We start from the raw sequence: 49,674 nt of genomic DNA on the forward strand, positions 1-49,674 counted from the left end.
TTTTTGTAATCCTTCAATATTTCGGATATCAGGAATAATTGCATGAACTTCAACAACTTTAACCAAAAAACATTCCATTTTATAAAAAGTTTGTTTGAAGCTTTCGTAGAATTCTTTAATTGAAAGAAGTGAAGTTTCGCAACTTTTTTACAATCATCGTGACTTTATTCAAAGCAACAATAACAGAAAATAAAACCTAGCAACATAACGCTATGCTGCTAGGTTTTATAACGCTAAAAACTATCATCAGTTTTGTTTTTAAGATTTCTGTTTAAAAACTAAGAGGGTTATTTACTTTTCAACCACTTGGCTCTAACCAATTCTCTATCGTTTAATAAATTGTTCTTAGCTAGTTCAAAACACACTAACCAAAAATCTTTTTGCCACTTCACACAATCTTCCTCGTAATCCATAAGCATCTGAAGCATACAATATGAATCAGAAGGCTGAATATGAATCATATCATTTTTAAAAAATAAAGCTATGAGACCATGTTCAATAGATAGCAAGCAACCTTCATCAAATGAAATTGCAAAGTAAGCATAGTTATCCTTCGTATAGTCAGGTAAAATCTCAAATGTAGGAGTTCCTATATAAGGATGGATTTCTTCCATACTATTAAAAGTAATGGGACTAAAGGAATGATCATTTTCATTATATATCTCGTAACTCATTAAATCTTTACATTGCAATTCAAATAGACCCTTTAGTATATTTTCATAAACAATATCAAAGTGTTCCTTTAAATAACATAGCGTATTATAAGATTCTTTTGTTAAAGGTTGATTACTCTCTAAATACCCCTTTATCTCAATTTTTTTTTGTTCAAAAAACGAAACGGAACAATTTACGTTTATAGACCCATCCCAACAGTCGTATTTTTCAGAAAAGTTAAAACCTTCCACTTTATATACCACCATTCACACCTACCTAATTAAATTTTGTTATTCATAATTAACGCCCTCTTATTATGTCACAACCGAAGCATAGCGGAGGGCGTAGTATAATTGTAATTAATCTACAAAATGGAAAGCAATTTTTAATCTTGAAAAATAGCTATAATCCTTATAAAACCCATCAAAAATAAATAACACCCCTTTAAATACTAAATCCAAAGGGTAAAGCTGTATATATACCTTCTTGAACATCTATTACTACCAAAGCTTTCTTCATCACACATCGCCCCCCTTTTTAATGTAGATTTATATATATTAATAATATGTAACTTTAATAAAATTAAAATCACTACATACCTTTATCGCCTATACTCCATCATCCAGCAATCTTCTAAGTTCCCTTCATGAAGTTCATGTTTTATTAACCTTTTTATCTTTTGAAACCCACATTTTTCATAACACCGAATAGCACGTTCGTTACTTACTCTTGGATCCATTGCAATTGCTTCTGCCCCTAACCCATCGGTGATATATGTAATTGCTGCTTTCACAAGCTCTGTACCGATTCCCTTATTCCAATATGCTGTGTCCCCAATAAATTGGTCCATCCCACATATATTTTGATTTTCTCTATATCCATATAACTTTTTCCATTCTGATTCGATCAGGTAAATTTGTATATAACCAATCGGTTCTTCAGCATATTCTACTACACATCTTTTTTCTTTCCCTTTCGGACTATGAATAAAGTTAGTACGAACTTTTTCTGGAGATTGCGGATTATCTCTACCTTCGTAATACTGTAAAAGTTCTGGATTTGTTAACCATTTTGAGATGGTATTCACATCATCTTCTATAACACATCTAATCGATAAACTTCCTTTTTGGAATAACATATTTCACCTCTCTATACATAACATTATAATATTCTAGACTCCTTGAATTAACTCCTCTTATTAGCTAGCGAGTATGATTTAGAGAAAAATTTTAATATATGTGTATAAAACCGTCTTGCTATCATACCTTCGTATAATTTCCACTACAAAAAAATACTACTATTGTTGGATGTTATAGAACCTTTACTTTAGTAATCTATAGATATCAAACTAACGTAGGAGGAATCAAGATGTCTAAAGGTTATAATTCAAAAGAACATCAACAAGAAGAAATACATGCAATCCGGCAAACGATCACCGAAATGGAAAGTGCATTTAATACACATGATGCGGATGAATTAGATCGCCACTTCACTTTAAATGCCACTTGGGTCAATGTGCTTGGCAAGCGACTATCAGGTTGGAAGCAAATCCATAAGGCACACAAAGTTCTTTTACCAGGACCTCTTCGTAATTCATACGCTTGTTATACAATTGAAAGCATTAAATTCATACGTTCCGGTGTAGCTATCGCACATATTAGACAATACCCAACAACCTCTGAAGGAAAAATAATAGAAGATGAGCAAGGGAGCCTTGCTGTTTATGTGATGGTTAAAGAAAAAGAATCGTGGAAAATTGCTGCTGGGCAAAATACGCTTGTTCAATAGCTCTTCCCATATCCCCTATTTAAACTGGAGGTTTCAACTTATGTCTCAAGTAACTCTGAAAAAAATAACTTCTGACAACTGGCGAGAGGCTCTCACGCTTTCTGTAAATATTGAACAACAAAAGTTTGTTTCTGAAGTTACACCACCTGTTGCTATTGCACTTGCTAAAGCATATATTAGGCCGGATGATAGAATGATTGAACCTTTTAGAATTTATCATAACGAGAAAATGGTTGGTTTCTTTAATCTACATTACGAACTAGATTGTCAAAAGGACTTTTGGCTGTTTCATTTTTTTATCGACAAAGGACATCAAAGAAAAGGATTTGGAGCCGCAGCAATAAACGAATTAATTAACCATTTAAAAATCGTTCATCCATCTTGCCATCGCATTCGCTTAACTGTGCATCCTGAAAATGATTCGGGTCAAAAATTCTATTCTAATCAGGGGTTTACCGATGATGAAATTCTCACATACGGTGAACTAACCTATTCCTTGTATCTTTAGAATTTTTTTTAGCATGATAACGAACAAAGAGTGCCATGAAAAGCTCTAAAGACACTCTTTGTTCGCGTGAAGCACTATAGGTTATATCGGACTGTCTTTAAATCTCAAATACCAATATATTGCAACTTCATCATTTTGCTCATTTATCCCTTTATATACAAGAAAATCAAAGCCTCCTATAATAAAGCCACAGCTTTCATAAAACTTGCACGCTTTAACGTTATTGTTCTGTGTCTCCAGCATAATTCCTGGCATTTCACAAACTTGTGCCCAATACTTTGCCCGCTCAATTAATTTTCTACCAACTCCAAGCTGTCTAAACTGCTTATCTACTTTTATATCTTCCACGTAAGCAAAATCATTCCAGTTTCTCTTTACTATAATCATTCCAATTATTTGGTGATTCATAAACGCCAAATAAATTATCTTATCTAGATTATTAACATATTCACTATAATCTAAATCATTCTCTTGATCCTCTTTATATATATCTTCTGAATAATTTTTCTCATAGCTTGGTATTTCTTTCACTGTGTATTCTATTCGTTGATCCATCGCTCCTAATGAAAGAACTAACTTAGAATCAACCGTAAAACTATCATCAATTTCAGGAATTCCATTCAAATCATGTATTTCTAGTTTTCTAATAAAAATGTCCATCCTTATCTCCTCAAAGTAAAGTAAAGTAAAGTAAAATATAATATATTCCTCATACTAAATATTTATAGCAATTCCAGCAATGAATAAACTAACTATTATAAGAGAAGGCGTACCAATCAATGCTCCTCTTAGATGCATCTTATAATCTTTATATCCCTTCATCCCTTCTGTACTAGGAATAACAACAAATCTCGGGGTAATCCAACAAAATATAAGCCAATCTATAATGAGTAAATCAACCAAGTTAAAAATCATTAAAATTCCAAAAGAATGCAAGAAAGCATCTATAAACAATAATTTCTCATATTGATTTAGTAAAAAAGTTGAAATCAACGGTGTTCCAAAAAGAATTACATTATATACAATTCCAAAGTATAAAGTTTGCCTTTTTTCAGTAATTGTTTTGGGCAAAACAGCTTTTTGAACATCTTTAGGATAATCATTTAACCACAGACGAGGATTATAATATAATGACCCTAAAATCAGAATTGATAGTATAATAGACATAATTATTCCTACTAGCAACATTTGTTCATATTGAATCATAAATTCTCTCCTCCTTACTCGGTAATCACCATAAGCATCTAATTGATATAGAAACGATTGATCCTTTAAAAAAATTCTATGTACATATACAATGGAAAATTAATACAAATCTTCACTTGCAAGACTAAACTCTTTTCTCGGCACTCTTGTATTTTTCTTGAAATATCATTTTTAAATTTAACAACTCTTTACAAATTCATATAGGAATGGGACTGATGAAAATAATGAAAATTGAACATATAGCTATTTGGGTAAATGATTTAGAGGCAATGCGCACTTTCTATACACAATACTTTAATGGAGAGGCGAATTCTTTATATCACAATAAAGCTAAACATTTCGAATCTTATTTTATTACTTTTGAATCTGGAGCACGCCTTGAAATTATGCGAAAGAAAGGAATAGAAGATAAACCTAATCCCAATATAACCGGGTATGCTCACTTGGCTTTTTCTGTTGGTAGTGAAGAAAATGTGAATCAACTAACCAAAACATTAAAAGAAGCTGGATATCCGGTATTAAATGGACCACGTTTCACTGGAGATGGCTATTATGAGAGCGTAATTAGTGATCCAGAAGGAAATCAAATCGAAATAACTATCTAGCATAACTTTTCAATATATAAGTTAAAAAATAATATAACAACCAAAAACCGTTCAAAAATTTTGAACGGTTTTATTATCTAATTCTGTCGCATTAAAAAACTTGATTATTGCAGAAATGCTAGTTCTATCATGTTCCTTAATGACAATACTGGTCTACTAATCTCTTTAGATGTTCTATGTTTTCTGAAGATACTTTTTCTGACAATCTTGCTCCAGCAATAATAGGAGCCCACTTTATAACTTCATCCCTTGATAAACCAGCATTTTTGCAATATATACGTAAATACATTTCAGCTAGCTCTACTGAAGCCTGGGCATACAACAAATATGTTCGGTAGACATCGGCAAGAATATCTCCCGCGCTAGCATCCACCCAATCAATAATTTTCACATTATCATTACTCAAAATCAAATTAAATGGATGAAAATCCCCATGACATAGCCTAGGTTCAAATACCATTGAATCCAATTTTCTTAACAATTTACCCTTTTGTTTCTCATCTAGATTCTGTACTGATTCAATTTGACGACGTAGCTTTTCTGACATCGGTTCAAGTAAATCCAAATCAACAACAACAGCATGCACCTTTTGTTGTGCATTAACACAAATACTTATGTAATGCTCAGCTCGTTCCATATTATGAATTAAGAGATCACCTACTGTTTTCCCTTTTACATATTCCATTATAATTGCTTGCCTATCCTTTATTTCTGTGACTTCTAATACCTTTGGGACTTGAATCCCACATGAATAAGCGTATCCTTGTTTCTTTGCCTCACATAAAGATTCTGTATTGTGAAAGTGCTTTTTAAACACTTTCACAATTTTATTATCATAAAGATATATCTTTGCTGTATTCCCAATAGCTATCGGATTACCTAGGTTCAATTATTTTCTCTCCTTACAATATAGTGAATTTTTATATTTTAACGAGATCTTTTCTAATGCAATATATACAGTTTTTTTCATATTTCATTATTCTCCCTTAGTCACTTCTATCAGTGTAATCGGAGAAGAACCAAGATCCATTCATATTAGATCCTAATAATCGATCGGAAAATTCAGACTTTAATAACCTTAAATTGGACACTTCTTCTTATTTTGACTTCCATATTCAATCTACGACGTTTTTTCTTCATCCCTCTTACTTCATTACTATATTCATAGACAGTTCTATATTATCCTAAATAATATGTAAAAGGCTAAATCCATACATCGAAGCAACTACAAAAATGATTGTCCATACCGCTAGACTGACTGTCATCCAACTTATGACGTGTGTCTTGTTAGATCCAAATGTTAAAGCTAATACGGCTGCAATATCAGTTCCTACGAGAATGGGAGCAAGCAATGCCAAACCAGGAATACCATATCGTTCCCATATTCGCCTTGATCTAGTTTCTTTTTTAGAAGGTGTTGTTATACCTTTTTTTAACTTTCTTGCTGCTTGCCATTTTGCATACTGCTTAAAGAAGAATCCCAATAATAGAACCAAGATAAGATTCCCTGCAAATGCAGTCACCCCTACTGCAAATGGTTGCAATCCCCATGCGATACCAAGTGGTACAACGATTGATACATCCATCCATGGAGCAAAAGCTAATAGAAATAAAACGACATATTGCCACATTTCACCTGCATTTTGAGCCCACTCTAGCATATTGTTTCATCCCCTTTTTTCTTTAGATTAAATACGATTTAAAATAAGAATAGTAGTTAACCAATAGACCACGTATTGGCCTGCACCTAATACACCAATGCACAGTAATGGAACAAAATTATGTTGAGAAAAGAAGAAGAAGATCCCTGCTGTTACTGGAAGTGCAACGCTATAGTAAATATATACATTTCGGCAAGCCTTATAAGTTACCCACTGCTGCCCTTCATCTATTTCACGAAATTCGGATGGTATAAAGCTAAATAATCTAATCTTATCATCCGAATTCTTTCGATTATAAAGCTTTGTGAGAATGAACCAGAAAACAGTAACCGTCACTAGAATCCAAAAACATAATCTAGCTAAAACGACCTGTGTACTCATAAGAGAAAATAGTAAAAATGCAATAATCAAAACAAATATACCGGCCCCTATAAGCGGAGATTTTAAAACCTGTTTCATTATAATCATTCCTTTCCCTTTAAATAAAAAACATCTTCTACTGTAAGTTGAAACGCGGTAGCTATTTTTAACGCCATGGTGACAGAGGGAGAATAATCACCTTTTTCAATTAACCCAATTGTCTGCCTCGTCACTCCAATTGCATCAGCCAAGTCTTGCTGAGTCCACCTAAATCTTGCCCGTAATTCTCTAACTCTGTTTTCAAGCATCCTAACTTCACTTCCCTCCTTTTCAAACACCTTCATTGTAAATGATTACCAACAAAATGTAAATAATCATTTGCATTTTGTAATAAATAATTGCTCAAAACCTATAAAACAACACCATCTATAAAATGGTGTTGTTTCGTTTAAAGATCAAGTTTGTCAATTTTATACTTACTTCTTTTCCATAATTGCAAAGTAATTTTTCTCAGGATCAGCAAAATTAAACGCTCTACCAGACGGCATATTTACAAATTCTCCAACTGTAATTTCTTTCTCTACAAACTCTTTATATAATTTATCGATATCTTCAGTGAAAAACAACATGGATGGTGTACTAAGATTTAATTCAGGCTGCATCTTCGCAATTAATTCTTTATTATGTAGAATAATACTCGTTTCTGCTTTCTCTGTTGGCGCGATTTCAATCCATCTAAACCCTTGACCGTTATCTTCATCAGCAACTAAGTGGAAACCTACTTTTTCTGTCCAAAATTGCACAGCCTCATCTTGATTATTTACATATAGCATAATTTGACCAACTTTATGAATCATCATCTTCTCTTCCCTTCTTCTACTTCAACTTCAATTGTATTAAGTATATACGAACTAGTGTTCTTTTTAAAGTTTTTTTATGGTAAACTTTCACTTCAAACATTTTCACACACTGTTTTTATCTCTTTCTTACTATCTTGAGATGAGGGTTATCAATTAAATAATAGCATCCTTAAACATCTTAACCATAATTATATTATGTAAATAGTGTTATTGTATTATATCTTCCTTTTAACATGTGGCTCTTAATTTATTCCCCCTCTTTCTCTTCATATATATTTCTAGCACACTACAAATAAGTGCCAAAAAGAAAATAAATGCTCCTATTAAAAAAGTTTTATTAAAACTACGAATAACCCCGTATTTATATTTCCATTTAATTTGTTCGTAGAGTTTATTTCCTTCCTCTGATTCCATGCTTACATATTTCTTCTCATCAATTGCTTTTATTACGTGTAGTATTTTTTGTTTTTCAAAGTCTGTTTGATCGCCTTTTTGAATCATCGCTTTCACTTGTTGCTTTATTTCTTCTTTTTCGATAGATAATTGATGATTTAAAATCACAACTAATATCGCTACACCTACTATACTTCCTACTGTTCTAGAAATATTAGATATACTTGACGCAATACCTAATTTTTCGATTGGAACACTTAAAACGGCAGTTGTTGTAAATGGAGCAAGCGTACACCCTGCACCAAAACCTACAACCACGAGTCGCCAAATATAATCCCAATTTGAAAAGCCTGATTCCATATGACCAAATAAATACGAAGCGATTATAAATGCGATAATTCCTATAATACCGATAACACTACTTCCATGTTTTGCAGCAATGGGTGTCATAATCGCGGTAACTACCATTGATACTATCGCAAGTGTACTAATAATCATCCCTGATTGAAGCTCGCTCATTCCATCTACTTGAACTAAATAAAATGCAAAAACAAATAAAAAGTTCATTAAACCCATGCCTACAAAAAATAATGAAAGATTTGAAAACGAAAACTCCTTATATGAGAATAAATATAGGGGTAACATCGGATTTTTACTTTTCTTTTCAATAAAGATAAACAATATAAAGCTTATAAAAGAAATAACAAAGAGAAGACTTATACTTAGCGGACTTAAACTCGATTTATTTACTTGTATCAGAGCGTATACAAGTAAAAACAATGCACATGATGAAGTAACCATACCTGCCCAATCTATTTTAGAACTAGCTGTATAATCATATGATTCTTTAATAAAAAGCAAGACGAAGAGTAAGGATAGAATACCAACTGGAACATTAATAAAAAATACCCAGTTCCAACTTAGTTTATCTGTTAAGACACCTCCAAGTGATGGACCAATCGCTGCAGCTAACCCGCCAAAAGCTCCCATGATACCACCTACCATGCCTTGCTTTTCTTTTGGTACAAGCTCAAGTCCAAGTGGCATTGCAACAGGAACAATGATAGCTGCAGAGATTCCTTGCAACACACGAAAAATTACCAATGTATAAAAAGATGATGCTATTCCGCACATGAGTGAGCTAATAGAAAATCCTAATAAACCAATAACATACAGCTTCTTGCGGCCAAATTGATCCGCAAGACGAGCTGCTATTAATAAACAAGTAACAAAAGCGACATTATATCCATTTGCAATCCAAGAAATTGTATCAATAGACGTATGAAATGTTTTTGTCATTTCCGGCAATGCAATATTTACAATATTTGAATCTAAAATTGCCATGAAGAATCCTGCAACTAATGCAAATAGCGCAAATAATTTTCTCATGTTTCCATTTCCTCTCTCTTAATTTTTCTTATTTGAAATCCCGTTAATAAATAGAGTTACACATGTCTCTATGTACTCTTCTAATTGAATATCCTCTTCCGTTATACTAACATTCATAATATATAGGAATAATTGTCCATAAAACATGTTCGCTATTAAACGATAGTTACATGTAATAATATGTCCCTTCTCTCCAAGTAGCTGTAAATATGTTTCTAAATGGTCAACTAAATGTGAATTTAATTCATGAAGTAATCGTTTCATTTCACTATTTTGTCTAGATTCTAGTAATGCTGCCCAAATATAATTTAATTTTGGTAAGTTTACCTGAATGTATGTTTCTGCAATCTTTGTAAGGTCTTTATTTAAATCACCTGTAAACTGTTCTTCTAATTCCTCTAATAAAGCAACTGGGGTTGTTCGCAAAATAATACTTTCCCGAAATAAATTTTCCTTGTTTTTAAAATTACGAAAAATTGTCAACTCGCTTACCCCTGCTTTTTCTGCAACTTCACGAATTGTCGTGGCTGTATATCCCTTTTCACCAAATAATAAAGTCGCTGCTTCCATAACTTTTTCTCTCGCTGTTGGTTTTCCCATTCTAATTCCTCCATCCAATATGTAAGTAAGTGATTACTAACATATTATCATAAACAAAAATGAAAGTAACTAGTTACTTTCATTTTTGTTTATTTACTTCTATGTAGCAAAATAATATAGAACTCTTAATTCATTCACTCTTGAATAGCTACTTTGCAATATCTATTCATTTCACCATTGAAAATAATACTTTTTCAAGCTCCTTTTTTGATAACTTGCTATCAGTGACAAAAATTCGATACTCACTTCTATCATTTTTTACTGGTACAATTATTCTCATACCAATTATATTTCCAAATTTATATTCTCCCAATGTTACCCTACACCCATCGATTGTATAGTTTGATAATCAATCGAAAGGTTGTCCGTCGAAATTATCTGAATTTTGTTTATACGGTGTCTTTTTTACTTCAAAGATTTCAGACTGTTTGATTTGGACTACATCTTCAAAACTACCACTTTTTGAACTTAATTCACCTTTCACATCATAGTTAACTACAGATTTCCATATTTGAATATATACTTCATTCACAATATCCTCTACATCCTGCTTATCTACTACTAAAAAAGCTACTGTTCTATAAATATCTTTACATGTAAATTCATAAATAACCTGAAAGGCTTGTTGATCTCCAGAGGCCATTCTCTGTAGCCATTCCTTTAGTTCAATTTCATCCAATTCTCGTTCCCCTCTCATGTTTTAAACAATCTTTCACACTATATTCGCTCGTTTCTCACAAAAGGTTCATTTTACATGAAAATTTATTTATTACAATAAAGAAGGGACAACTCATGTAAGTTGTCCCTTCTTTATACACCGTTAAAATATCAATCTAACAAAGCGATTTATCGTCCAACCTCCAACTAAACCAACGCGCATGGCCATCCGTTTCTCCAACAGTTTCATTGTATTCTTTCCCATTCATAAAATAATCAAGATGAAGATCTCTATCCCACATGTTGTTATACAGGTGAAATACATCCCGTTTCGCACCAATTTCTTTAACTTTTTCTACTAATTTATGTTTTACACTCTCTGGTATTTGATTCGCTACATGTGTATGGAAAACACAAATCACCGAATCCTCTGGAATTTGTTCTGCAATGTCTGAAAGAAGAGATACTCCATCTCCTTCTATTAATTTTACAGATTGTTCTTTTAAACAAGCTGCTGCGTGATCAAACATTTCAAGTCGTTCTTTATGCTCAGGCCAAATAAGTGAGCGTAACCATAAATAATCTTCCTCATTATTTAAATCATTTATATGTAAATCAAGTCCGATTCTTTCTACGACAAGTGGACTTTGTTGTAAGAAAAATGGCTGATTCTCCCCTTTTATTTCTGATTTCAAATGAACTTTAGAGTCTTTATTTCCAAACACCTCTCCTGTTCCATAAGAATAGCTATATTGATCCCAGAACAGCTGTAAACCAGCACTTGTCCCAATTTCAATTAGCGCTAAAGGCTTATTCACTTTATTAAACATATAACAAAAACTCGGATATAAATATGTACATCGTCTTACTTCGTTTGTCTGCACTAGCTTTGTTTTTAAAATATTGATTATCTCTTCCCTATGAATCTGACAAAAATCTTTAAACTGTTGAAAAGCATGTTCTAGATTTTTTTCTGGAGCCGAAACAAGGCTACCATAGTATTGTTTTAATACATGATTATTCCCTTTCAGTAATAAATAGTGAACAGCACCAAGTAATAAGTTAGGAGTTGGCTGACCAAGTTGTGCGTGTGATGCTAATGCAAGGATTTCCTCATCTTCTGAAATTTCCAATGATAAATGTTCGTATAAATCGCTCGATTCTTTACATTCTTTTATAGAAAAATTTCTAAATAAGTTGGAGATTTGTTCTTGTGTAAGCAAATCGATTCCTCCAATCGTATAATTTAATATTCAGAATAATTTTAACATAAATATAATTATTAGGGCATTTGTACTTATTTTGCTAAAAAGACTTATCCTTCAAGATAAAAGGAGGTAGCAAGTTGAATAGAAATATAACCTATACTTTCCTCATATTAATCACATTTCTTATTAGCTGTTCAAAAGAGCAATCCTTTTATATGTACTTCCATGAAAAGATGCAAAAAATGCATTTTGGACAAAAGAACAATTCCTACACTCTCATTCATACAGAAATGAATGTTTCACAAGAAAATGATGCCGTAGCAATATTTACAGAACATAATCAGCAAGGAGAACAAATATTCATTGCTTATTTTGAAAAGGAAAGTGACAAGTGGAATTGGATAAGAACTACAGGAACTGAATGGAATAGCCCTGTAAGATGGACTTCCATGCATCAAATCCCTTACATTTATGCTGGAACAATTCGTGATAACGCTATTACTAAAGTTTATGTCGGGAACAAAAATGCAAAAATCATTACTGTTGAAGGAACAAAAAGGTTTTGGTATGTCGTTAGTAATACAGAATGGGCTGAAGTTAAAATTGAAAAAGGTGATGGTACACAAGAAGTAGTTGGACAAATTGATGAAGAGATTCTAAAAGATTGGCATAATAAAAACGTCCGATAAAAATACCGGACGTTTTTCATTTCAACATTAAAAATTATACTTATCAATATTATCCTTCGTAAATATAACTCTTTCTGGTAATACAATGATTCCATTTCCATCTGCTTCGTAGTCATAACCTTGAATAGAATTCGGTTCCACCTTTACTTTACCTATATTCGGAACTTCAAAGCTATCGCCAACTTTTAATTTCTTTCCTTTTACCACAATTTCATTTGCAACATAAGTTGCAAGTGCGCCTTGTTGTTTTACATCCCATAGCCCAAATTGCTGAACAGTTCCACGTTTTACATAATCACGCATTACGTTTGGAGTTGAAAATCCCGTCACAACTACCTTTTTATCCAATTTTAAGTTTTCAGCAGCTTGTGCCATTGCTGGAAGTGCTGTTGCATCAGGACAAATCACCGCATTAATATCTGGATACGTTTTTAAAATGCTTTCTCCAACCGATAATGATTTTTGTGCATTATTCTCTCCGTACTGCGTCGTTACAATTTCCCAATTTGGATATTTTTCTTTTATAATCTCTTTTGCTTTTGTTACCCACTGATTTTGATCTGTTACAGTCGGACTTGAATAAAAGAATGCTACTTTTCCTTTATCTCCAATTTGTGATGAGGTCATTTGAATTAATAAATTTGCCAGTTGCTCCGGCGTTCCTTGGCTTATATAAAATGAACGGTCTTTCGGATTTACATCAGAATCCCATGTCAACACCGTCATCCCTTTTTTCTTAGCGCGTTGTAATGATTGTGAAAGTCCATCAACCGATGTAGATGAAACCATCAATGCATCATAGTTTTGATTAATAAAATTATTTATATATTTTACTTGCCCTGATACACTAGCCTCTGACGGCCCATCATATTTCACTTGTACCCCTAATTTATCTCCCATTTCTTTTGCCCCTTCACCACCTGATGTAAAGAAGCCAACCCCTGTCAATTTCGGAATGAAAGCAAATTTCACATCATCTGCTTTTTTCTTGTCTGCTGTTTTGCTAGAACATGCGATTAAACCGATGATACAAACACATGTAATGATAAAAATCCCCAGTTTTCTTTTCATGACATTTCCCCCTTATGCAATTTCCTTCTTTTCCACATAGTGAGTTGCTGTAAATTGAAATGCCTAATAATAACAGAGAGGATAAGTATAATACCAATAACTACATTTGACTGTTCGTTCGTTAAACCTGTCATTTGTAAACCGTACTGCATCATTCCAATAAATATACTTGCTAGTACTGTTCCAAGAATACTTCCTTTTCCCCCAGTGATGAGTGTCCCACCTAATACAACTGCCGTAATAACCGGCAGAATTGTCTCGCTTCCAATATCAGCTCGAGCTGAGCCAAAATATGCTGTTAAAAAAGCCCCTCCTAATCCACCTCCTAACCCAGAAAGAATATAGGAAATAGTTACTATTTTTTTTGTTCGAATACCAGAATATTGTGCTGCCTTTTCATTCGCACCTGTCAACAAGACATAACGTCCGTACCTTGTTCGATGAAGTAAGAGTGTAAACAAAACAGTCAAAACGAAAAGTAACCATACTAAATTAGGAATTCCTATAAAACTTCCATTTGCAAGTTGCACGTAAGAATCCGATAAACCACTTATCCCTTCATATCCACTGGCATTTGAGCCACCCGAGATAACAAGTGCAATTCCTGAATATAAAAACATCGTTCCAAGTGTAACAACAAGAGGTTCTACCTCTGTCGTTTTAATAATCACCCCGTTGATACAACCCGCTAGACAACTGATAAACAAGGCAATAATTACAGCTAAAATAACCGGAATTCCATTCATCCAGAGTACACCAATAAGAATTGAAGTAAGTCCCATAATCGATCCTACAGATACATCGATTCCACCTGTTATAATTACAAAAGTCATTGGAATTGCGGCAATCGTAATAAAAACGAAGTCATTCATACTGAAAAGTAAATTACTAATATTTAAAAAATCACTGTTTAACAAACCAAAGAGAATGAACTCTATAATAAGTAATACAATAAGAACTCCTTCCCATCTTAAAAATCCACGTGCATACTTCATAGATTCATCCTTCTTTCTTCCAACTGTCTTATTCCCTTCCATTTTTTTAAGATGCTGTCTAATATAATAATAAGTAACAGTAAGAATCCTGATATAGCACTATTCCAAAAAGCAGGTATTTTTAAAAAGACTAGTGAACTACTTATAACTTCTAAAAAAATCGCTCCCAGTGCTGCTCCAAATATAGAACCTGTTCCACCTTTTAGATGAATTCCGCCGAGAACAGCGGCAGCAATTACTTGTAACTCAATTCCTGTACCAGTTTGATTTGGCACAAAGCCGATATTCATAACAAATATGCATCCTGCAACCCCTGCGCTCATCCCAGAAATAATAAATGCATATATTTTCACCTTGTCTACCAGTATTCCAATGAGGCGTGCTCCGTCTTCGTTATCTCCGGCAGCATAAAAATATCTTCCAAAAGGTGCTTTCGTTAAAAAGATATATAATAATAGTAAAATAGCCAAAATGATCCATACTGTAACTGGAAGCCCTAGTATCATGACAGAAGACATCTGTTTATAAGACTTAGGAATATCTTCAATCCATTTGCCACCTGTATAGATCAACATCGCTCCTCTAATAATCCCTAACATTCCTAATGTCATAATAATTGCCGGTACGCGAAACTTCGTAACCCCAACGCCATTTATCATTCCAATCACAGATCCAAGCAAGATTGCAACAATGATTGAAATTAAGATGCTATTACCATTTGTCAAAAACATCCCACAAATTGCTGCGCTTAATCCCATAATAGAACCGACTGAAACATCAATATTTTTAGTAAATAATACGAATGATTGACCAATAGCTAGTATGACTAAAATAAGACTTGATTTCATAATTAAAGAAAGCGAACTAAACTGAACAAAACTAGGATTAATAATTCCTACGAGGGCTATGTAAATAAGTAATAAAATAAGAATGGATGTTTCATGCATTTTAACTATATTTGAAAAACGTTTCATTCCGTTACACCTTCCCTTCCCACATATGCAAGGCGTGTAACTTCATCTATACAAATTTCTCCTTTCTCTAAATGAGAAACAAGTTTTCCATTCCTCATCACATAGACCCGGTTTGCTAATTGAACAATTTCTTCTACATCTGAGGAGATTAATAAAATCGCAAGCCCTGATTGTTTTAAACTTTGAATTGCCTCATATACTTCTAATCTTGCTTTTGCATCAATCCCGCGCGTTGGTTCATCAAGAATAATTACTTTAGGTTCACAAGCAAGATATTTTGCTAATACAACTTTTTGTTGGTTTCCACCTGATAAAGATGTCATTTTTTCATCTACATTGGAAACAACTATCCGAAACTTATTCATATACAACTCTGCTAAAGCGCTTTCTTTTTTACACTTTAAAAAGAATGGGCTCATTCGGTGTAAAGAAGCTGCCGTTATATTTTCTTTAACAGACCGAATTGAAAACATACCATTCCCTGCCCTATCCTCTGGAACATATACCATCCCTTTATCTAATCGTTTGCTCGTAGAACACTTTGCAATTGACTCCCCTTCTAATAAAATATCCCCTGACCGTATGGGCCTTATCCCATATAACACTTCTGCTAATTCCGTTCTACCCGATCCAACAACACCAGCAATCCCTACAATCTCTCCAGCATGTACATTTAGTGATATATTCTGAAATGCATAACTCGACAGATTTGTTACCTCTAATACTTGTTGAGAAAGTTTCATCGTTTCTTGAGGTGCCACTTTTTTCTCCTCTTGTTTATAATCTTTTGGCAATAATCCCTCCATTAGCATGTCATATGTATAATCTGATACATCCCCTTGACTCACTATCATTCCATCACGCAAAATAGCTACTTTATTCGCAATCTCAAAGATTTCCGGAAAACGATGCGTAATATAAATCATTCCGATTCCCTTTTCTTTTAAGTCTTTTATCAGCACAAAAAGACTCTTTATTTCATGAGTTGTTAATGTCGATGTTGGCTCATCTAAAATAAGAATCTCTGCTTCTCTTATTAATCCTCTTAATATTTCTACTAATTGTTGCTGTGCAATTGATAATGAACTTCCAATTGCACTCAGTTCTATGTTCCACCCTAAACTTTTTATCAAATCTTTTATCTTTGTACCAAGTTCCTTCTTCTTTGCTTTTATTCCGATACATATATTTTCTTCAATTGTCATATGAGAAAAAATTAACGGTTCTTGTGGAATTAAATAAATACCATTTAAATGTGCTTCCGCTGGATTAGAAAAACTTTGCACTACTCCCTTTACATACATCTCCCCAGCATCATAAGAGTATAAACCTGTTAATATTTTCATCAATGTTGATTTCCCAGCACCGTTTCCGCCAACTAAAGCATATACATCGCCATAGTCTAATTCTAAATTCACTTCTTTTAGTACCCTTTGTTCTGAGAATGATTTACTCATTTGCCTCACTTTTAATAAGGGGGCATTCTCCACATCTTGTCACCTGCCTTTATACAGAACAATTTTTGAGAAAGTGATTTTTTGTTCTACTTGTTTTGTAGCATTGTATATCCCTTTTTTCATATCTAGAACAAATTTTTCTTGAACACAATTACTACTTCTATCGGTATAAACAAAAAAATAAGCACATATGTTTAAGCATCGGTCAATTGTTGAAAGGGATGAAGAGAATGTCACAGTTGAACTTTGAAGAAAATTTGTTAACAAAAGTAGCCTGGTATTACTATAAAGATCATTTAACGCAGCAGGAAATCGCTTCTTTGCTTCACATTTCACGAAATAAGGTCGTTCGGTTATTAGATAAAGCTCGAGCTGAAGGTGTCGTTACATTTCATGTAAAAGGTACGGGTTTACATTGCTTAAGCATTGAACGTGAACTAATTAAAAGATTTCATTTAAAAGACTCTTTTATTATCCCTACGCTAATGGAAAATTCCCCTTCTTCTTTAGGGAAAGCTGCAGCGCAATATGTAGAAACACATTTACAACAAGGAGATTTACTCGGCATTGGTTGGGGGGAAACGATATCAAAAATGTTAGAAAACATCCATTTTGAAGCATCTATACAACTTTCAATCGTTACTCTTACAGGTGGTGTAAATCATTACCTTCCTAGAAAACAAAACTATCTCAATCACATGCAAGGCGAACTTCATATCATTCCTACGCCATTTTTAGCATCCACAACCGAAATGGCACAAAGTATCCTTTCCGAACCAGCCGTTAAAGATATGCTACATGTCGCTTCACTTGCTAATACAGCAATAGTTGGTATTGGTGGTTTATCTCATGATGCAACCATTGTAAAAGAAGAAAAATTAACGCTTCGTGAAATGACCTATATACGAAGTCAAAATGGTGCCGGAGATATTCTAGGACAATTTTATAATACACATGGAGAATTACTAGAACTTCCCCATCACGACCGCCTAATTGGCACACCTCTTTCAGCTCTTCAAAAGATGAAACACGTAGTCGGTGTAGCTGGCGGTGAAGAAAAAATAGATGCAATTTACGGAGCCTTAAAAGGTAGATTCATTCATACATTAATTACCGATGAGGACACAGCACTCTCCCTATTAAGAAAGGAAGGTGAATCATAATGTCTTCTCTATTAGCTTATGACGCGGGTACTGGTAGTATCAGGGCCGTCCTTTTCGATTTACAAGGAAATCAGCTTGCTGTGAGTCAAAAAGAGTGGGTTCATAAACCCGACTCTCGTTATCCTGGTTCTATGAATTTTGATGTGATAGAGAATTGGAAACTCGTTCAAGAATGCACAAAAGATGTACTTCAAAAAAGCAACATATCCCCTTCTTCTATTAAAGGGATTAGTGCAACAAGTATGCGCGAAGGATTTGTTTTATATGATAAAAGTGGGCAAGAAATATGGGCATGTGCGAACGTTGATGGCCGTGCTTCTTCTGAAGTAAGTCAATTAAAACAGATCCGCTCCCATCTTGAAGAAGATTTATATATGAAATCAGGGCAAATTTTTGCACTTGGCGCTCTGCCTAGGCTACTTTGGATTCAAAAACATCAACCTGATATATATGATAAAATCCATTCCTTTACAATGTTAAACGATTGGATTTTATATAAATTGTGCGGGGTATTACAAATAGACCCTTCCAATGGATGTACATCTGGTATTTTTGATTTAGAAAATAGAACTTGGGATAATTCGATTGCTGAGCAATGTCGTCTAAACTTATCATTTTCTCCAAATGTAAATGAAGCGGGGACAGTTATTGGTAATATCACAAAACAAAGTGCAGAACTAACAGGTTTACATGTAGGAACACCGGTAGTTGCTGGGGGCGGAGATGCCCAGATGGCTTCACTCGGTTCGGGAGTCGTACATCCTGAACAAACATTTATTTGCGGAGGGAGCTTTTGGCAACAAGAAGTAAATATAACAAGTCCAAAAACAGATTCAAATGCTCGTATTCGCGTCAATTGCCACGCTATCCCTACACTTTGGCAATATGAAACAATCGCTTTTTTCCCCGGGCTTGTGATGAGATGGTTTCGAGATGTTTTTTGCCAAGAAGAACAAGAACTTGCTACTAAACTAGGTGTAGATGCTTATGAATTATTAGAGGAACAAGCAAAACATGTGCCAGTCGGATCATATGGCATTATTCCTATATTTTCAAATGTAATGAACTACATTTCATGGCGCCATGCCGCACCTTCTTTCATTAATTTAAGCTTAGATGCTAATAAATGCGGAAAGAAAGAACTGTTCCGTGCACTCGAAGAAAATGCTGCATTTATAACACTTGGAAATTTAAAATTAATAGAATCATTAACAGGAAAGTTCCCTTCTGAAGTGATATTTGCTGGGGGTGCTGCCAAAGGCAAGCTCTGGCCCCAAATTGTTGCGGATGTTCTCGGAATTTCTGTTAAAGTACCAGTTGTAAAAGAAGCGGCCGCCTTAGGAACAGCAATTGCGGCAGGAGTTGGTGCCGGAATATATGACTCTATGGAAACAATCTCTCAGGAATTTGTAAAGTGGGAAAGCACCTATGAACCGAATGCTGAAAATCATAAATTATATCAAAATTTCTATCAAACGTGGAAATCTGTTTATGGAAAACAACTCCCGCTAGCGGATGAAGGATTTACATCACATATGTGGATTGCACCAGGTGCACTGTAACACATTCATAAAGGAGTGAACAATATGCTCAAAGTAAATGAAGAGGATTTCTCCTATCGCTTTGGTAACAACGGCCCAAAATATTTAATAAAGGGTCCTAACATTGACCTTGGCGTTGTAGTCATTCAGCCTGGGCAAGAGTTTCAAAATCATTATCACACCATATGTGAAGAAATTTTTTATGCCTTAGAAGGCGAAATTGATTTTTATATTGATAATGAAAGAGTCCCTGTAAAACAAGGTGACGTCTTGCAAGTTCGTCCTCACGAATCCCACTATCTTATTAACCACTCAGATCAAATCTTTAAAGCTGTTTTTATTAAGTCACCACATTTACAAGAAAAAGATACTGTACAAATAGAAAATCCAAATTTAACGAAGGAGTGATTCACAATGACTTGGGGATTTCAAAATCGATTAAATACGATTCTGCCTGATGGAAAAGCAGTTATGTTAGCAATTGATCACGGTTACTTTTTAGGTCCAATTCATGGATTAGAACAACCATTAGAAACAGTAAAAAACTTACTTCCCTATACAGATTCTCTCTTTTTAACAAGGGGTGTACTCAATTCCTGCATTCCTAAAGACTGCAAAACACCAATGGTTTTACGTGTTTCAGGCGGTCCAACTGTCGTTGGTAAAGATTTAGCAAACGAGACCATTGTGACACCAATTAAAGAAGCACTGCGGCAAAATGTAGTCGGAGTTGGTGTATCTGTTTTTGTCGGTTCAGAATATGAAACACAAACTGTTTCAAATCTAGCAAACGTAGTTTCCGAGGCTCATGATTACGGTTTACCTGTTCTCGGTATTACGGCCGTTGCAAAAGAACTACAAAAACGAGAAGCACGCTTTTTAGCACTTGCATCGCGTGTATGTGTGGAAATGGGTGCTGATATTATTAAAACGTATTACTGCGAAGGATTTGAAAAAATTACGAGCACATGCCCTGCCCCAGTCGTCATTGCAGGTGGCCCTAAATTAGACTCAATCGAAGACGCTTTAACAATTACATACCAAGCATTGCAAGAGGGTGCGATTGGAGTTGATATGGGACGAAATATTTGGCAGTCAGAACATCCAGCTGCGATGATTCAAGCGATTCATGGCATCGTCAAAAATGGCTTGAATGTGAAAGAAGGGCTAGAGTTGTATGATGAAGTAAAAAATTAAATTAGTTGATTAAATAATGTATTTTTACTAAAAAAAGAACCCTCTTTATTAAAAGGGTTCTTTTTTAATGATAAAATCTAAGTATCACTTCTGAAAAATATGTTTTATTTTTTCACCTGGAACATTACTACCCCCTCTTCCTTTCACATCTTCAATCATCATTGTAACAATCATATCCGGCGCATTTGCATCGAAAGCTGCAAACCATCCGAGTTCTTTTCCATCTGCTTCTTTTGATTCTTTTAGTTCTGCCGTACCTGTTTTACCAGCAAGAGTCATATCATCAATCCTAGCAATTTTCCCGGCACCATCGGAATCATTAATTACTTTTATTAACGCACTTTTTAATACTCTTTGACTTTCTTTAGAAATCACATTCTCTTTCCAATTCTTCACTTCTTTTTGTATCAGATGTGGAGATGGAATATTCCCTTCATTTACAATCGGTGCATATGTTAAAGCTAAATGAAGAGGTGTCATTAATACTTGTCCTTGACCGTATCCTGTATCTGCCAGTTGAATATCGTTTTTCATCCCATCTTTTGCAATGATTGACATAGGAAATTCGTATTCAATCGGCAATTTTTCATGAAATCCGAACTTCTTAAGCATGCTTTCATACTGATCTTTTCCTATTTTTAAAGCTTGTTGTGCAAAATAAATATTGTCAGAGTACTTCATTGCCTTATCGAAATCAATCGGACTAGCATCTTTCACACGTGTTACATAATAATTTCCCCATGATGAATCTTTTGTCCACTTTAATCCTTCAATTTTAAACTCTTCCGTTGGATTTATAACGTTTGCTTCCAAACCAATTGCCCCTGTAATTGTTTTAAATACAGATCCTGGTACAACTGCCTGTGTGAAACGGTTTATCATTGGATTTTTCAAATCATTATTCCATACTTCACGTTGCGCTTTTGATGCCCCTCTAACTATTATATTTGGATTATAAGCTGGACTACTTACAAGGGCAATTGTTTCACCCGTCTTTGGATTAATCGCTGCACTAGATCCTGCTTCATTTTTCATTTCATTATAGATTTTTTCTTGAATTGAGGCATCAATTGTTAATGTAACATTCTCTCCATCCCTTGCTTCTGTTTTTGCTAAGTTTTTAATCTCTTTTCCGTTCTCATCTTCCATAAATACGCGTCCACCCTTTTCACCGCGCAATTTATTTTCTAAGACTTTTTCTAATCCTGTCTTACCTACTAAATCATCCGCTTGATATCCTTTTTTCTGAAGCAATTTTAACTCTTCTGCATTTACTTCTCCTATATATCCCGTTAAGTGTGCTGCCGCTTCTCCTAGTGGATATGTACGGACTTTTACTGGACGAGACGAAACACCTTCCAACGAAATATAATCACTTTGTGTTCGTCCTTCTGGTAAAATACCAATTGGTACATAGGAATCTGGTTTAATCCATTTCGCTGTAAGCTTCTGATCGACTTCTTCGATAGACATATTAAGTAATTGCGCTATTATTTCTTTCGTTTGTGTTGCAGTATTTCCTAATTTTTCTGGAATAATTCCAACCTCAGTTGCCTTTCCATTCACTACAAGCCCTTTTCCATTTCGATCATATATTTCACCGCGTTTTCCTTGCTCTGTCTGCAGACGGACTTTATAATTTTTTTTCATCCCTGGAAAGATAAAGTCTGGGGTCCAATTTATTTTCCAAGACTTCTTATCTCCATCTTTTTCTTTCACAAGTGTTGCTTCATGTGAAAAAGAAATTTCTCCTCCTGCTGTATCCATACTTACGGTAAAAAGAATGACCTTACTTTCCGTTTTATCTTTACTTACTTTCTCTCTTTTAATTTTTAAATTCTCAACTCCAATCAATACCTTCGTAAATTTTTTCATTTTTCTCTGTAAATTCTTTTTTTGAAATGGATTCTTTTGCGTGTTTTGACAGTTGATCATACATATCTGCAAATTTCTTGTCATTCCATAATTTTACATACACTTCAAATGCTTGTTCTGAAGTTTCGCCTTTATTGCATCCTACCAATATAAATGTGAAACAAAAGAAAAGTAGTATCCATATTTTTTTCAATTCAAACTTCTCCTTTAAATAAATCAAAATAGCTTAAATAATTCTTATAATCCTTTTTACATGAGTAACTTGCTATAAATAGTGTACATCCGCTCGTTTTCTACTGATTAATATGAACCTGAGATTTAATAATGTTCTATATCTTGGTAACAAAGCTATTATTAAAAACCTGTGAAATAGCAACTATACTAGCTGCTATTCCACAAATTCACCTTAATTCTTTTATTCAAAAAGCTTCTTAATATAAAGTACAACCTTAATAAGCCCGCTCTAACCAGACTTTTACGGACAATTGAGTCCCACCTAAACTTGTTTGCTTTCGCCGAAATTTGAGGTGAGAGTCTTACTGCCCGCGAATAACTGGATAAACAATATAACTTGGATCCTAGTAATCATTACCTTCCCGATAAAGAATTAAATTTTACTGTTACTGATTAGGATTCACTATATTAGTAGCTTCACCATTCATACGTTGCTTTTTCAAGTCAAAGTATATATCTAATATATCCTTTCCAATTAATGAATTAATACCGCCTTTATCATTGTGAACCCAAGGGACTACTACAGAAAATGCTATTTCCGGATTATCATATGGAGCATATCCAACTAATGTTAAATTGTAACACTCAATACGTTCTCCCTTCTCATTCCTTCCAATTTTACTATCTCCTCCATATACTGTTTGAGCTGTTCCTGTTTTCCCAGCTGGTTTATATGGAGCCTTTTGGAAATATTTCACACCAGTTCCATCGCCTTCTTGAAATACCCATCTAAACCCTTCTTTTACTCGATCAATATATTCCGATTTCACATCCACTCGATTTAACACAACAGGTTCTATAGATTGTACAACTTTTCCAATTTCTTCTTTTTTTGTTGTTTGTTCTCGAATCTCTTGGACAATTTGAGGTTGCATTCGGTATCCATCATTTGCAATAGTTGAAATATATTGTGCCAATTGTAGTGGTGTATACGTATCATACTGTCCAATAGAAAAATCTAATAAAAATCCAGGTTGGCTATCTTTTTGTCTTGTTTGTCCAGTTATTTCATTCGGTAAATTAATTCCTGTTGGAACCCCTAAACCAAATTGTTTAAAATAATAACGCATTGTATCAAATGCTGCTTGTTTAATATCCAATGAACTATTTGGTACATAATTCACTCCAGCTATTTGTAACGCTGTATGAAACATGTATACATTAGATGATACTTGTAAAGCTCTTAAATCATTAATATTCCCAAATCCAGATACATTCCATGATTTTTTAACTCTCGTACCTTTAAACTTCATAGGTGCATCATAAAATTGAGTCCCTGGTTGTATAGCTCCTGTTTGGTATCCAGTTAATAAAGTAGCACCTTTTACAGCTGATCCTAACTCATAAGAAGTTACCATGTTACCTAATGCAAAATCTTCTACTTCTACTTTCCCATCTTTTTCTACAAATCTCTTACCAGCCATAGATAAAAGTTGTCCCGTTTTTGGATCCATCATGACAACAAAAGCACGATCCATTAATGGTTCAGAACTCTTAAAAGCTTTTAAATTTTTTTCTATACTTTCTTCTACTTTCTTTTGTAACTCCATATCAATTGTTAAAGTTAAATTGTTACCACTTTTCCCTTTAGAGACTGTTTCCGTTTGAACAACATTTCCTGCTTTATCAATATTATTTTTAACTTCTTCTTTTGTTCCATGTAATACATCTTCATATCGCTGTTCAATATAACTTTTCCCCACGCGATCGTTCCAATTATATCCGCGGACCAAATAAGAATCTAAGTGTTCTTTTGGCAACCCTTCTTCAGCACTTGTTATATTACCTAATACCGAACGGAATAAATCACCATTTACATAGTTTCGTTCCCAATCAACTGTCGCATCTATCCCTGGAAATTTCGCTAAATTTTCACTTATCCTCGTATACTCTTGCTCTGTCACGTCTTTTTTTATAACTTGTGGTGTCATTTGATAACCAGAACTCATTTTACTTTTAATAACTAATACTTGTAAGTCTTGTGGCGTGAGCTCTCCTAATTCTTCTTCTGTAATGCGTTTTCGTCTTAACTCTTCGATTCTTTTGTCTAACTCTTTCCCTTCTATACCCTTTTCTCTAAATTTTTCCTCTTCTTGCTTCGTGATCTTTGCTTTAGCACGCTTTTTATTTAATTGCATCCAAAAATCTTTTTTATCTACTTCCGTTAATTTATTTATTTCTTCTTCTGATATTTCAAGTATATTTGCAATATCTTTTGCAGTTTTTAAAATGTCTTCAGAGCTTACACCCTTCAATCTTGTATACGTAATCGTACGAAGTGCTCTATTATCAACAACCTGTTTCCCTTCTCGATCATAAATTTTCCCACGGGGAACTGGTATACTCGTTGTTGCATTTTCATTTTTTTCTACTTGATTTTTATAGGTCTCTCCATCTACAATTTGTACTTTTCCTAGCTGAAAAATAATAGCCGAAAATAGTATAAATACGCAGAAAAATAGGATGTTTAATCGGATAGATATCGATGTCTTCTGCTTCTTTCCTGTTTGCTTTTTCATATATCCTCCATTTTTTAATGAGTTTCATTCAGATTACAGTTTCATATACAAATTCACGCATATGTGTTATTCGATCTTTATACAAAGAAAACTAAAAGGTAGCGGTTCATTCAATTAATGAATTGAATAGATGAAAATGGAATCGTTCCTCTATTTACATAAAGTGAAACTTCCATCAGTGGGCGTTTTCTTCATCCCTCACTGATGGTTAGCCCTCACTAACCGGGCTTTTACGGGCAGTTATCCCCAACCTCTCTTCCTCGTTTCTCTCTGCCTCTTAAGGCGAAGGGCTTACTACCCGTTAATGCGGGATAAATAATAAGAGAAACTGCATTCAATCATAAGCAGTTCCCCTTATTTTTTATTAATATATCTAAAACAAAAATTAGGCTATTCCTCTATATTACGTGGCCGTCACACCCTATTAATTTTCATTATTTTTTAACAAGTTCAACGTATGAGTAAATAAACGACTATCTCCGGGATCTCCATGTCCTGGTACAATAATATTTATATCGCTGTATTTCTTTTCTACTTTTTTAATTGCCTTTGACCAATTAGATACATATGAACCTGGAGTTTGTACAATCTCTTGCGTATCTAGTGATTTTATTAAACATCCTCCAAATAGGATTTTATACTTTGGTAACCATACTGTTATGTTATCTTGTGTATGTCCTTTTCCTGGATAAAATGTTTCCACGTTTATATCACCAAATCGCATATTATCGCGTTTCTTCAAGTCTCCAAGAGGCTTATCAAAACCTTGTTTCTCTGCTAAATCAGCAGTTAAAGCCGTACTGTGTACCTTGACGCCTTTTTCAGTCAGCGTTTTAATTCCTCCTATACGATCGTCATGAGCATGAGTCACAATTGCTTCTGTGACCTCTTTTGTAGGAAATTGCTTTTTTAGTATTTGAAGCAGTTGATCTGTAAGATCATCATTCCAAGGTGTATCAATTAGTACTAGTCCTTTAGACGTTTCAAGAATTAAACCATTTGCAGGAATACGTGTTCCATTTACCACTCCAATGCTTGTATGCATCCAGACCTTTGGATACAATTGTGAAATGGATACATCTTTCTCTTGATCTTTATTTTTTATTTGCTCTACTTTTTCGGCAGCTTGTACTGGAAATATTGAACTGGCAAATTGGCTAATCCCTAATATACTTGCACATAGACCTACTTTTAATATCAGTTTCTTTTTCATTTTCATTGCTCCTTTCCTAGCAGCTTACTTCTCTAAAAGCGCTACTACACTTAATAGACAATCCAAATGATAAAGTTGTTCCCACATTTACAAAAAAAATAATAAATTTTAATATAGAATAGAATCTGGGTAAGGGAGGATTTTATGTTACATAAAAAATCAAAGAGGTGGATAATTTTAGCAGTTTTATTCATTTTAGGAGTTATTTTGATGTTTTTATTCAAAACGAGTTTTATTTCGTTTACTATCAAAACTTCTGCAGCTGAAAGAGGAAAAATTATTGACCAAAATGGAGTCATACTAGCCACAAATAAAAAAGTAAAATCTTTGTATTATGTCTATAATATTGATTGTCCAGCCGATCAAGAAGTAGCGAAGATATCAAGTTTTCTAAATCAGTTTTCATCCAAGTTTAACCATAAGATTTCAGTAGATGATATAAATTCACAATTACAAAAATCTTGTAAACATCATGATAAAAATGAAATACGATTACATGCAAACTTAAATGATAAAGAATTCGCATTTATAAACGAAAACAACTTCAAAAATATAAAAGTAAAAAATGAGTGGATACGTGTTTATCCACATCATGAAATTGCTTCACAAGTAATTGGGTATGTTGACTATGAAAAAAATAACTCGGATTCTAATTATGTTCCTGGTGGTAAAAACGGAATTGAACTTCAATATGAAAACGATTTAAAAGGGAAACCAGGAAAAACTCTCACTTTTAAAATAAAAAATAAAAAGTTCTTATGGAACATACAAAGTCCTCAAAGAGGAAAAGATATTCAGCTAGCACTAGACTATAAACTTCAGCAAAAAACTGAAAAAGCACTAAGATCCCAAATTCAGAAAACCCCTGATGCTACTGCTGGTTATGCTGTGGTGATAGATGTTAAAACAGGAGAAATATTAACTATGGCTAACTCGCCAGTTTTTGATCCAAATATATTCAATACACCTTTATCATCGTCTGAAAAAGAAAACATCCAATTACTTGCTCAAAATAAAACAATCCAAAAATTAAAGTATGGTGATTCCTATGTAAATATGGCATCAACTATAAAACCGCTTACTATATTAATTGGGTTAAACGAAAAGCTTTTTCAGCCTCAAGATACATATTTAGATAAAGGTCGCTTTCAGTATAATAATCAAAATAACATCACCAATGCTGCTGGAACTCCAACTGGTGAAATTACACCGAGTCAAGCTATCATTAACTCATCAAATACATTTATGACAGCAAAAGTAGCAATTCCACTATTCAATCAAAATAATGGAAATTTAGAAAAAGTGGCAACCGTGTGGACGAGTTATTTAAAACAATTCGGTCTTCGCTCCAAAACTGGGATTGATTTGCCCTTTGAAGAAGAAGGACAATATAAGTTACATGCATCTAGTAATTTTGAAAGTGGGATTTCTGCTTTATTGAATGCTTCTTGGGGCGCAAATGAAGTACACACTACTCTACAACTCGCTCAATATGCGGCTGCTCTTGCAAATAAAGGGGACAAATACAAACCTCAAATCGTGAATGCAATTATGGAAAACGGTGATAAAAAAACAAAAAAATTTAAACCAATTTTAGAAAGTTCAAATCGTTATCCTTCAAGATTCTGGAATGTTTTACAAAGTGGAATGAGTCAAAACATACAAGAAATTAAAAACTTACCCTTTGACGTTGCTGGTAAAACGGGAATAACAGGTTCGCCGAATGAACAAGAGAAAGTTATAAATCATTCTCTATTTATTTCATATGCCCCTACTAAAAATCCGCATATTGCTATTTCTGTCATTATTCCTGGTGGTAATTCTGAAAGAAATAGTGCAGCACTTGCTGCAGCGGAAATTTTAAAGGAGTGGGATACTCTCCAAAAAGAGAATAAAAAATAAAGAGAAAGGTTCAATAAAGTGAACCTTTCTCTTTTACCATATAGAATCTATACTCTTTATTTTCCACATACCATCATTTTGTTTTTCAAAAATGAAAGAATACTGGATATCTATTGATACATGGTCTTCTTTTACGTAGCCAGTATAACCATTCATTGTAGTTATTTTTATATATCCATCATTCTTCACTTTCTCCGGAATCCATGCTTTTACAGTTTCGTTAGATACCCGATATAAAACGCGTGAATCGTGTTTTGGTTGAGTTAAAATTTTTGTTTCTTCACCAACAACAGTAGCATATAAATAACGTTCTTGCTTCGTTTGGTTACTTTCTGCCAACCCACTTGGTATCTTATATAATGTTTTCGTATCATTCACAAATTCTCCCCCCATTGCAAGAGCTACTTGTAAATCATGAAAAATATCATCATCAAACTTCCATTCATTTTTACTATACTTTTCTCCCTTAAAAACAAATTCTTCATCTAATACTCTATATAAATCGTTCTTATTTTTTAAGCTTGTGTTTTGATTTAATTCATCCATAAATTGTTTTAGTGATTGATCTTGATTAGATTCATCTTTCATCTTAACTTCAATTTGAGTGCTACTTTGCACAGGCGGTTCATTTTTTCCAAACCAGAATTGTTGAAAGTTAAACAGCACAGCCGTAAAAACTAGAACAGCTGCAACAGTGAATGTCTTTATACGAAATGGCCTTCTAATTTTAGGGAAACCTTCCTCACTATTTTGGTATATAGATTGTTTTATTTTATAAATAAATTCCTCTTCGTCTTGAGGCTGTTTCATAGGCCCACCTTTTAATTCTTTATACCAATCCGGCTTTCTATCATTGTTCATAATTCATCCTCCGATAATATTTTTGAAACTCGTGCACGAGCGCGATGTAGCCTAGATTTCACAGTTCCAATAGACACGCCTAATGTTTCAGCAATTTCATCATAAGATAATTCATATTTTGCATCTAGTATTAATACTTCACGATGTTTTTGGGGCAAATTTAATACGGTGTCCCAAACTTCATTCATAGTTTCTTTTTGTAAAAATTGTTTTTCTGCTGACGGATATTCCTTATCATGTCGAAAAAAACTTACTAAAGAAATCCTCTTAAAATAGGAGGACTTTAAATAATTTAAAGCTGTATTCCTTGTAATTTTTAATAACCATGTCTTAACAGAGGACTCATTCCGAAATGAATCCCACTTTTTAAATACTTTTATAAATACCTCTTGCGTTATATCATCTGATAAATGTGTATCTTTTGTAATAATGAATGAATAATTCCATACGTCTTGCCAATGTTCTCTTATAACATTATCAATTTCATCATGATTGCAATTTTCAATAACCTTATGTTCCATCTCAACACCTCAAGCTTATTTGAATAAGCATAAACACCTTTCCTCATGTTTTATAATTGACTCCTTTATATAGACAAGATAAAAGTTTCTTTTGTTCCATTTTCTATTAAAAATCATACGGAAGAGTTCTGTCATCAAAATCCCAAGATACTTGTATGCAATCTTTTAACATTTGACATACGAATTGCTTCTCTTTTTCAAGTGCTTATATATCCAATTCCTTGTATAGAATCTACCATTGCCGTCCAACAGGTTGTATCATGTGGAGATATGTACATTCACACTATATGTGGATAAAATTATCATTTCATGTCTATTTAGCTTAACTTATCTTTTCAAAAATACTGGTAATACCCTATCAACGGCAAGTTAAGATTGAGTCTCCAAAGGACTTTCTCTCTTGTTATTAACATGTTTTATATTATTTGTGTTTGCTTAAACATTTACACGTACCAATTAAATAAAAAAGTACACCACTATGCGTGACGTACTTTTTTCATATACTATAAACAAGACATTGATATTGAAAAACTTTATGACACTTCATGTCTTATATTTCACAAAATTTATTTCCTTTTTTGATTAAGACTGCTGATAAGCAGATTTCGATGATTTCACATAATATACCGCATGCTCAGATTTCAAAATATGATCTGGTTTTGGTTTCCCGCGACTTTCTCTATGCCCAGCTAAATGCTCTTCACTTGTCTCCCAGTTTTTCCATGCATCTTCAGATTCCCAGCGAATCATTACAACGACTTCTTCGTCCCCTCTTCTCACCTTTTTAACAAGAACACTTAAGTCGATAAACCCTTCAAATTTTTCAATAATACCTTCTCCAGAAAAACGCTGAACAACAAGATCTGAAGTTCCTTCTTTAACTGTAATTGTTTTCGTTTCGATAAACATATATCCCACTCCCTTTGTATGCAAATAATTCTATTATTGTTTCATTATAATTGATTTTGATAATTATTTTCAATTGAAACATTTCATTTAAATTATACAACAAGGCTATTAAGCTGATTTTTCTCGAATCGATTCATCGAGAAATTTAAAATACGGGAGTAGCATTCCAGCTACAGAAGTTACACATATGATAGATCCAATTAGTACATATAACGCCCTCACTCCCCATACCTCACTCAATACTCCTCCAACTAAAACACCTAGTGGCATCGCACCTCTTATTAAAAATAAGCGTACCGAAAATACCTTCCCCATCCTATCATTTGGTACAATTTGTTGACATATTTTCGTGTTATGGACATTAAAAAATGCCATGCATACGCCCGCTACAACTTCAATCATAACTGCTAAAATGATGCTATGATTTAGGCTTAGTGAAATATATGTGATTCCTCCTATCAATAGCGCCCCAAGCATGAGAAGACGCCGACTATGGTACTGCACTTTCCCAACAAGTATAGAGCCAATTACATACCCAAGGGGAAAACCAGCCATAAAATATCCATAATCAGCATAACTTGCTGAGAGTTCATCTATTATATATGGAAGATTAATAACCATCGTCACACCGACTCCAAATTGAACAAATGTGAGAAAAACACCTAACCAAACGATAATGGGTTGTTTAAAATAATAGGTGAATCCCTCAATAGATTGTTTTAGCCAACTTTTACGAATTGTTTGAGCTACTCTATGTTCCTGTATAAATAATAGTAAAGTACCACTTATAAATAGAAATAAACAAACGAAAAATAATGTTAGCTTTACTCCTATAAACTCAATAACAATTCCCCCTAATACAGGGGCTAAAAACATCACAAGACGAACCATTCCATCGATATAAGCATTCGCTGTTTGTAGTTCTTCCTTAGATACAATTGTCGGTGTAATCGCTTGATTGGCTGGTACATAAAGTGGCGTGATAAGACCAACTATGATTTGAACAACAAAAATATGCCATGTTTCTATATTTCCAATGATTATCATACATAGAGGGAGTAAAAAAGCTAGCCCACGTGTCCACTGAGATACAATCATAATCCATTTCCGGCTCCACTTATCAATGAAAGGACCAATGACAAGCTGTAAAAGAAGCGATGGGATAAAGTAAAGTAGCCACATACTTCCTAAGGCCATTTTCGAGCCCGTTAATTGATAAATAAGAATGGAATTACATAGGGTACCAAATGCACCGCCTAATTCAGAAATCGCGCTACCAATCCACATAAAGAAAAACGATCGATTTTTTAAAATATTTCTCCCCATCTTGCACCAACCTTTCTTTTTAGTTCTCCTCCTATTGTGCATATTCTATAAAAGTAAAATTATTTTATCTTTTACCTTTGGATGTACAAATTCATAATTAATGATTTAAATAGAATTCCAACTCTTTCGATATAGCCTCTAATGCTTTCTTTTTCAAAATATACTTTGCGTCTTGAATATCAACTAACTTCGCAGATCTTAAAATTTTCAAATGATGATGAATTGTTGACTTCCCAAGATTTAATTGTTCCGTTATCTCCTGCAATGTACGATCTTTTTCAAATAACAATTTTACAATTCTCAATCTTGCTTCATCACCTAAAGCCTTATGTTTATGAACTAAAAAATAACTTGGCTGATATGGATCTTCTGGATGTATACTTTCATTTGCGATTGGATAATGAAATATTTTTGTATCTTCTATATCTGCTTCGATATTCCAAGGTCGATACGTGTATTGTGGAATAAGAAGAACATGATGTACACTTGGCTCTGGAGAATAGGTAACACCGCCTGTTGCCCATTCAACAAATTCTTCGGCCTTCATCTTTTCGTTCATTTTACATTTCGTTTCATAGTCTTGTTTTAGTATAAGTGATAGCTTTTCTGCTTCCGGTTCAATAATAGCTTCATACCAGCCTGTCATCACTGCAATGAAATGCTCTTTAAGCATTTTTATATCCACTTTACATATGAAATCAATGTAAGCAGGGAAAAATGGATTGCTACTTGTTAACTCTTTTAAGTCCTGAACTGCTTTCATCTCTCCATTTGCTGCCTTCCTTCTTTTTTCTTGATATGTATAGCCGACAAATGGAATGCATATATACTTTAAATCTTCTTCTGATAACGTAGTTACATACTGGATAAACTCAGGTAAATTCGTAAAATCTTCTTGATATAATAGTTGTAACAACGCTTTCCACGTGTTATGTTTCTCCACGAAATGTAACTGCTCTATCATTTCCGCTGATAATGATTGTCTTATCTCCTCCCACTCACTTTGAGATTTTTCTAACGTATCAATCAGCCTTTTATGAGTGATCGCCGCAATCCCGAGCGCACACTCAAACAGTAATGAATACTTGATTTGAACGTCATATGTCTCCTTTTCTCTACTTGTCAAATTCAATACTTCCATTGTATCCCTCCTTATTTTGTTATTAATTTAAATTCTATAAATATCGAATTTATCCTTTTATATTTTTAGAATTTTAAACTTTTCAAAAAAGACTCGTAAATTAACATATTGCACATTATATAAAACCAAGAAAAGGATAGATAAGGCAAAAACATTTATGCCTTATCTATCCTTTGTTGCACTACATATTTAATTTATAATATAATAGAAATACAATAATTCGTAACATTCCCACTAAAACGATATGTTTTTCAGGATGGAAAGGACATACAGAATATGAATAAAAACTTAACAAAAATTACAATAACAAGTGGTCTCATTCTTATTTTCTATCATTTTTTTCAATGGTATTTAGTAGAATTTCTTACACCATTTGCTATGCCGTTTTTATCAATAGCAATTCACGGATGGTTTTTCGTAATGTTAATCCTTACGATTATACATGTTATCAAATATAAAAGTTGGAAACCTTTTATTATTCAAATAACGATAATAGTTATTTGGCTATGTACACCATTTACACTAATCTATCTAAAACTAGATTTTATATTCTACAAAGAAAACCGTAAAGAAGTTGTAGAACTTATAAATCGCAAAGAGTTAACTCCTAATATTAATCATGATAGTAGCCAAATTCATTTACCTGAACGATTTGCAGCTACTTCAAAAGGCGGTGGAGATGTACTTATACAGCATAATAAAAATGGTACCTTAGTTTTCTTTTTTACTTATCGTGGTATATTAGATAACTTTTCAGGGTTTATTTACACACCAAATGATATAAAACCAAACAAAAATGATTTTAATAGCGAATATAAAGAAATCACAAAAATCGAGAAAAATTGGTATTATGTCACGTCGTATTAAAAATGATACAAATATTAGAAATACAAAAAGCTAGCATTTTGCTAGCTTTTTAACAATTATAATTATCTATGAATGGGTAGGAACATTCATTTTATAACTAAATTAGCATTTTGCTTCGGAAATTCCGTTTTTAAATAAAAATCTTCCGCTTTCCAATATCTATGTTCAAACTTTAGGAGATTCTTTTGTGTTTCTTCATTTTCACGAAGAAACCTTTGTTCCCTTGGGCAATCCAAATACACCATGTAATCAAAGTATTCTCGCCACTCTTTACGCTGAAGAAATATTCCTTCAATTACGATCACACAAGGATTAGGTATGATTAGCTCTCTCATTTCACAGAAATCCGTTTGATGATCATAGAACGGAATGTTTAGCTGATTTGCCATTCTTAATTTATGAAACAAATGCTGTTGCAACCATTCAACATCCCATTGTAGTTGATAATACTCATACCATTCTTCATGTTTCGTATTATAGCGCTTGCTACGCTCCACAATATGATCATCAATATGAAAAATATGAAATGGAATATCTTTTTGTTTCAATTCGTCTTCTAGCTGCTTGACTAATGTTGTTTCTCCCGAACGACTCAGACCATCTATACCTAGAATAAAACGATTACTTGTATTTTCAGCAATCACTTTTACTAATTCGTTTGAATTCATTATCTTTTCCACTCTTCTTCTAATAATGAATAGATTACAGTATCATGAGCTACACCATTTTGAATCATATATTTTCGAAGTAATCCTTCTTCCTGAAAACCAGCTCTTTTCAGTAATCGATGTGAAGCCTCATTTTCTGTATAAACAACTGCTGCAATCCTTATTAGCTGTAGTGTTTCAAATCCATATGTAAGAATTGCCTGTAAAGCCTCAGATGCATACCCTTTTCCCCAATATGTATCATCTAATTCATAGCCAATTTCGGCTCTCTTATGATTTGGATTGATTAAGTGAAATCCACATGTACCAATTAATTGATTTGTTCCTTTTAGCTCTATCCCCCAGCGTAAAACATTTCCCTCTTCATACCTTTTTCTAAAAGTTTGAATCGTATTTTTCACTTGTTCCATATTTTGAAAAGAGTCCATACCAAAGTAACGGATAACAGATTCCTTCTCAAAATAATAAAACATTGTTTCAGCGTCTAATAATGTTAATTCCCTTAATTTTAAACGCTCAGTTTCTAAGATTGGAAATCCCATTCTCTTTTCTCCCTCTACTCTAATGAGTTACAAATTTCTATGTAATTACCATCTGGATCAGACATATAAGCAATGGTTTGCCCCCATGGTTTCGTTATTGGCTCCACTAATACCTTTACACCTTTTTCTCTTAATCCCGAAATCGTTTCGTTAACATCCTCCACAACAAATCCAATTTCAAAATTAGAGGATTCTGATTCACCCTTTGGAATTGATAATCCCGTTAACTCTCGTACATCCTCTCTACTATTCATCGCTAAAATTGTTGCTCCGGTATCAAACTCAATGTATGTACCATGTTCGCCTTTTATCGGTAAGCATAAAAGATCTTTATAAAACCGAAGACATTCTTCATATCGTTCCACATATAAAATGACATATTTCATTTTTAAGTTCATTGTAATCCCCTTTCAAATTCTCTTCTAAAAATTCGACAAAGGACGCAGAAAACCTTGTTTATATGACAGTATTCATAATTATAAACAAAAAAAGAAGACCGATTTCTCGGTCTCAAACATATTGGCATAAAACAGGAGATTGGTTTGGACATAACCAGTTCATACTTTTATTATATTTTATCTTTTCTGAATTTTAAATATAATAATCAACGATTTATGTTGAGAAACTTTTTTTTTACAGGGATGGTTAAATATAATTGCTTGTACATCAATAACTTTTGCTTTTGAATAAATTTCTTCATATAAAGAGATGCTAAAAATGGAGGTGTATACATATGGAACCAATGCTTTGCCCAAGTTGTAAAACAAATCGCACTCGCTTTAATATTCTTGAGCAGCAAATAAAACCAGTAAAATTAAATCCACAAACTGGTCAAATTGAAGAAGAATATACGAACGAAACAATGAATGCTTTTCATATGGCATATCAAGGACCTTCCTATCGTGTCCAATGTGCAGTATGCGGGCTTGTTGAGAACCCAGAACAATTTATTAAACCTGCGCAAAACCAATCATTCTAACACTTGGAAACTTGATTCATATTTCCTAATCCAAAAGGTAACATAAAATCCCTCATTACCTTTTGGATTATCTATCAATTACTCGCTTTTAATCGACCTACTCATCTCTTCATAATGCTTTTTTATTTTTTCTTGGAAGTGACTATATGCCATTTCCACTTGTTTATCCTGCTTCTCAGTTAAATCGTTTATCCTTTTCTCTATTTCATCAGCTAATTGTTGACTCATTTTTTCGTCTTTATGTAGAATTGTAACTGTATGCTTCATAGCAATCTGAACGCTTCTTATATTTTCTTTCGTTTTCCGTTCATATTCATCAAGTTTCATTTTATCACTGACGCTAGCCATATTTAAATCTACTTGAGCTCCACCAGCCTTTAATCTACGACTCGTAATATCTTTGCCTGTTTCTTTAAACTGATCTTGTAACTCTTTTGCATTATTTGCTAGTACGTATTTCCCCTTACTTACTTCCGCGATCTCTTTTAATTGTTTTTCTGCTTCATGATCTACTTGAAATCCAATAATATTCATAATAGGTTTTATGTTTGAATTCGAAACTTTCTGAGCCTCTTCAACTGGATTTCCTCCACATGTTTCCACTCCATCGCTTACAATATAAATTATATTTTTATCATTTTCTTTTGCAGATTGGAACGTTTCTGTCGATTTTTTAATTGCTTCAGCAAGCGGTGTCCATCCTACGGGTTGAAATCCATCTAATGATTGACGGAACGTTGTTTAATTATACTTTTGTAATGTATATATATTTTCAATCGCTCCGCATGAAGCCGTTTTATCCTTCTCATCATTTGATCCTTTATGTCCATATACTCGTAACGAAACATTAACAGCCTCTGGTAAATCAGAAACAAATTGCTGAATTGCCTCTTTTGCAATATCCATCTTCATTTTTCCATCGATTTTACCAGCCATACTCCCACTCGCATCTAATAGTATTTCAATATTATAGTTTCCCCTATCCTCTTTATTTTTTTGCTCTCCCTTCGTTCCATTGCTTTTCTTTTCTTCATCCTCAACTCTGCCTATTTCTAAAATTTGTAATGGCATTTTATCAAATGGTATAATCTCCTGTTTTAACAAGCTATACATCATATGTACATATAAGTCCGCTTGCTCACTATTAGATTTATTCTTCAAATCGGCAGATTTTATATTCGATTCCGTATCACGAGCCGCCTCTTTCATAATCGGTTCCGATTCTTTCGATATGTCTAATAACCCCACTTTATACTTCCCGTTATATTTTCCATTCGGATATTTCGTCATTTCTTCAAATGTAACAGGAATAGAATGAACAACTTGTTTTTCATTATCTATTTTCTTACTTTCTTTCTGACTTACATTCTTGTTCTCTGTTTTCGTTGTTTCTGTTTGTGTACTACAAGCATTACAAAAAATAAAAATGATACATATCAATGTCAGTTTATATACCCTTTGCACATTTCTTCCCCCTAACCATATTCACATACAATTAATCCCATTTACGAATAATTATAACAGAATAATCTTATCTTTCAGAAAAATAAATAAAAAATTACATATACTCCTATAAAATTTCCTTACAACTCTTTCTGAAATCAATAAAAAACGCCACTTGTTTTCCAAGTAACGTTTTTAATTTTATTCTTCATCTATTCTTTCAACTCACTGTAAAATTACTTTCTCTTTTCACACAAGTAAACCAATTATGTAATAGTACACTTCATCAAAAACTGTTTAAAGTAACACTCAGTGAAATGAAACTGTACTTTTTTGGAACCTAGTCGTTCACAAAACCTCTTTTTTAAATTTTCGTATCTTCCAAAATAACCTTACAAATACATACACATTTATACACCCGCAAAGCCCCACCACAAGTTTTATCCAAATGGGACTATTGGCTGCTGAAGGTCCTAAGTAATTCAAATACATCCCTAGCATCTCAATGACAAAGATAATTCCAAAAAATCTCATTAAATCCATAAGCTTTTCAATCTTTGTTTCTTTTTCCGAATAAATATCAGGTAATTCATTATCATCCGTTACTTCTTTAGAAAAATAGTGCCATTTCGTAAAGCTTGTGACATGCTTCCAGCCAGACATCTCATATATTTCAATGTATTCTTTTTGATTCATTTGTGAGTTTCGATTATCTAGTTTGAAATCGGCTTTATAAACAACATCCTTCGGCTCCGTTTTCTTAAATGTGTACATAAAATTGTAGTTTTGGAATGCCCAGCCCTTTTGGTGCATTTTTCTTAAATACGCTTCTTCTTTTTCTAGGTTCCACGCCGCAAAAAATTTTAATGTTTTCTTTATTTCCATACTATCTTCACTCCCCTAGAATATTTTCCCCATTTTGAACAGAACGTTGTAACCTTTTAAATTCAAGTTCTAACACGTCTCTACCAAACGGAGTTAAAACGTAACACTTCTTTCTATCTGTAGACGCTACTTCTACAATTAGTTTTTCTTTCAATAACTTTGTCGTGTTCCCATATAACGTACCAGGCCCGAGCTTTACTTCCCCATTTGTCATTTCTTCCACCATCTGCATAATCCCATAACCATGCATAGGCTTTACTAATGACAACAAAATATAATACGTCGCCTCTGTTAATGGAATATATTTCTGCGCTTTCACACTCATTATAACTACCTCCGATACATCGGTGTACGATATATCGACTTACGATACATCGTATATCGATATTGTATATCTTATTCCAAATAAATACAACTAAAAACGAAGTTATTTTTTTAGATTTTATATTTATTCTATACAAAAATATTATTATATTAATTTTCAGAAAAATTTGTTAAAATATAACAATACAATTGCCTACTTTTTGAAAGGATGATACATATGATAAATAAATTAAAAGAAAATATAAGCTCTGTTTTCGTCGGAAAAGAAAACGTGGTTGATTTACTCCTAGTTTCATTACTTGCTGATGGTCATGTGTTACTTGAGGATGTGCCTGGTACTGGCAAAACATTACTCGCTAAAACAATTGCAAAAAGTATTGGCGGCGGATTTTCTCGTGTTCAATTCACTCCCGATGTACTTCCGAGTGACGTGACAGGAATTGAATATTTCAATCCTAAAACGAGTGAATTTGAATTAAGATTTGGGCCAGTCATGACAAATATATTGCTAGCAGATGAAATAAACCGGGCTATGCCTAGAACACAATCTAGTTTATTAGAAGCAATGGAAGAGCGCCAAGTAACGCTCGAAAAACAGTCCACGCCTCTTCCTAAACCTTTCTTTGTTATTGCAACGCAAAATCCAATTGAATCACAAGGGACTTTTCCTCTTCCGGATGCACAGCTAGATCGTTTTTTAATGACCATTTCAATTGGCTATCCTTCTCCAGAAGATGAACTAAAAATGATGCGCCGTTTTCGAAATAACAAGCCTTTAGATGCCATTCGCCCCGTTATAACTTTAGAAGAAATTTTACAAGTACAACAAAAAGCAAAAGAAATATACGTATCTGAATCGTTAGAGCACTATATCATTCAACTAGCCAACGCTACACGAAATCATGATTATATCGCCAACGGTGTCAGCCCGCGTGCAACACTTGCCTTAGTCAGGGCGATACAAGCATTGGCCTTTTTACATGGTCGTGAATACTGTACGCCTGAAGATATACAATTCTTACTTCCTTACGTATGGAAACATCGTCTCATTTTATCAATGGAGGGTGCGCTGCGAACAACAAAACAGAAGTTAATTGAAAGTATTTTAACTGAAGTGGACGTTCCTGTGGAGATTGAGCAATCATGAATTATACACGCATCGTAACTGTTCCATTATTTTTCCAGCATCATATTATTAAATTAACAATTCCAGTAGCTCTATTTCTAGCCTTCTATGTACCTAGTTCATTTTTAGTTTTTCCATTTTTGTTTTACTATTTGTTTGCTTATTTTATTTATCGATATACCGCTTATATAGATCGACACTTTCAAATTATCGATAAAAAACAAACATCACGTTTATTTCCCGATGAAACAGGAAATTTATCGATTCATTTGCAAAATAAAGCAAAACTTCCTTTAGTAAATGGAAGTTGTTTTTTACATATTAACCCAACCTTAGTTCCACATACGACTACTGGCGTTGAGCAAATATCTAAAACTTTATTTTCCTTTCGATTTTCACAACCTGCAAAGTCAGAACAAAAATGGGAATTATCGTTTACCGCTACAAAACGTGGTGTTTTTAAAATTGAGCAGTTTGAATGCATTATAGGTGACCCATTTCATATCATTCAAGTTCATCTACCTACTGTAGACAAATTGAAGACTGAAATTATTGTTTACCCTACGTTAAAACGTGTTGCAGGTTTACAGGAGATACATCAATTGGCAATCGGTACTTATAAAACAAACTTTTCCTATTTTCATGATGAATCCTCTATTGTTGGCATAAAACAATATGAAAGAGAATCATTCCGCTCCATTCATTGGAAAGCATCTGCTAAAATGCAAAGTTTACAAGCGAAACAATATGAAGCGATAAAAAATTACAGCTGGACAATTTCTCTTTGCTTAGGAGCAGATCGTGGGTTTGGTTGGAAAGAAAATATCGAGGATCTTATTTCTTACACGACGTATTTATGTCAATTTGCAACAGAGAAAAATATTCCTTTTGAATTATTTGTTAGCATATTCACTGAAGAAGGCCCTTTACATCTCGCATTAAATGAAGGTCATGTACAATATGCGAAAGCATTAGAAGAACTTGCCCGAATTTCAGAGGATAGTACTTTACTCCCTCGTGAAAGTTTCCTGCACTATTTGAATAGGAAAAAAGAGCGTTCCTCAATACTATTTTTTGTCGGAATAAGAAAAGCTAATTTACCAGATATGATGCAGCAAACGTATCTCATCACTGATGAAGGGACGGTGGAACAACTTGAAAACTTGGCTCCATTATATTAATGACTTTATCCTGTTACTCCTTCTTTGTATGCTAGCAGAACGAGGAGCAATTGTTCACATCGTACTCTTCCTGACTATTAGTTTTATTTGCATTATTTTCATCAATAAAATAAGGGTTAATAAACGAACCGCCTTGCTTGTACTCTTTTTCGTACAAATTATACTTTGTTACGCATTTTCTATTTTCTCTATTGTCAGTTCCATCTTACTTCCGTTTTTCTTTTTTATCGTACATGCAAGAGAAGATATTACACCATATCATAAAATGCTAGGTGCCTTTTTATGGTTCATTGTCTCCTTTATTCTTCATGCGATGAAACTGCCTTCTATATGGGAACTCGGACTATTCGCTCTGTTTATTTTGCTGTCGCTTTGGATTACAAGCTATAACAAAAATCAAAAATTAGTTCGTTTTATATCAATCGCAGTAATAGGCACAGCTAGCCTTTTATTCTTGCCGTTGATCCCTTATATACGTATTGTTCTCTCATATCTTTTATACTGGGTATCACTTGGTTTCGGATATGGCATTGAAGCTTTATTATCTATCACAAATCCGAATGATGCTACAGACGCGATAGAAAAGCTAGGCGGTTCCAGTACAGACATACCGCCAAGTGAAAATTATAACCCTTTTGTTGCTCAATCCATTACAGCTACCTTGATCGGTCTATTTGCCGTATTTGTAATTTGGAAGCTTTACAAAAAAAGAAAATCATTTCATTTAGGAAACATCTCCTTCTATAACCCTAACATAACTATTACAGAGGAGGGGATTTTACAAAAACAAAGACGAATTACACGTCCACCTACTAATGCCATTCGCAAAGAAATTTTCAAACTAGAAAAGAAATTAAAACCACCTTTAAACAGAACTCGTGGTGAAACAGTTGACGCATGGATGGAACGGATTCAAAGAGAAGAAGATGTCTCTATTCAATTCGATACAATTATAGAAACGTACAATGCCGTACGATATGCTGATCAAGAGAATACTGCACTCTTTCAGCAATTTAAAGAAGAGATAAATAAACTTTACACCTATCAAAAGATGTTAAAAAAGAAGAAAAAATAAAATAAAACCTCGATAACTCCCTTTTAGAGTAATCGAGGTTTTACCTATCGTGCTAAAATCCTTATTTATTATTCACTTGTTGTCCATCGTAAACTTTAACATCTAATGGTGCTGTCAAAAATTGATTTGCTTTACTAACAAAAGAAGTAAAATGTTCACTCGTATTGTGGCTAGCAACCGCTTCTGCATCTTGCCAAACTTCTACCATTGTATATACATTTTCTTTTTCAGTATCTTTATATAAATCATATGATACGTTTCCACTTTCTTCTCTTGAACCATGAATCAACGGTTGAATTTCTTCTAAAAATGCTTGTTGTTTTGCTGGATCCACTTGAAATACTGCGTGAATGATAATCATAGTGCTTCCCCTCTCATATTCTACGTATCTTTATAAAATTACTTCCACTGAGCAATTGTATCAATTGGCAGACGAACTGATTTGTATCCACTATCAGCTGCTTTTCCAATTGAAATCAACATAACTGGTACATAGCGGTCTTTATCTAATCCGAAAGCTTCTGCAATTTTATCCTTCTCAAAACCACCAATTGGACATGTGTCATATCCATGAGCACGAGCTGCCAGCATAAATTGCATTGATGCAAGACCACCATCAATTAAAACTGTATCTTTCATCACCTCTGGTGAAATCATAGAGAAATAAGCGGAAAGCTTTTGCATTTGAGCTTCTTTCACTTCAGCTGGCATAAACCCGTGTTCAACCGCTGTACCATAAATCTCTTCCGCATTATCAAAGTTTTGTAAATCACCAAATACAGCGATCATAGCTGATGATGTTTCTACTTGAAGCTGATTGAATTTAGCAAGCGGCGCAAGTGTCGCTTTTCCTTCCGCACTATCAATAACAAGAAAGCGCCATGGCTGCATATTAACTGAAGATGGTGCAAGTGTTGCTTCAGTCAGAATTTCTGTCATTTCTTCTTTACTAATTTTCACTGATGGATCATATTTACGAATCGAACGACGTCCCGTAAGAATTTCTGTAAAATCATTTGTTTTTTGTAAGTTATTCATAGGTGTAATCTCCCTTTTTCAGTCACTTATTTAGACTTCATTTATATTTTTTCGCATGCGATTTAACATATTTAAAAGATTATCTCGCTCTTCTTCACTAAAATCTTTTAACGTAGAAGCTGCGAATCGTTCTTTCTCCTCTTGAAAGGCATGGATTTTATCTCGTCCGTCCTTCGTTAAACGAACAAGCGTAATCCTGTTATCATCTGGATTTTTACGTCTTGTAATCATTCCATTTGCTTCAAGCTGTTTTAAATGTCGTGTAATCGCCGCGTTATCAATATTCACTTCTTGTTGAAGCGCCTTTTGACTCATTTCTTCAACTTGATATAGTTGGTGTAACAGCTCTAGTCTTGATTGACTAATACCAGTACACCCCTCAAATTTCGAACTAACTTCTTTATTTAGAAAGTGTAGCTTATATAAAATAATGGCTTCCTTTGAGCATGAATTTGTCAAATAACCCCTCCGTTATTAAGGATCTCAAATATCAATTGATACATCAATAATTGATATGTCAATTAATATACTGGATAACATTTTAAAATGCAACCATTTTGTTTTTGCTTATTTACTTTTAGTATTGCCCTCCTGCTAATTTTCCAAAATTAAGTATTTCATCACGTTACAAATAACGCGAATTTCCCTATAATAGAAATATCATAAAAGACTGGAGAGTGATTGTAATGCGGCAATTTATTACGAAAAGAAATGAGGAAATGAACATGAAAAATGAAATGAGGATTTTAACACATGAAAACAATAAATATAGGGATTGTGGCGCATGTAGACGCTGGAAAGACGAGTTTGACTGAGCGTATTCTTTATGAAACTAATGTGATTCAGGAAATCGGTCAAGTAGATAAAGGAAGCACACAAACAGATTCGATGGAGTTAGAAAAACAACGTGGAATTACCATTAAAGCATCTGTCGTTTCATTTTTTATAAATGATCTGAAGGTAAATGTAATTGACACACCCGGCCATGCGGATTTTATTGCTGAAGTGGAGCGATCTTTCCGTGTTCTAGATGGAGCAGTTTTAGTTATATCTGCAGTTGAGGGCATTCAGGCACAAACCAAAATTTTAATGAGAACTCTGCAGAAACTGCGCATTCCGACCATACTATTCGTCAATAAAATTGATCGGAGTGGTGCCCAAACTACTAAAGTGATCCAACAAATACGGGAAATGCTTACCAATCAAGTACTTCCATTATATAAAGTGAAAAATGAAGGGACAAAAGATGCATGTATGATTCAAAATGAAGTACATGCTGATGTATATGATGAATATATTGAACTTCTAGCAGCACATAATGAATCGTTACTTGAATCCTATGTAAATGGCGAAGTATTAACTACAGCCACTTTAAGAAATGAATTATGGGATCAAATTCAGCATGCAAATGTATATCCAATCTTTTTCGGTTCAGCAATGACTGGAATAGGAATCACTGAATTACTCGAAAGTATTTCAGTAATGATTCCCAAAAATGATTGTGGCAATGATATAAATACACCTTTGTCTGGTATTGTTTTTAAAATCGAAAGAGAACTTACCGGGGAAAAAATTGCTTACGTACGAATATTCTCAGGCTGTTTACACGTAAGAAAATATGTTGATATTAATCGAAAACAAAGTGACTTAAAGACCCTTTCACACAAAGAAAAAATCAAAAAGCTTCATATATTTCATAATGGAAGTGCTATTCAATCCCCTATTGCTAGCACGGGAGAGTTTTGTAAAGTATGGGGGCTTAGCGACATTAGAATCGGCGACGTGATCGGTGAATGGTCAGATAAAATGAAAGATATTCGCTTTGCAGAACCTCAAATGGAAGCTGCAATTGAAGCACGGCCAAAAGGGAAAAATCACAACCTATATCAAGCACTCGTAGAACTCTCAGAAGAAGATCCACTTATAAAAGTAGTGAAAGATGATATTCACAATGAAATCTATATTCGGCTTTTTGGTGAAGTTCAAAAAGAAGTGATTGAAACAACTTTACAGGAAAAATATAATTTAAATGTTTCTTTCTCAGACACAAGAATTGTATGTATAGAAAAACCAATTGGAATCGGAAATGCACTAGAAATAATGGGTGAAAAGAATAACCCTTTCTATGCAACAATTGGTTTTCACATGAAGCCTGGTGCACCAGGTTCTGGTATCACTTATAACTTAGAAGTCGAGCTTGGCTCATTGCCTTTAGCATTTCATAAAGCCATTGAAGACACTGTATTCCAAACGTTAAAACAAGGCTTATATGGATGGGAAGTCACTGACATTGTCGTAACATTAACCCATACCGGTTATGCAAGTCCAGTAACGACAGCTGGTGATTTTAGAAAACTAACACCTCTTGTCTTGATGGATGCTTTAAAGCAAGCTGGAACAAATGTATACGAACCAGTAAATGAATTTGAATTAACAGTACCAACAAATTCAATTAGCACAGCAATGTATAAATTATCGGCAATACACGCTACTTTTAAAGACCCTGTACTGCATAACAATTCCTTTTATTTAACAGGAACTCTGCCTATGGCCAAAACGGAAAATTTTAAGCGCGGCCTACATTCTTTCACTGAAGGCGAAGGTGTTTTTATCGCTAGACCTTGCGGATATAGTAAAAGCGAATCAAATTTCCCGTCGCGAAAACGAGTAGATTATAATCCACTTAATCGAAAAGATTATTTATTGCATGTGCTTCGTGCTTATTAAGTGAAGATACTAGCATGCTCTGTTGTTCTCAAAATCAACCTCCTTTTATACTAATTTGTTAAAAGAAAACAAATTTATCAACTTGAGCATCTAAAATAAAAAAGCGAATCTAAAGAAAGTTTAATTCCTTAGATTCGCTTTTTCTATAATATTTCACGAGCGATATGACACTTTTATCTGGGCGTTTAAAGTATCGTAACTAAGTAGAGAATTTATTATCAAATTATACTTGAAAACCAATTACTATCCATTCATCGACAACATCCCAGAAATTCAAATTGTACTTAGGTGGCTTATTTTTAAACCACAAGGTTGAATTTTCATTTATACAATTCTCACCATCAATTGCTACATAAGCACCCATTCCGTTTGAAAAGAAGCCAAAGGTTGAATTCACATCAATTTTAATGGGTTCATCTCATTCTTCGATAATGCCCCAATCATTTGATACTTCATCTTCGGGAACTCCCCCATAGTATGACTGACATAATAGTAGACACCAATATGCTTTCAACTCGTATTCCGAAACTTCACAAACAGAAAATAAAAAGAGCGCTCTATCCAGATAGGCTCGAAAAACAAGGTTTTGTAAACAGTCTGATCTTTCACAAATTATGAGTGAAAAGTGAAGCTATTTATTGTCTCTTAGCTAATTGTTGATGATAGCATATTTATTATTCCCGAAGAACATTTGATCCCATAAACCCTCAGCTTTATAATTTTTTTTCACACCATTCAATTCATGAGTCAGGTGGACATCCCCTAAGATACGAGTATAGGTAGGGTTAGCCCCTGACTTTTTGGTTATCAAAGCCTGAGTAGAATCCAAATTGTCTAATAAACTTATTGAAACAATATCCCTATTTCTAATAAATTCTACTGTATAAGACTCAAAACTTGAAATAGGTTGAAGGTATATTAAATGGTTATCCATAAACTTTTTAGTTTCTGGATGTTCTATAATATCTTCTCTCTGAATTTTAGTAAGAGATTGATCGTCCGATATTATTTTTCCATCTTTAGCTAACATAAACACAGGCAACCTTTTGTAGTTATAATTCTTCTCAGCAATAATGTCGCAAGCAATGATGTCAAAACCATCAACTTTAGCTCTGCCCCAATACCAATGATTCATCAATTTCTCCATGCCGATATTACCCCAGTTATGATCATGGTAACCAGTCCCATTTAATTGAACCATTTTATCACCAATAGTCAAATTAGCTTCGATTGTCGCGGATGGTTGAGCAATAAACCATGCAAAGAAGTGCTCATCTTGGTCTCCGTAGAACCAATGACCGGTGTTTGGACGCCACATCGGTAATTTTGACGTCATTACAGCATGATATTTAATATATCCTTCTTCAAAATGAAGGACATATTGTCCATCTTGGTATTTGAGGTAGGATTTGTTGATATTGACATCACAAATATCTTTTTTAGCGTTTATTCTGTTGCCTTTAGCCTCTTGAGAAGACATAAGGGTTTTGGTGCCATCAGGATATGTAATATCAATTTGGACTGTAGGCCATGCTGGTCCAAGAACATCAAAGTGGTTTTTGGTGTAAAAGGTAGTCACTACAGTTGTTCCGTCCTCAAATTCGGCATCAGTATACCACCACTCAAAAGAACCCTCCCTTCCATCTGTGCGCATACCATCCTCTTGTTGCTGCGGTTCTGTAAGATGAATATTTAATTTTCTATAAGTTTCCTCATCATTTGCCAATCTAACTTGTTCTACGTTTACACTCATTTTAACAACCTCCATTTTGTAATGTGCTAACGACCGAAAACTGATGATTGTAATAAAATTGACAATTGTAATGTTTCTTGTTTGAACTACCCCCACTTAACAGTCTAACGAACTGTTTGAAGTGGGGGATTCCTACGAACACCAAAGTATCCCTCAGCTTTATGAGTAGGCAATCCCCGTAGTCCCTACGGTTAGAAGCCTTAAGGCCTCTTTTCTCAAATTTTGTCCTGCGTTGCCATCTCTATCATGATACATACCACAAGAAAGACACTTCCATTCACGAAATTCCAGATTTTTCACGTCTTTGTTTTTGTTGCCACAATGCGAACAAAGTTGAGAGCTGGCGAATGTTTTGGATACGACGACGACTTGTTTCCCATACCACTCCGCCTTATACACAAGCATCGCTCTGAATTGTGACCAAGATACTTCTTGAATCGCTTTCGCGAGCTTGTGATTCTGTAACATATTGGATACTTGCAAATCTTCTATCCCAATCATATCGTGGTTTTTGATGATCATCGTAGAGAGTTTTTGCAAGTAATCAGTTCTTGCATTTGTGATTCGTTCATATATACGAGCCACTTGGATTCCTTCTGACAGTAGCACTCAAAATACGTCCTTCTACCTCACGACTTTTGGCAAACGTGACAAGGCCAAGTTTCGGTAACTTTATTTTATTCCCTACAATCGCGAGGTTCCCATTTGTGTGCTTCGTTGTATATGATTGGACTTTATTGTTTTTCGACTTAAACCGAGGTGCTTTGTTTTGTTTGTTGAAGAATCGTGAATACGAGTCAGCGAGGTTGTGAAGAGAAGATTGAAGAGCCGTGCTGTCCACTTCTTTGAGCCATACAAATTCTTTTTTGAGGGCAGGTAATTGCGAAGAACAAGTGCCATAGGTTAATCCTTTTCCTGTTTCTTTATATCTATCATTCCATTTTGCCAAAAAGTAATTGAATACAAAACGAGAACAACCCATTGTTTTCGCGATACGTATTTTTTGTTCTGCATTAGAGTAGATCCGGAACTTATACGCTTTATGGACGAGCACCACTTTCCACCTCACTTCCTATTTTGGTTTTTCTACATACTTTTTTCACGATATGTATGAGAACGATATCGGAATATACTCAAAAATACTTCTCTCGTATCATTTCTTCTTTTTTGTCGAAATCCCTCTGTCACCCTTCAAAAATGTATACATACGGACGGACTTTTATGATGAAACAATTCCTTATATGTAAGAATGCTTCTTACTGCATCATTTCCCTTCTATAGGAACGAATGGATTCCGATACCTCATACTGACTCTTCCATAAGGAGAACCGTTAGGCTTTTGCCTAACCGCCATTCACCTCCCACCTACTCATTGGACCATGTCCTACCCATTCCTTGAGGTGGGAGTTTTCTGTCGAGAAATAATAAAATTGGTGGAGAAGCCAAATTTGGATTAAAAAACTCCACATGTAGTATGTAAGGAGATTATCTCATGGGCTATTTACAAATAGTAGGTGGGGAATAGTCGAGTAGGCCCAGGGGATTTCACCCTGAGCCTCTCACAGAACCGAACGTGAAAGTCTCCCTTC

General features: G+C 34.0%; 48 protein-coding genes and 5 pseudogenes. 15 read left to right on the forward strand and 38 right to left on the reverse strand.

All coding sequences use genetic code 11. The features are described from left to right. Positions 1-287: 287 nt before the first annotated feature. The gene (locus JDS96_RS19195) at positions 288-905 is read right to left on the reverse strand and encodes a DUF6985 domain-containing protein (protein ID WP_307838196.1); all 618 of its coding nucleotides are present in this window, start codon (positions 903-905) and stop codon (positions 288-290) included. Between the two features lie 350 nt (positions 906-1,255). After that, on the reverse strand, positions 1,256-1,792 hold the full coding sequence (locus tag JDS96_RS19200; RefSeq protein WP_199667711.1) for a GNAT family N-acetyltransferase: 537 nt from the start codon (positions 1,790-1,792) through the stop codon (positions 1,256-1,258). 230 nt (positions 1,793-2,022) lie between these two features. On the opposite strand from JDS96_RS19200, the gene JDS96_RS19205 reads away from it, so the two are divergent. Together JDS96_RS19205 and JDS96_RS19210 are read left to right on the forward strand one after the other, a co-directional pair. Further along, the gene (locus JDS96_RS19205; RefSeq protein ID WP_199667712.1) at positions 2,023-2,442 is read left to right on the forward strand and encodes an SgcJ/EcaC family oxidoreductase; all 420 of its coding nucleotides are present in this window, start codon (positions 2,023-2,025) and stop codon (positions 2,440-2,442) included. Positions 2,443-2,482: 40 nt separating this feature from the next. Beyond that, positions 2,483-2,950: a GNAT family N-acetyltransferase gene (locus JDS96_RS19210; RefSeq protein ID WP_199667713.1), complete on the forward strand. Its 468-nt coding sequence runs from the start codon at positions 2,483-2,485 to the stop codon at positions 2,948-2,950. 81 nt (positions 2,951-3,031) lie between these two features. On the opposite strand, the gene JDS96_RS19215 is transcribed toward JDS96_RS19210, so the two are convergent. Beyond that, the gene (locus JDS96_RS19215; RefSeq protein WP_199667714.1) at positions 3,032-3,610 is read right to left on the reverse strand and encodes a GNAT family N-acetyltransferase; all 579 of its coding nucleotides are present in this window, start codon (positions 3,608-3,610) and stop codon (positions 3,032-3,034) included. Between the two features lie 54 nt (positions 3,611-3,664). Next, on the reverse strand, positions 3,665-4,156 hold the full coding sequence (locus JDS96_RS19220) for a nitroreductase (protein ID WP_199667715.1): 492 nt from the start codon (positions 4,154-4,156) through the stop codon (positions 3,665-3,667). A gap of 224 nt (positions 4,157-4,380) precedes the next feature. Here JDS96_RS19220 and JDS96_RS19225 point away from each other — a divergent pair, with 224 nt between their 5' ends. Beyond that, positions 4,381-4,761: a VOC family protein gene (locus tag JDS96_RS19225; protein WP_199667746.1), complete on the forward strand. Its 381-nt coding sequence runs from the start codon at positions 4,381-4,383 to the stop codon at positions 4,759-4,761. 136 nt (positions 4,762-4,897) lie between these two features. Here the strand turns inward: JDS96_RS19225 and JDS96_RS19230 are convergent, their stop codons facing one another. The 10 genes and pseudogenes from JDS96_RS19230 to JDS96_RS19275 form a co-directional block, all read right to left on the reverse strand. Further along, positions 4,898-5,650 (reverse strand): phosphotransferase family protein, encoded by a 753-nt coding sequence (locus JDS96_RS19230; protein WP_199667716.1) that lies wholly within the window; start codon positions 5,648-5,650, stop codon positions 4,898-4,900. A gap of 295 nt (positions 5,651-5,945) precedes the next feature. Then, on the reverse strand, positions 5,946-6,422 hold the full coding sequence (locus JDS96_RS19235; protein ID WP_003198383.1) for a small multi-drug export protein: 477 nt from the start codon (positions 6,420-6,422) through the stop codon (positions 5,946-5,948). 27 nt (positions 6,423-6,449) lie between these two features. After that, a complete protein-coding gene (locus JDS96_RS19240; protein WP_098160311.1) occupies positions 6,450-6,884 on the reverse strand; it encodes a hypothetical protein in 435 nt (144 codons plus the stop codon). 2 nt (positions 6,885-6,886) lie between these two features. Further along, the gene (locus JDS96_RS19245) at positions 6,887-7,090 is read right to left on the reverse strand and encodes a helix-turn-helix transcriptional regulator (protein WP_199667717.1); all 204 of its coding nucleotides are present in this window, start codon (positions 7,088-7,090) and stop codon (positions 6,887-6,889) included. A 168-nt stretch (positions 7,091-7,258) separates the two neighbouring features. After that, complete coding sequence (locus JDS96_RS19250) at positions 7,259-7,639, reverse strand: VOC family protein (protein ID WP_199667747.1); 381 nt, start codon at positions 7,637-7,639, stop codon at positions 7,259-7,261. A gap of 231 nt (positions 7,640-7,870) precedes the next feature. After that, a complete protein-coding gene (locus JDS96_RS19255; RefSeq protein ID WP_199667718.1) occupies positions 7,871-9,424 on the reverse strand; it encodes an MFS transporter in 1,554 nt (517 codons plus the stop codon). Between the two features lie 18 nt (positions 9,425-9,442). After that, positions 9,443-10,024, reverse strand: a complete 582-nt coding sequence (locus tag JDS96_RS19260; RefSeq protein ID WP_016132943.1) for a TetR/AcrR family transcriptional regulator — start codon at positions 10,022-10,024, stop codon at positions 9,443-9,445. A gap of 166 nt (positions 10,025-10,190) precedes the next feature. Further along, positions 10,191-10,337: a hypothetical protein gene (locus JDS96_RS19265; protein ID WP_199667719.1), complete on the reverse strand. Its 147-nt coding sequence runs from the start codon at positions 10,335-10,337 to the stop codon at positions 10,191-10,193. A gap of 168 nt (positions 10,338-10,505) precedes the next feature. After that, positions 10,506-10,703 (reverse strand): annotated as a pseudogene (locus JDS96_RS33295) (sigma-70 family RNA polymerase sigma factor); the annotation flags it as partial. A 154-nt stretch (positions 10,704-10,857) separates the two neighbouring features. After that, complete coding sequence (locus tag JDS96_RS19275) at positions 10,858-11,904, reverse strand: DUF2332 domain-containing protein (protein WP_199667720.1); 1,047 nt, start codon at positions 11,902-11,904, stop codon at positions 10,858-10,860. 122 nt (positions 11,905-12,026) lie between these two features. Between JDS96_RS19275 and JDS96_RS19280 the strand changes: the two genes are divergently transcribed. Beyond that, complete coding sequence (locus tag JDS96_RS19280) at positions 12,027-12,578, forward strand: hypothetical protein (protein ID WP_199667721.1); 552 nt, start codon at positions 12,027-12,029, stop codon at positions 12,576-12,578. A 27-nt stretch (positions 12,579-12,605) separates the two neighbouring features. On the opposite strand, the gene lsrB is transcribed toward JDS96_RS19280, so the two are convergent. Genes lsrB through JDS96_RS19300 form a run of 4 tightly spaced genes read right to left on the reverse strand, consistent with a single transcriptional unit; the run spans position 12,606 to position 17,108 of the window. Beyond that, the gene (gene lsrB / locus JDS96_RS19285; RefSeq protein ID WP_199667722.1) at positions 12,606-13,649 is read right to left on the reverse strand and encodes an autoinducer 2 ABC transporter substrate-binding protein LsrB; all 1,044 of its coding nucleotides are present in this window, start codon (positions 13,647-13,649) and stop codon (positions 12,606-12,608) included. Then, positions 13,646-14,644, reverse strand: coding sequence for an ABC transporter permease (locus JDS96_RS19290; RefSeq protein ID WP_199667723.1), 999 nt, complete (start codon positions 14,642-14,644; stop codon positions 13,646-13,648). The genes lsrB and JDS96_RS19290 overlap by 4 nt, the downstream gene beginning before the upstream one ends. Continuing rightward, complete coding sequence (locus JDS96_RS19295; RefSeq protein WP_199667724.1) at positions 14,641-15,618, reverse strand: ABC transporter permease subunit; 978 nt, start codon at positions 15,616-15,618, stop codon at positions 14,641-14,643. Before JDS96_RS19295 ends, JDS96_RS19290 begins: the two co-directional genes overlap by 4 nt. Beyond that, on the reverse strand, positions 15,615-17,108 hold the full coding sequence (locus JDS96_RS19300; RefSeq protein ID WP_199667725.1) for a sugar ABC transporter ATP-binding protein: 1,494 nt from the start codon (positions 17,106-17,108) through the stop codon (positions 15,615-15,617). Before JDS96_RS19300 ends, JDS96_RS19295 begins: the two co-directional genes overlap by 4 nt. A gap of 179 nt (positions 17,109-17,287) precedes the next feature. On the opposite strand from JDS96_RS19300, the gene JDS96_RS19305 reads away from it, so the two are divergent. Genes JDS96_RS19305 through lsrF form a run of 4 tightly spaced genes read left to right on the forward strand, consistent with a single transcriptional unit; the run spans position 17,288 to position 20,976 of the window. Continuing rightward, the gene (locus tag JDS96_RS19305; protein WP_026008565.1) at positions 17,288-18,238 is read left to right on the forward strand and encodes a sugar-binding transcriptional regulator; all 951 of its coding nucleotides are present in this window, start codon (positions 17,288-17,290) and stop codon (positions 18,236-18,238) included. After that, complete coding sequence (lsrK, locus tag JDS96_RS19310) at positions 18,238-19,800, forward strand: autoinducer-2 kinase (RefSeq protein WP_199667726.1); 1,563 nt, start codon at positions 18,238-18,240, stop codon at positions 19,798-19,800. The genes JDS96_RS19305 and lsrK overlap by 1 nt, the downstream gene beginning before the upstream one ends. 24 nt (positions 19,801-19,824) lie before the next feature. Next, positions 19,825-20,187, forward strand: a complete 363-nt coding sequence (locus JDS96_RS19315; RefSeq protein WP_199667727.1) for a cupin domain-containing protein — start codon at positions 19,825-19,827, stop codon at positions 20,185-20,187. A gap of 6 nt (positions 20,188-20,193) precedes the next feature. Continuing rightward, complete coding sequence (gene lsrF / locus JDS96_RS19320; protein WP_003198352.1) at positions 20,194-20,976, forward strand: 3-hydroxy-5-phosphonooxypentane-2,4-dione thiolase; 783 nt, start codon at positions 20,194-20,196, stop codon at positions 20,974-20,976. Between the two features lie 84 nt (positions 20,977-21,060). Here the strand turns inward: lsrF and JDS96_RS19325 are convergent. From JDS96_RS19325 to bla, 3 genes and pseudogenes are all read right to left on the reverse strand, one after another. After that, positions 21,061-23,044, reverse strand: a pseudogene (locus tag JDS96_RS19325) (penicillin-binding transpeptidase domain-containing protein). Positions 23,045-23,471: 427 nt separating this feature from the next. Further along, complete coding sequence (locus JDS96_RS19330; protein ID WP_199667728.1) at positions 23,472-25,604, reverse strand: peptidoglycan D,D-transpeptidase FtsI family protein; 2,133 nt, start codon at positions 25,602-25,604, stop codon at positions 23,472-23,474. A 424-nt stretch (positions 25,605-26,028) separates the two neighbouring features. After that, entirely contained in the window at positions 26,029-26,817 is a 789-nt protein-coding gene (gene bla, locus JDS96_RS19335; RefSeq protein WP_199667729.1) for a subclass B1 metallo-beta-lactamase, read from the reverse strand. 144 nt (positions 26,818-26,961) lie between these two features. Between bla and JDS96_RS19340 the strand changes: the two are divergent. After that, a pseudogene (locus JDS96_RS19340) lies at positions 26,962-28,741 on the forward strand (peptidoglycan D,D-transpeptidase FtsI family protein). A gap of 11 nt (positions 28,742-28,752) precedes the next feature. Here JDS96_RS19340 and JDS96_RS19345 read toward each other — a convergent pair. The 5 genes from JDS96_RS19345 to JDS96_RS19365 form a co-directional block, all read right to left on the reverse strand. Beyond that, on the reverse strand, positions 28,753-29,580 hold the full coding sequence (locus JDS96_RS19345; RefSeq protein WP_199667731.1) for an SH3 domain-containing protein: 828 nt from the start codon (positions 29,578-29,580) through the stop codon (positions 28,753-28,755). Continuing rightward, entirely contained in the window at positions 29,577-30,101 is a 525-nt protein-coding gene (locus JDS96_RS19350) for an RNA polymerase sigma factor (protein ID WP_003198341.1), read from the reverse strand. Before JDS96_RS19350 ends, JDS96_RS19345 begins: the two co-directional genes overlap by 4 nt. A gap of 582 nt (positions 30,102-30,683) precedes the next feature. Further along, positions 30,684-31,010 (reverse strand): antibiotic biosynthesis monooxygenase family protein, encoded by a 327-nt coding sequence (locus tag JDS96_RS19355; RefSeq protein WP_003207439.1) that lies wholly within the window; start codon positions 31,008-31,010, stop codon positions 30,684-30,686. Positions 31,011-31,118: 108 nt separating this feature from the next. After that, positions 31,119-32,336, reverse strand: coding sequence for an MFS transporter (locus tag JDS96_RS19360; protein WP_199667732.1), 1,218 nt, complete (start codon positions 32,334-32,336; stop codon positions 31,119-31,121). Positions 32,337-32,433: 97 nt separating this feature from the next. After that, complete coding sequence (locus tag JDS96_RS19365; RefSeq protein WP_199667733.1) at positions 32,434-33,477, reverse strand: ArsR/SmtB family transcription factor; 1,044 nt, start codon at positions 33,475-33,477, stop codon at positions 32,434-32,436. A 276-nt stretch (positions 33,478-33,753) separates the two neighbouring features. On the opposite strand from JDS96_RS19365, the gene JDS96_RS19370 reads away from it, so the two are divergent. Then, the gene (locus tag JDS96_RS19370; protein WP_003198335.1) at positions 33,754-34,344 is read left to right on the forward strand and encodes a hypothetical protein; all 591 of its coding nucleotides are present in this window, start codon (positions 33,754-33,756) and stop codon (positions 34,342-34,344) included. 86 nt (positions 34,345-34,430) lie between these two features. On the opposite strand, the gene JDS96_RS19375 is transcribed toward JDS96_RS19370, so the two are convergent. The 3 genes from JDS96_RS19375 to JDS96_RS19385 are packed head-to-tail and all read right to left on the reverse strand — an operon-like array spanning position 34,431 to position 35,952. Further along, positions 34,431-35,012 carry a kinase gene (locus JDS96_RS19375; RefSeq protein WP_199667734.1) on the reverse strand — a complete coding sequence of 194 codons (582 nt, stop codon included), beginning with the start codon at positions 35,010-35,012 and terminating at the stop codon, positions 34,431-34,433. After that, positions 35,012-35,554 carry a GNAT family N-acetyltransferase gene (locus JDS96_RS19380; RefSeq protein WP_199667735.1) on the reverse strand — a complete coding sequence of 181 codons (543 nt, stop codon included), beginning with the start codon at positions 35,552-35,554 and terminating at the stop codon, positions 35,012-35,014. The genes JDS96_RS19375 and JDS96_RS19380 overlap by 1 nt, the downstream gene beginning before the upstream one ends. A gap of 14 nt (positions 35,555-35,568) precedes the next feature. Then, complete coding sequence (locus JDS96_RS19385) at positions 35,569-35,952, reverse strand: VOC family protein (protein WP_199667736.1); 384 nt, start codon at positions 35,950-35,952, stop codon at positions 35,569-35,571. A 335-nt stretch (positions 35,953-36,287) separates the two neighbouring features. Between JDS96_RS19385 and JDS96_RS19390 the strand changes: the two genes are divergently transcribed. After that, on the forward strand, positions 36,288-36,533 hold the full coding sequence (locus JDS96_RS19390) for a hypothetical protein (protein WP_003198313.1): 246 nt from the start codon (positions 36,288-36,290) through the stop codon (positions 36,531-36,533). A gap of 78 nt (positions 36,534-36,611) precedes the next feature. Here the strand turns inward: JDS96_RS19390 and JDS96_RS19395 are convergent. The 4 genes and pseudogenes from JDS96_RS19395 to JDS96_RS19410 all read right to left on the reverse strand — a co-directional run. Then, positions 36,612-37,232 (reverse strand): annotated as a pseudogene (locus JDS96_RS19395) (vWA domain-containing protein); the annotation flags it as partial. Between the two features lie 42 nt (positions 37,233-37,274). Further along, a complete protein-coding gene (locus JDS96_RS19400; RefSeq protein WP_199667737.1) occupies positions 37,275-37,997 on the reverse strand; it encodes a vWA domain-containing protein in 723 nt (240 codons plus the stop codon). A 327-nt stretch (positions 37,998-38,324) separates the two neighbouring features. Further along, positions 38,325-38,861 (reverse strand): DUF2812 domain-containing protein, encoded by a 537-nt coding sequence (locus JDS96_RS19405; protein WP_006095180.1) that lies wholly within the window; start codon positions 38,859-38,861, stop codon positions 38,325-38,327. 7 nt (positions 38,862-38,868) lie between these two features. Then, complete coding sequence (locus tag JDS96_RS19410; protein ID WP_199667738.1) at positions 38,869-39,186, reverse strand: PadR family transcriptional regulator; 318 nt, start codon at positions 39,184-39,186, stop codon at positions 38,869-38,871. 216 nt (positions 39,187-39,402) lie between these two features. Between JDS96_RS19410 and JDS96_RS19415 the strand changes: the two genes are divergently transcribed. From JDS96_RS19415 to JDS96_RS19425, 3 genes are read left to right on the forward strand one after another with little or no spacing between them, the layout of a single operon-like run. Next, complete coding sequence (locus tag JDS96_RS19415) at positions 39,403-40,332, forward strand: AAA family ATPase (protein ID WP_199667739.1); 930 nt, start codon at positions 39,403-39,405, stop codon at positions 40,330-40,332. After that, entirely contained in the window at positions 40,329-41,492 is a 1,164-nt protein-coding gene (locus JDS96_RS19420) for a DUF58 domain-containing protein (RefSeq protein ID WP_199667740.1), read from the forward strand. Before JDS96_RS19415 ends, JDS96_RS19420 begins: the two co-directional genes overlap by 4 nt. Then, positions 41,467-42,567: a DUF4018 domain-containing protein gene (locus tag JDS96_RS19425; RefSeq protein WP_199667741.1), complete on the forward strand. Its 1,101-nt coding sequence runs from the start codon at positions 41,467-41,469 to the stop codon at positions 42,565-42,567. Before JDS96_RS19420 ends, JDS96_RS19425 begins: the two co-directional genes overlap by 26 nt. Positions 42,568-42,628: 61 nt before the next feature. Here JDS96_RS19425 and JDS96_RS19430 read toward each other — a convergent pair whose 3' ends face one another. Genes JDS96_RS19430 through JDS96_RS19440 form a run of 3 tightly spaced genes read right to left on the reverse strand, consistent with a single transcriptional unit; the run spans position 42,629 to position 44,064 of the window. After that, positions 42,629-42,928 (reverse strand): putative quinol monooxygenase, encoded by a 300-nt coding sequence (locus tag JDS96_RS19430; protein ID WP_006095185.1) that lies wholly within the window; start codon positions 42,926-42,928, stop codon positions 42,629-42,631. Between the two features lie 38 nt (positions 42,929-42,966). Beyond that, complete coding sequence (locus JDS96_RS19435) at positions 42,967-43,605, reverse strand: nitroreductase family protein (RefSeq protein WP_199667742.1); 639 nt, start codon at positions 43,603-43,605, stop codon at positions 42,967-42,969. A gap of 30 nt (positions 43,606-43,635) precedes the next feature. Next, on the reverse strand, positions 43,636-44,064 hold the full coding sequence (locus JDS96_RS19440) for a MarR family winged helix-turn-helix transcriptional regulator (protein ID WP_199667743.1): 429 nt from the start codon (positions 44,062-44,064) through the stop codon (positions 43,636-43,638). Between the two features lie 294 nt (positions 44,065-44,358). Here JDS96_RS19440 and tet point away from each other — a divergent pair, with 294 nt between their 5' ends. Then, the gene (gene tet, locus JDS96_RS19445) at positions 44,359-46,332 is read left to right on the forward strand and encodes a tetracycline resistance ribosomal protection protein (RefSeq protein WP_199667744.1); all 1,974 of its coding nucleotides are present in this window, start codon (positions 44,359-44,361) and stop codon (positions 46,330-46,332) included. A 649-nt stretch (positions 46,333-46,981) separates the two neighbouring features. On the opposite strand, the gene JDS96_RS19450 is transcribed toward tet, so the two are convergent. Both JDS96_RS19450 and JDS96_RS19455 read right to left on the reverse strand, forming a co-directional pair. After that, the gene (locus JDS96_RS19450; protein WP_199667745.1) at positions 46,982-48,085 is read right to left on the reverse strand and encodes a lipocalin-like domain-containing protein; all 1,104 of its coding nucleotides are present in this window, start codon (positions 48,083-48,085) and stop codon (positions 46,982-46,984) included. A gap of 159 nt (positions 48,086-48,244) precedes the next feature. After that, positions 48,245-49,139: pseudogene (locus tag JDS96_RS19455) on the reverse strand (RNA-guided endonuclease TnpB family protein). Positions 49,140-49,674: the final 535 nt, after the last annotated feature.

Source organism: Bacillus cereus group sp. N21 (assembly GCF_016483395.1).
Classification (GTDB): domain Bacteria; phylum Bacillota; class Bacilli; order Bacillales; family Bacillaceae_G; genus Bacillus_A; species Bacillus_A pseudomycoides.

What these genes read in the sequence shown, in the direction of transcription:
- lsrF (WP_003198352.1), top strand. Translation starts at nt 20,194, where the DNA reads ATGACTTGGGGATTTCAAAATCGATTAAATACGATTCTGCCTGATGGA.
- JDS96_RS19355 (WP_003207439.1), bottom strand. Translation starts at nt 31,010, where the DNA reads ATGTTTATCGAAACGAAAACAATTACAGTTAAAGAAGGAACTTCAGAT.
- JDS96_RS19415 (WP_199667739.1), top strand. Translation starts at nt 39,403, where the DNA reads ATGATAAATAAATTAAAAGAAAATATAAGCTCTGTTTTCGTCGGAAAA.
- JDS96_RS19255 (WP_199667718.1), bottom strand. Translation starts at nt 9,424, where the DNA reads ATGAGAAAATTATTTGCGCTATTTGCATTAGTTGCAGGATTCTTCATG.
- JDS96_RS19220 (WP_199667715.1), bottom strand. Translation starts at nt 4,156, where the DNA reads ATGATTCAATATGAACAAATGTTGCTAGTAGGAATAATTATGTCTATT.
- JDS96_RS19250 (WP_199667747.1), bottom strand. Translation starts at nt 7,639, where the DNA reads ATGATTCATAAAGTTGGTCAAATTATGCTATATGTAAATAATCAAGAT.
- JDS96_RS19330 (WP_199667728.1), bottom strand. Translation starts at nt 25,604, where the DNA reads ATGAAAAAGCAAACAGGAAAGAAGCAGAAGACATCGATATCTATCCGA.
- lsrB (WP_199667722.1), bottom strand. Translation starts at nt 13,649, where the DNA reads ATGAAAAGAAAACTGGGGATTTTTATCATTACATGTGTTTGTATCATC.
- JDS96_RS19260 (WP_016132943.1), bottom strand. Translation starts at nt 10,024, where the DNA reads ATGGGAAAACCAACAGCGAGAGAAAAAGTTATGGAAGCAGCGACTTTA.
- JDS96_RS19315 (WP_199667727.1), top strand. Translation starts at nt 19,825, where the DNA reads ATGCTCAAAGTAAATGAAGAGGATTTCTCCTATCGCTTTGGTAACAAC.
- bla (WP_199667729.1), bottom strand. Translation starts at nt 26,817, where the DNA reads ATGAAAAAGAAACTGATATTAAAAGTAGGTCTATGTGCAAGTATATTA.
- JDS96_RS19365 (WP_199667733.1), bottom strand. Translation starts at nt 33,477, where the DNA reads ATGGAAGTATTGAATTTGACAAGTAGAGAAAAGGAGACATATGACGTT.
- JDS96_RS19210 (WP_199667713.1), top strand. Translation starts at nt 2,483, where the DNA reads ATGTCTCAAGTAACTCTGAAAAAAATAACTTCTGACAACTGGCGAGAG.
- JDS96_RS19245 (WP_199667717.1), bottom strand. Translation starts at nt 7,090, where the DNA reads ATGCTTGAAAACAGAGTTAGAGAATTACGGGCAAGATTTAGGTGGACT.
- JDS96_RS19370 (WP_003198335.1), top strand. Translation starts at nt 33,754, where the DNA reads ATGAATAAAAACTTAACAAAAATTACAATAACAAGTGGTCTCATTCTT.
- JDS96_RS19430 (WP_006095185.1), bottom strand. Translation starts at nt 42,928, where the DNA reads ATGATTATCATTCACGCAGTATTTCAAGTGGATCCAGCAAAACAACAA.
- JDS96_RS19225 (WP_199667746.1), top strand. Translation starts at nt 4,381, where the DNA reads ATGAAAATTGAACATATAGCTATTTGGGTAAATGATTTAGAGGCAATG.
- JDS96_RS19380 (WP_199667735.1), bottom strand. Translation starts at nt 35,554, where the DNA reads ATGGGATTTCCAATCTTAGAAACTGAGCGTTTAAAATTAAGGGAATTA.
- JDS96_RS19410 (WP_199667738.1), bottom strand. Translation starts at nt 39,186, where the DNA reads ATGAGTGTGAAAGCGCAGAAATATATTCCATTAACAGAGGCGACGTAT.
- JDS96_RS19200 (WP_199667711.1), bottom strand. Translation starts at nt 1,792, where the DNA reads ATGTTATTCCAAAAAGGAAGTTTATCGATTAGATGTGTTATAGAAGAT.
- lsrK (WP_199667726.1), top strand. Translation starts at nt 18,238, where the DNA reads ATGTCTTCTCTATTAGCTTATGACGCGGGTACTGGTAGTATCAGGGCC.
- JDS96_RS19405 (WP_006095180.1), bottom strand. Translation starts at nt 38,861, where the DNA reads ATGGAAATAAAGAAAACATTAAAATTTTTTGCGGCGTGGAACCTAGAA.
- JDS96_RS19290 (WP_199667723.1), bottom strand. Translation starts at nt 14,644, where the DNA reads ATGAAGTATGCACGTGGATTTTTAAGATGGGAAGGAGTTCTTATTGTA.
- JDS96_RS19420 (WP_199667740.1), top strand. Translation starts at nt 40,329, where the DNA reads ATGAATTATACACGCATCGTAACTGTTCCATTATTTTTCCAGCATCAT.
- JDS96_RS19360 (WP_199667732.1), bottom strand. Translation starts at nt 32,336, where the DNA reads ATGGGGAGAAATATTTTAAAAAATCGATCGTTTTTCTTTATGTGGATT.
- JDS96_RS19235 (WP_003198383.1), bottom strand. Translation starts at nt 6,422, where the DNA reads ATGCTAGAGTGGGCTCAAAATGCAGGTGAAATGTGGCAATATGTCGTT.
- JDS96_RS19385 (WP_199667736.1), bottom strand. Translation starts at nt 35,952, where the DNA reads ATGAACTTAAAAATGAAATATGTCATTTTATATGTGGAACGATATGAA.
- JDS96_RS19390 (WP_003198313.1), top strand. Translation starts at nt 36,288, where the DNA reads ATGGAACCAATGCTTTGCCCAAGTTGTAAAACAAATCGCACTCGCTTT.
- JDS96_RS19295 (WP_199667724.1), bottom strand. Translation starts at nt 15,618, where the DNA reads ATGAAACGTTTTTCAAATATAGTTAAAATGCATGAAACATCCATTCTT.
- JDS96_RS19435 (WP_199667742.1), bottom strand. Translation starts at nt 43,605, where the DNA reads ATGAATAACTTACAAAAAACAAATGATTTTACAGAAATTCTTACGGGA.
- tet (WP_199667744.1), top strand. Translation starts at nt 44,359, where the DNA reads ATGAAAACAATAAATATAGGGATTGTGGCGCATGTAGACGCTGGAAAG.
- JDS96_RS19345 (WP_199667731.1), bottom strand. Translation starts at nt 29,580, where the DNA reads ATGAACAATGATAGAAAGCCGGATTGGTATAAAGAATTAAAAGGTGGG.
- JDS96_RS19375 (WP_199667734.1), bottom strand. Translation starts at nt 35,012, where the DNA reads ATGAATTCAAACGAATTAGTAAAAGTGATTGCTGAAAATACAAGTAAT.
- JDS96_RS19205 (WP_199667712.1), top strand. Translation starts at nt 2,023, where the DNA reads ATGTCTAAAGGTTATAATTCAAAAGAACATCAACAAGAAGAAATACAT.
- JDS96_RS19450 (WP_199667745.1), bottom strand. Translation starts at nt 48,085, where the DNA reads ATGAGTGTAAACGTAGAACAAGTTAGATTGGCAAATGATGAGGAAACT.
- JDS96_RS19215 (WP_199667714.1), bottom strand. Translation starts at nt 3,610, where the DNA reads ATGGACATTTTTATTAGAAAACTAGAAATACATGATTTGAATGGAATT.
- JDS96_RS19350 (WP_003198341.1), bottom strand. Translation starts at nt 30,101, where the DNA reads ATGGAACATAAGGTTATTGAAAATTGCAATCATGATGAAATTGATAAT.